The sequence below is a fragment of the Pseudomonas sp. Ps21-P2 genome (genome assembly GCF_039672565.1).
Taxonomy (GTDB): Bacteria; Pseudomonadota; Gammaproteobacteria; order Pseudomonadales; family Pseudomonadaceae; genus Aquipseudomonas.
Genome location: NZ_JBDFPL010000006.1, coordinates 57,672 through 114,367, shown reverse-complemented (window position 1 = coordinate 114,367; position 56,696 = coordinate 57,672). Strand labels below are relative to the sequence as shown.

Annotated in this window: 54 protein-coding genes (2 of these 54 cut by a window edge); 38 read left to right on the top strand and 16 right to left on the bottom strand. The window is 61.5% G+C overall.

What is annotated here, in order from left to right:
- A protein-coding gene (locus tag ABEH28_RS16405) for a molybdopterin guanine dinucleotide-containing S/N-oxide reductase (RefSeq protein WP_346630565.1) crosses the window boundary here: on the top strand, nt 1-1,407 show its 3' portion. It extends 882 nt beyond the left edge of the window; 1,407 of the gene's 2,289 nt are visible here — the last part of the coding sequence; the start codon falls outside the window, past its left edge; it ends in the stop codon at nt 1,405-1,407.
- 234 nt (nt 1,408-1,641) lie between these two features.
- Here ABEH28_RS16405 and ABEH28_RS16400 read toward each other — a convergent pair whose 3' ends face one another.
- From ABEH28_RS16400 to ABEH28_RS16380, 5 genes are all read right to left on the bottom strand, one after another.
- On the bottom strand, nt 1,642-2,829 hold the full coding sequence (locus ABEH28_RS16400) for an acyl-CoA dehydrogenase family protein (RefSeq protein WP_346630564.1): 1,188 nt from the start codon (nt 2,827-2,829) through the stop codon (nt 1,642-1,644).
- Entirely contained in the window at nt 2,826-4,196 is a 1,371-nt protein-coding gene (locus ABEH28_RS16395; protein ID WP_346630563.1) for an LLM class flavin-dependent oxidoreductase, read from the bottom strand. Before ABEH28_RS16395 ends, ABEH28_RS16400 begins: the two co-directional genes overlap by 4 nt.
- A gap of 24 nt (nt 4,197-4,220) precedes the next feature.
- Nucleotides 4,221-5,243 (bottom strand): ABC transporter substrate-binding protein, encoded by a 1,023-nt coding sequence (locus ABEH28_RS16390; protein WP_192172758.1) that lies wholly within the window; start codon nt 5,241-5,243, stop codon nt 4,221-4,223.
- Between the two features lie 332 nt (nt 5,244-5,575).
- Complete coding sequence (locus tag ABEH28_RS16385) at nt 5,576-7,156, bottom strand: rhodanese-related sulfurtransferase (protein ID WP_346630562.1); 1,581 nt, start codon at nt 7,154-7,156, stop codon at nt 5,576-5,578.
- Nucleotides 7,153-7,761, bottom strand: coding sequence for a cysteine dioxygenase (locus tag ABEH28_RS16380; protein ID WP_346630561.1), 609 nt, complete (start codon nt 7,759-7,761; stop codon nt 7,153-7,155). Before ABEH28_RS16380 ends, ABEH28_RS16385 begins: the two co-directional genes overlap by 4 nt.
- A 200-nt stretch (nt 7,762-7,961) precedes the next feature.
- Between ABEH28_RS16380 and ABEH28_RS16375 the strand changes: the two genes are divergently transcribed.
- On the top strand, nt 7,962-8,867 hold the full coding sequence (locus ABEH28_RS16375) for a LysR family transcriptional regulator (protein WP_192172755.1): 906 nt from the start codon (nt 7,962-7,964) through the stop codon (nt 8,865-8,867).
- A 79-nt stretch (nt 8,868-8,946) separates the two neighbouring features.
- Here the strand turns inward: ABEH28_RS16375 and ABEH28_RS16370 are convergent, their stop codons facing one another.
- The 3 genes from ABEH28_RS16370 to ABEH28_RS16360 are packed head-to-tail and all read right to left on the bottom strand — an operon-like array spanning nt 8,947 to nt 13,152.
- A complete protein-coding gene (locus tag ABEH28_RS16370; RefSeq protein ID WP_192172754.1) occupies nt 8,947-9,603 on the bottom strand; it encodes a DUF1266 domain-containing protein in 657 nt (218 codons plus the stop codon).
- 10 nt (nt 9,604-9,613) lie between these two features.
- Nucleotides 9,614-10,834, bottom strand: a complete 1,221-nt coding sequence (locus ABEH28_RS16365) for a hypothetical protein (RefSeq protein ID WP_346630560.1) — start codon at nt 10,832-10,834, stop codon at nt 9,614-9,616.
- On the bottom strand, nt 10,825-13,152 hold the full coding sequence (locus ABEH28_RS16360) for a hypothetical protein (RefSeq protein ID WP_192172752.1): 2,328 nt from the start codon (nt 13,150-13,152) through the stop codon (nt 10,825-10,827). Before ABEH28_RS16360 ends, ABEH28_RS16365 begins: the two co-directional genes overlap by 10 nt.
- 531 nt (nt 13,153-13,683) lie before the next feature.
- Between ABEH28_RS16360 and ABEH28_RS16355 the strand changes: the two genes are divergently transcribed.
- On the top strand, nt 13,684-14,502 hold the full coding sequence (locus ABEH28_RS16355) for a class II aldolase/adducin family protein (protein WP_192172751.1): 819 nt from the start codon (nt 13,684-13,686) through the stop codon (nt 14,500-14,502).
- Between the two features lie 74 nt (nt 14,503-14,576).
- Here ABEH28_RS16355 and ABEH28_RS16350 read toward each other — a convergent pair whose 3' ends face one another.
- The 5 genes from ABEH28_RS16350 to ABEH28_RS16330 all read right to left on the bottom strand — a co-directional run bounded on the left by ABEH28_RS16350 (nt 14,577) and on the right by ABEH28_RS16330 (nt 19,689).
- Nucleotides 14,577-15,665, bottom strand: a complete 1,089-nt coding sequence (locus ABEH28_RS16350; protein ID WP_192172750.1) for an LLM class flavin-dependent oxidoreductase — start codon at nt 15,663-15,665, stop codon at nt 14,577-14,579.
- A 248-nt stretch (nt 15,666-15,913) separates the two neighbouring features.
- Nucleotides 15,914-16,075: a hypothetical protein gene (locus tag ABEH28_RS16345; protein WP_346630559.1), complete on the bottom strand. Its 162-nt coding sequence runs from the start codon at nt 16,073-16,075 to the stop codon at nt 15,914-15,916.
- Between the two features lie 292 nt (nt 16,076-16,367).
- Entirely contained in the window at nt 16,368-16,778 is a 411-nt protein-coding gene (locus tag ABEH28_RS16340; protein ID WP_133776461.1) for a PA2817 family protein, read from the bottom strand.
- 64 nt (nt 16,779-16,842) lie between these two features.
- Entirely contained in the window at nt 16,843-17,046 is a 204-nt protein-coding gene (locus tag ABEH28_RS16335) for a hypothetical protein (protein ID WP_163022082.1), read from the bottom strand.
- 198 nt (nt 17,047-17,244) lie between these two features.
- Nucleotides 17,245-19,689, bottom strand: coding sequence for an acyl-CoA dehydrogenase (locus ABEH28_RS16330; protein WP_346630558.1), 2,445 nt, complete (start codon nt 19,687-19,689; stop codon nt 17,245-17,247).
- A 213-nt stretch (nt 19,690-19,902) separates the two neighbouring features.
- Here ABEH28_RS16330 and ABEH28_RS16325 point away from each other — a divergent pair, with 213 nt between their 5' ends.
- The 3 genes from ABEH28_RS16325 (at nt 19,903) to ABEH28_RS16315 (ending at nt 22,454) form a co-directional block, all read left to right on the top strand.
- The gene (locus ABEH28_RS16325; protein WP_346630557.1) at nt 19,903-20,526 is read left to right on the top strand and encodes a glutathione S-transferase; all 624 of its coding nucleotides are present in this window, start codon (nt 19,903-19,905) and stop codon (nt 20,524-20,526) included.
- 219 nt (nt 20,527-20,745) lie between these two features.
- The gene (locus tag ABEH28_RS16320) at nt 20,746-21,678 is read left to right on the top strand and encodes an ABC transporter ATP-binding protein (protein ID WP_346630556.1); all 933 of its coding nucleotides are present in this window, start codon (nt 20,746-20,748) and stop codon (nt 21,676-21,678) included.
- A complete protein-coding gene (locus tag ABEH28_RS16315; protein ID WP_065993104.1) occupies nt 21,675-22,454 on the top strand; it encodes an ABC transporter permease in 780 nt (259 codons plus the stop codon). The genes ABEH28_RS16320 and ABEH28_RS16315 overlap by 4 nt, the downstream gene beginning before the upstream one ends.
- Nucleotides 22,455-22,625: 171 nt before the next feature.
- Here ABEH28_RS16315 and ABEH28_RS16310 read toward each other — a convergent pair whose 3' ends face one another.
- Nucleotides 22,626-23,141, bottom strand: coding sequence for a DUF2062 domain-containing protein (locus tag ABEH28_RS16310; protein ID WP_346630555.1), 516 nt, complete (start codon nt 23,139-23,141; stop codon nt 22,626-22,628).
- A gap of 153 nt (nt 23,142-23,294) precedes the next feature.
- Between ABEH28_RS16310 and ABEH28_RS16305 the strand changes: the two genes are divergently transcribed.
- From ABEH28_RS16305 to ABEH28_RS16270, 8 genes are all read left to right on the top strand, one after another.
- Nucleotides 23,295-25,511, top strand: a complete 2,217-nt coding sequence (locus ABEH28_RS16305) for a DNA internalization-related competence protein ComEC/Rec2 (protein WP_346630554.1) — start codon at nt 23,295-23,297, stop codon at nt 25,509-25,511.
- 84 nt (nt 25,512-25,595) lie between these two features.
- Complete coding sequence (locus ABEH28_RS16300; protein ID WP_192172743.1) at nt 25,596-26,270, top strand: MotA/TolQ/ExbB proton channel family protein; 675 nt, start codon at nt 25,596-25,598, stop codon at nt 26,268-26,270.
- Entirely contained in the window at nt 26,267-26,698 is a 432-nt protein-coding gene (locus ABEH28_RS16295; protein ID WP_065993112.1) for a biopolymer transporter ExbD, read from the top strand. Before ABEH28_RS16300 ends, ABEH28_RS16295 begins: the two co-directional genes overlap by 4 nt.
- A complete protein-coding gene (gene lpxK / locus ABEH28_RS16290; RefSeq protein WP_192172742.1) occupies nt 26,698-27,693 on the top strand; it encodes a tetraacyldisaccharide 4'-kinase in 996 nt (331 codons plus the stop codon). Before ABEH28_RS16295 ends, lpxK begins: the two co-directional genes overlap by 1 nt.
- Nucleotides 27,694-27,710: 17 nt before the next feature.
- Nucleotides 27,711-27,896, top strand: a complete 186-nt coding sequence (locus ABEH28_RS16285; protein ID WP_071551147.1) for a Trm112 family protein — start codon at nt 27,711-27,713, stop codon at nt 27,894-27,896.
- Nucleotides 27,893-28,657 (top strand): 3-deoxy-manno-octulosonate cytidylyltransferase, encoded by a 765-nt coding sequence (gene kdsB, locus ABEH28_RS16280; protein ID WP_346630553.1) that lies wholly within the window; start codon nt 27,893-27,895, stop codon nt 28,655-28,657. The genes ABEH28_RS16285 and kdsB overlap by 4 nt, the downstream gene beginning before the upstream one ends.
- A 46-nt stretch (nt 28,658-28,703) precedes the next feature.
- Complete coding sequence (gene murB / locus ABEH28_RS16275; protein ID WP_346630552.1) at nt 28,704-29,723, top strand: UDP-N-acetylmuramate dehydrogenase; 1,020 nt, start codon at nt 28,704-28,706, stop codon at nt 29,721-29,723.
- A gap of 62 nt (nt 29,724-29,785) precedes the next feature.
- Entirely contained in the window at nt 29,786-30,382 is a 597-nt protein-coding gene (locus ABEH28_RS16270) for a nucleotidyltransferase family protein (protein ID WP_346630551.1), read from the top strand.
- 67 nt (nt 30,383-30,449) lie between these two features.
- Here the strand turns inward: ABEH28_RS16270 and rne are convergent, their stop codons facing one another.
- Complete coding sequence (gene rne / locus ABEH28_RS16265; protein WP_346630550.1) at nt 30,450-33,815, bottom strand: ribonuclease E; 3,366 nt, start codon at nt 33,813-33,815, stop codon at nt 30,450-30,452.
- 722 nt (nt 33,816-34,537) lie between these two features.
- On the opposite strand from rne, the gene rluC reads away from it, so the two are divergent.
- Genes rluC through sppA form a run of 3 tightly spaced genes read left to right on the top strand, consistent with a single transcriptional unit; the run spans nt 34,538 to nt 37,167 of the window.
- Nucleotides 34,538-35,497: a 23S rRNA pseudouridine(955/2504/2580) synthase RluC gene (gene rluC, locus ABEH28_RS16260; protein ID WP_192172737.1), complete on the top strand. Its 960-nt coding sequence runs from the start codon at nt 34,538-34,540 to the stop codon at nt 35,495-35,497.
- On the top strand, nt 35,487-36,167 hold the full coding sequence (locus ABEH28_RS16255; protein WP_192172736.1) for an HAD-IA family hydrolase: 681 nt from the start codon (nt 35,487-35,489) through the stop codon (nt 36,165-36,167). The genes rluC and ABEH28_RS16255 overlap by 11 nt, the downstream gene beginning before the upstream one ends.
- A 7-nt stretch (nt 36,168-36,174) precedes the next feature.
- The gene (gene sppA, locus ABEH28_RS16250; RefSeq protein WP_192172735.1) at nt 36,175-37,167 is read left to right on the top strand and encodes a signal peptide peptidase SppA; all 993 of its coding nucleotides are present in this window, start codon (nt 36,175-36,177) and stop codon (nt 37,165-37,167) included.
- 74 nt (nt 37,168-37,241) lie between these two features.
- Here the strand turns inward: sppA and ABEH28_RS16245 are convergent, their stop codons facing one another.
- Nucleotides 37,242-37,820: a nucleoside triphosphate pyrophosphatase gene (locus ABEH28_RS16245; RefSeq protein WP_192172734.1), complete on the bottom strand. Its 579-nt coding sequence runs from the start codon at nt 37,818-37,820 to the stop codon at nt 37,242-37,244.
- Between the two features lie 106 nt (nt 37,821-37,926).
- On the opposite strand from ABEH28_RS16245, the gene ABEH28_RS16240 reads away from it, so the two are divergent.
- From ABEH28_RS16240 to accD, 21 genes are all read left to right on the top strand, one after another.
- The gene (locus ABEH28_RS16240; RefSeq protein WP_192172733.1) at nt 37,927-38,454 is read left to right on the top strand and encodes a YceD family protein; all 528 of its coding nucleotides are present in this window, start codon (nt 37,927-37,929) and stop codon (nt 38,452-38,454) included.
- 13 nt (nt 38,455-38,467) lie between these two features.
- Nucleotides 38,468-38,650: a 50S ribosomal protein L32 gene (gene rpmF, locus ABEH28_RS16235; protein ID WP_003179396.1), complete on the top strand. Its 183-nt coding sequence runs from the start codon at nt 38,468-38,470 to the stop codon at nt 38,648-38,650.
- 4 nt (nt 38,651-38,654) lie between these two features.
- On the top strand, nt 38,655-39,662 hold the full coding sequence (gene plsX, locus ABEH28_RS16230; RefSeq protein ID WP_346630549.1) for a phosphate acyltransferase PlsX: 1,008 nt from the start codon (nt 38,655-38,657) through the stop codon (nt 39,660-39,662).
- A gap of 138 nt (nt 39,663-39,800) precedes the next feature.
- Nucleotides 39,801-40,739 (top strand): ACP S-malonyltransferase, encoded by a 939-nt coding sequence (gene fabD, locus ABEH28_RS16225; RefSeq protein ID WP_346630548.1) that lies wholly within the window; start codon nt 39,801-39,803, stop codon nt 40,737-40,739.
- A gap of 15 nt (nt 40,740-40,754) precedes the next feature.
- A complete protein-coding gene (gene fabG / locus ABEH28_RS16220; protein ID WP_037011760.1) occupies nt 40,755-41,492 on the top strand; it encodes a 3-oxoacyl-ACP reductase FabG in 738 nt (245 codons plus the stop codon).
- A 186-nt stretch (nt 41,493-41,678) separates the two neighbouring features.
- Nucleotides 41,679-41,915 carry an acyl carrier protein gene (gene acpP / locus ABEH28_RS16215; protein ID WP_007987170.1) on the top strand — a complete coding sequence of 79 codons (237 nt, stop codon included), beginning with the start codon at nt 41,679-41,681 and terminating at the stop codon, nt 41,913-41,915.
- Between the two features lie 107 nt (nt 41,916-42,022).
- On the top strand, nt 42,023-43,267 hold the full coding sequence (gene fabF, locus ABEH28_RS16210; protein WP_192172729.1) for a beta-ketoacyl-ACP synthase II: 1,245 nt from the start codon (nt 42,023-42,025) through the stop codon (nt 43,265-43,267).
- The gene (pabC, locus tag ABEH28_RS16205) at nt 43,267-44,082 is read left to right on the top strand and encodes an aminodeoxychorismate lyase (RefSeq protein ID WP_346630703.1); all 816 of its coding nucleotides are present in this window, start codon (nt 43,267-43,269) and stop codon (nt 44,080-44,082) included. The genes fabF and pabC overlap by 1 nt, the downstream gene beginning before the upstream one ends.
- Nucleotides 44,083-44,085: 3 nt before the next feature.
- Nucleotides 44,086-45,309 (top strand): endolytic transglycosylase MltG, encoded by a 1,224-nt coding sequence (gene mltG / locus ABEH28_RS16200; RefSeq protein WP_346630547.1) that lies wholly within the window; start codon nt 44,086-44,088, stop codon nt 45,307-45,309.
- A 43-nt stretch (nt 45,310-45,352) separates the two neighbouring features.
- Nucleotides 45,353-45,997: a dTMP kinase gene (gene tmk, locus ABEH28_RS16195; RefSeq protein ID WP_192172727.1), complete on the top strand. Its 645-nt coding sequence runs from the start codon at nt 45,353-45,355 to the stop codon at nt 45,995-45,997.
- Entirely contained in the window at nt 45,990-46,976 is a 987-nt protein-coding gene (locus tag ABEH28_RS16190) for a DNA polymerase III subunit delta' (protein ID WP_346630546.1), read from the top strand. The genes tmk and ABEH28_RS16190 overlap by 8 nt, the downstream gene beginning before the upstream one ends.
- A 43-nt stretch (nt 46,977-47,019) precedes the next feature.
- Nucleotides 47,020-47,376 (top strand): PilZ domain-containing protein, encoded by a 357-nt coding sequence (locus ABEH28_RS16185; RefSeq protein WP_037011754.1) that lies wholly within the window; start codon nt 47,020-47,022, stop codon nt 47,374-47,376.
- Between the two features lie 15 nt (nt 47,377-47,391).
- Entirely contained in the window at nt 47,392-48,177 is a 786-nt protein-coding gene (locus ABEH28_RS16180; protein WP_346630545.1) for a TatD family hydrolase, read from the top strand.
- A 466-nt stretch (nt 48,178-48,643) separates the two neighbouring features.
- Nucleotides 48,644-49,330, top strand: coding sequence for a TetR/AcrR family transcriptional regulator (locus tag ABEH28_RS16175; protein WP_192172724.1), 687 nt, complete (start codon nt 48,644-48,646; stop codon nt 49,328-49,330).
- 117 nt (nt 49,331-49,447) lie between these two features.
- On the top strand, nt 49,448-50,053 hold the full coding sequence (locus tag ABEH28_RS16170; protein ID WP_192172723.1) for a DUF4823 domain-containing protein: 606 nt from the start codon (nt 49,448-49,450) through the stop codon (nt 50,051-50,053).
- Between the two features lie 10 nt (nt 50,054-50,063).
- Nucleotides 50,064-50,627 (top strand): DUF1285 domain-containing protein, encoded by a 564-nt coding sequence (locus ABEH28_RS16165; RefSeq protein WP_192172722.1) that lies wholly within the window; start codon nt 50,064-50,066, stop codon nt 50,625-50,627.
- Between the two features lie 108 nt (nt 50,628-50,735).
- Complete coding sequence (locus ABEH28_RS16160; RefSeq protein ID WP_346630544.1) at nt 50,736-51,746, top strand: aspartate-semialdehyde dehydrogenase; 1,011 nt, start codon at nt 50,736-50,738, stop codon at nt 51,744-51,746.
- A gap of 116 nt (nt 51,747-51,862) precedes the next feature.
- Nucleotides 51,863-54,679 carry a FimV/HubP family polar landmark protein gene (locus ABEH28_RS16155; protein ID WP_346630543.1) on the top strand — a complete coding sequence of 939 codons (2,817 nt, stop codon included), beginning with the start codon at nt 51,863-51,865 and terminating at the stop codon, nt 54,677-54,679.
- A gap of 212 nt (nt 54,680-54,891) precedes the next feature.
- A complete protein-coding gene (gene truA, locus ABEH28_RS16150; RefSeq protein ID WP_122623808.1) occupies nt 54,892-55,716 on the top strand; it encodes a tRNA pseudouridine(38-40) synthase TruA in 825 nt (274 codons plus the stop codon).
- A gap of 59 nt (nt 55,717-55,775) precedes the next feature.
- Complete coding sequence (locus tag ABEH28_RS16145) at nt 55,776-56,396, top strand: phosphoribosylanthranilate isomerase (RefSeq protein ID WP_282372038.1); 621 nt, start codon at nt 55,776-55,778, stop codon at nt 56,394-56,396.
- Nucleotides 56,397-56,681: 285 nt separating this feature from the next.
- Nucleotides 56,682-56,696, top strand: the 5' portion of a protein-coding gene (gene accD, locus ABEH28_RS16140; protein WP_192172945.1) for an acetyl-CoA carboxylase, carboxyltransferase subunit beta. 906 nt of this gene lie beyond the right edge of the window; 15 of the gene's 921 nt are visible here — the first part of the coding sequence; the start codon lies at nt 56,682-56,684; the stop codon falls past the right edge of the window.

Sequence of the window (56,696 nt, the reverse complement as noted above, 5' to 3'; positions counted from 1 at the left end):
GCGCTGACGGATATTCCGGCGCAACGGATCGTCAGCCTGGCGCGGGAGATGGCGGGCAAGCGCACGACGATCAACGTCGCCTATTCGCTGCAGCGGGCACAGTTTGGCGAGCAACCGTTCTGGATGACCGTGACGTTGGCGGCGATGCTGGGGCAGATCGGTCTGCCCGGCGGCGGCTTCGGGCTGGGTTATGGCTGCATGAACAACACCGGCAGCGGGCGCAAGGCGTTTTCCGGGCCGCGCTTTTCCCAGGGCGTGAACCCGGTCAAGGATTTCATTCCGGTGGCGCGGGTCACCGACATGCTGCTCAATCCCGGCGAGGCGTTCGATTACAACGGCAAGCGTTATCACTACCCGGACGTCCGACTGGTGTACTGGGCCGGCGGCAACATTTTCCATCACCACCAGGACATCAATCGACTGCTGCAGGGCTGGCAGCGTCCGGAAACCATCATCGTTCACGAGCAGTTCTGGACCGCTCAGGCCAAACACGCGGACATTGTGCTGCCTGCGACCACTGCGCTGGAGCGTGACGACATTGGTAGCGCTGCGTCCGACCGCTTCATGATCGCCATGCACAAGGTGATCGAGCCGGTGGGGGAGGCGCGGGACGATTATGCGATCTTCGCCGAGCTGTCCCGTCGGCTGGACTGCGAGCAGGTGTTTACTGAGGGCCGTGATGCCGGGCAATGGCTGCGCTTGCTGTATGAAGAGTCGCGACCACGTGCCGGAAGCTTTGCCATCGAGCTGCCGGATTTTGACAAGTTCTGGCGCGAGGGCGTGTTCGAAGTGGATTACCCGGCAGACGATACTGTGCTGCTCAAGGCCTTTCGGGAGGATCCCCAGGGGAATTCGCTGCAGACGCCGTCGGGCAGGATCGAGATTTTCAGTGAGACGATCGCAGGCTTTGGCTATGCCGACTGCCCCGGCCATCCCGTGTGGCTGGACAAGCCCACCCAGCCACTCCCCCTGCATCTACTGTCGAACCAGCCGAAGACGCGCCTGCACAGTCAGTATGACCACGGGGCTTACAGCCAGGCCTCGAAAATTCAGGGGCGGGAGCCGTTGACGATCAACCGGCAGGACGCCTTGGCGCGCGGGATTGCCGAGGGGGATGTGGTCAGGGTGTTCAACGATCGAGGTGCTTTTCTGGCCGGGGTGATTGTGTCCGACGACATTCGCCCGGGCGTGGTACAGATCGCCACGGGGGCCTGGTTTGATCCGCTGGTGAAGGGTCAGCCGAACAGCCTGGAGAAGCACGGCAACCCGAATGTGCTGACTGAAGACATTGGGTCTTCGAGTCTGTCTCAGGGCTGCTCGGCGCAGACAGTGACGGTTGACGTTGAAAAGTGGCACGGCGAAGTACCGCCGATCACCGCGTTCGAGCCGCCTGAAATGCTGGCTTGATCGGCGAACGTAGGACTGGCTTTAGCCGGGAAGACGTTGGACATGACGCTGCAAGATTGAGGGTGTCGCAACTGGCCTCTTCCCGGCTGAAGCCGGTCCCACTAAAAACAATGCGTACACCCGGTAGGACTGGCTTTAGCCGGGAATGCGTCGGGTGTCACGCTGCAAGATTTGGGGTGTTCACACTGGCGCCTTCCCGGCTGAAGCCGGTCCTACCGTGGAATGCGGTGCTACTTACTGCCTGACTGCTCGCCCGGCAAACACGGCCTTGCCCACCCCCTGCAGCACCACGTCATTCTGTGGCGTGTGCACTCGGCCGCAGACGACGTTGCGATAATGGCGTTGCAGCGGGTTGCTGCGCGACAGGCCGGGGTTGCCGGTGGCTTCAATGGCCAGTTCAACCGCGCGAATGGCGTTGCTGGTCACCAGGTATTTGATTTGCGCCCCATGACTGGCCGGCGTCAGCCCATGAGTCGCCGATTCCAGCAACGTCCGGTTGGCGAACAACAAGGTGTCGATGTGGCCGAGTACTTCTTGAAAGCGCGGCAGCGTCGACAGCGAGGCCCCCAGGTTGGACGGCGTGCGCTGCTCCAGAAAATTCACCAGCCAGTCCCGCGCCGATTGCGCAATGCCGTCGTACACCGACGACAACAACACCGACATCCACAGCAATCCTGTTGCATCCAATTCAGGCTGCGGCGAACTCGCCGGGCTGGTGTTGACCCCATGATCCAGCGGCACCAGCACGTCGTCGAAAATCACCTCGTGGCTGGAGGTCGCGCGCATGCCCAAATGATCCCAGTCCTCGACGATGCTCACGCCCGGGCTGTCCTTGCGCACCAGCCACACCCCGACCATCGGATCGGCGTCATCGCTGCGGGCCCAGACGTTGAACCAGGTCAGGCCGCGGCTCCCCGTCGAGTAAATCTTCCGTCCGCTGATCCGCCAGCCTTCCGCCGTCCTGCGCGCAATCGTCGCCGGCAGCCCGCCGCGAGAAGGCGAGCCCAAGTCCGGCTCGACCCGCAGCGAGTTGATCAGCGCACCTTTATGCACCGCGTCCAGCGCCACCTGTCGGTATAAATGCTCGGGCCAGTTTTTGACTTCCCGAATGCGTGCGTGCTGGATGTACTGCATCACCAGAATCAGCGCAGTGGAAGGCTCGCCGCGCGCCACCGCGCTGATCACTTGCTGTGCCCGCTTAAGATCCGCATCGCCGCCCCCCAGCGCGCCTTCGACCGTCAGCCCGAGCAGACCTTGCTCGTGCAGCAAACGGAAGTTCTCGTGTGGGAAGTCAGCCGTTTCATCGTAGTGCTGCGCGGTCTCGGCCAGCCGCTCGGTGATCCCCTGCAAACGCCCCACAAAGGCCGCCTCGGTCTCGGCATCTGCTGAAGCATCAGGTTGCCGATTCAATCCTGCGCTCATGCCGGGACCTGCGATTTTTCAGCGTCCGTGACCTTCGCAGCCGCTGCCAGCCGCGCGGCGGTATGACGATTAACGGGAAACTCCAGACCAAAGTGTTCGCGCAGGGTCGAGCCGGTGTAATCACTGCGTTGCAGGCCGCGTTGCTGCAGGACCGGAATCACCAACTCGGTGAAGTATTTCAGCCCATCAGGCAACAGCGAATTGATGATGAAGCCATCACTGGCGCCGTTCTCGAACCAGTGCTGAATCTGGTCGGCGACCTGTTCGGGCGTGCCGACGAACTCGCGGCGGGGGCGGGAGAAATCCAGCGCAACCTGACGCAGGGTCAGGTTCTGCTCCCTGGCCTGCTGCTTGATCCGATCCGAACCGCCTTTCTGGCTGTTGGCGCCCAGATCGCCCAGGTCCGGAAACGCCGCATCCAGCGGGTATTGGCGGAAGTCGTGATCGTTGAACGGCCGGCCCAGCGCGACGATGGCGTCTTCGATGCTCACCAGTTCCACCGCTTGCTGATAACGCTGCTCAACCTCTTCGGCGTCGCGCCCCACGATCGGGCGAATGCCCGGCAAAATCGACAGGTCATCCGGGTTGCGCCCAAAGCCGACCGCGCGGCGCTTGAGGTCGGCGTAATACGCTTGAGTCTCTTCCAGGGACTCGGCGTGGACGAAAATCGCATCGGAATACTCTGCAGCGAAGTTGCGCCCGTCCTCGGAAGTCCCTGCTTGAAACAGCACCGGCTGACCCTGGCGTGAGCGGGCGATGTTCAGCGGGCCTTTGACCTGAAAAAAGTCGCCCGCATGGTTCAAGGCGTGCAGCTTGCTGCGGTCGAAAAACGCACCCGTCTGCTTGTTGCGGGTGAAGGCGTCGTCCTCCCAGGAATCCCACAGCCCTTTGACCGCCGACACGTGCTCCCTGGCAATGCGATAGCGCACGGCGTGGGGCGGATGCTCGCTCTTGCTGAAGTTTTCGGCGGTGCCGCTGAGCCATGAGGTGACGACGTTCCAGCCGGCGCGGCCGCCGCTGATGTGGTCCAGGGAAGAGATCTGCCGCGCCACTTGAAAGGGTTCGGTGTAGCTGACGGTCACAGTCGCCACCAGGCCGATCGTTGATGTCGTCGCCGCCAGCGCCGAGAGAATGGTCAGTGGCTCGAAACGGTTGAGGTAGTGCGGGCTGGAGTTCTCGTGGATGTGCAGGCTGTCGGCGATGAACACGAAGTCGAATTTCGCGTCTTCAGCCAGTCGGGCCTGGCCTTTATACCAGTCGAAGTTGGTGCTGGCGTCGGCCTGTGCGTCCGGGTGGCGCCACTCGCCCCAACCGTGGCCCACGCCATGGACCATTGCACCGAATTTGAGTTGACGAGGCTTGCTCATGATGTGTGCTCCTGAGTCGAGCGCTTAGCGCGCAGCTTGGGGATTGTTCTGGTGGGCGGCTTGCTCGGCTGATTGCTCGGCGGCCAGGCGGATGGCGTTGAAATCCGCATCGAAGCCGTGGGACACGTCGACGTGCTTGTTAAGGATGCCTTCGCGCTGGTAGATGTCCGCCGTGTTCTGCAGGCCCTTGATGACGCCGTCATCGATGCTCACGCGTTCCATTTTGGTGTCTTGGTTGACCGCCAGATGCACGGCCAATGGCAGCCCGGTGACCTTGGTCTGGGCGGCGGCGTATTCGGCAGGATGGGCGTTGGCCCAGCGGTAGGCGCGGTCGAGGCGCACCACGAAGTCGTCCAGTTGCACGCGCTTGTCGGCGATAGCCTTGCTGGTCGCAGCGAGGTAGGAATGATTGGTCAGCAAGTCCGGGCCGTTGGGCAGAATGCGCGCGCCGTTCTGCGTGGCGACGGTGGTGTAGGGCGCCCAGGTGGCCCAGGCGTCAGCATCGCCGTTGTCGAGGATCAGCCGCGACTCGCTGGGCAGCAGGTAGACGAAATTCACGTCGCTGGTCTTCAGGCCCGCTTCGTTCAGCGCGCGGATGGCCAGGTAATGGCCGATGGAGCCGCGTCCGGTGACGATGCGCTTGCCCTTGAGGTCGGCAACCGACTTGATCGGCGAGTCGTTGCGCACGATCAATGCGGTGGTGTAGCGGCCACTGACATGGGTGATGCTGATGACCTTCAACGCGGCACCCGCGCCCAGCGCAAACACATATGGCGCATCGCCCAGTGCGCCAACGTCGACGGCCCCTGCGTTCAGGGCTTCGCCCAATGGCGACGCCGAAGGGAATTCGGAGAACTTGATCTCGTAGGGCACGTCCTTCAGCTCGCCGGACACCTCCAGCAGCACCTTCAGCGCGGACTTCTGGTTAGCGACGAGCAGCGGCTGGAGTGGCTCGGCGGCCTGCGTGATTTGGCTGAATGACAAGGCGAGCAGTGCGCCGAGTATCACGTGTCGGACGCGAAGCAGGGGAGTGAAAGGGGCGGACATGATGCGTGTCTCCAGGCGTGGAAGTGGATTCTTGGCCTCCGCCTGGAGAAGGGGTCGGCAAGGGAATTGACCTTATGCCTATAAGAAACGGAATAGAAGTATCTTTTGGTTATATGCTAATTATGTATTTGTGTGATGATGCAGATCCTAATTATTAGATTAATGCATAACAATTTTTTGGGGCAATGCATTTTGTGCAGGAGCGGTTGTCCACGAGGTGGCGGGCACACGCGCTGAATATTGAGCGGCTGGAACGCCATCTTCGCGAGCACGCTCACTCCCACAGCGGCTGGCGTCGTCCGCGCGACGGGGGCCAGCCGTCAAGCGGCGGCTCAGATCACATAAAACCCGTGGGTCCCGTCGCGGCCCAATTGCTCGACCAATCCGTACTCCCAATCCAGATACGCCTGCATCGCCTCACGCGGCGCATCCGTGCCTTCATAAGGCCGGCGATAGCGATCAATGCGCGAGGAGGCCAGATGGCTTTCGCCGTGCTCAAGCTCTAACCCCGCCGCGACCCAACTGGCGGTGCCGTCCTTGAGCACAAACACCGGCTTGCCCGTTAGCGCTTCGACCTCAGACACAGCCAGGCGCGCCAGTTTGCTGCTGCCACAGGTCAGCACGTAACGCTCGGCGACCGGAATGTTCTGCAGCGCGCTGGCAAGGTCGGCTCGCAGCGTCCACCAGGCACCCGGAATATGCTGCTTGACGTAGTTGGCGCTGGCGGTGAAATCCAGCACCGCCACGCCACCCTGTTCGCGCCACTGGCGCAGTGTTTCGGCGCTGATCTCCTCGACCTGCCGCGAGGGCGGGTTCGGCGCGTTCCAGCCGCCTTTTTCGCTGAAATCCTCAGGGCCCAGGTCGTCCACCACGAACACCTCCCAGCCGAGCTGTGCGAGCCATGAAGCCGACATGTTCGCGCGCACGCCGTCGTCGTCGAGCAAGACAATTCGTGCGCCGCGCACACTGGCGTAATGGTCAGTCTCCTGCACCAGTTGGCCGCCCGGCGTCGAACGCGCACCCGGCACGTGACCGGCTTCGAATTCTTCCGGCGTGCGCACATCGAACAGGTACGTCGTGCGAGTCGTTTCTGCCTGCCAGACCGGCAGCTCCGCGCGGCTGCCGCGTTTCACTCGTGCTTTGTCCGCCACGTTGCGCGCATCCGCCCGAGCGACTTCCCAGGTCGCGTCGCTGACTTGCGGGAAGCGCCGGGATTGCCCGTGATCCAAGGTCTGCCCGGCCAGCAGCCAGCCGATGGTGCCATTGCGCAGGGCGGAAATCGGGTTGGGCAGGCCCGCGTTGACCAGCGACTGGGTGCCGATGATGCTGCGCGTACGGCCGGCGCAATTGACGATGATCCGGGTGTTGGGATCGGGCGCCAGCTCACGGGCACGCAGCACCAGTTCGGCACCGGGCACACTGACGCCGGTGGGAATGCTCATGGTCTGATATTCATCGAACCGCCGCGCATCCAGCACCACCACGTCGGCCTCGGCGTCGAGCAACTGCTTGACCTCTTCTGCGGCCAAAGACGGCGTGTGGCGATGATGCTCCACCAGTTCGCCGAACGCCTTGCTCGGCACGTTGACGTCAATGAACACCTCGCCGCCAGCGTTGCGCCAGCCCTGCAACCCGCCTTCAAGCAGCTTGACGTCGCTGTAACCCAGTTCCTGAAGACGCTTCAAGGCGCGTTCGGCCAGACCTTCGCCGTTGTCATAAACGGTGACAGCGGTGTCGCGACGTGGGACGCGCGCGAGCACCTCCAGCTCCAGTTTCGACAACGGGATGTTGGCGGCGAACAGCGGGTGAGCTTCGGCGAACGGGGCTTCTTCGCGGACATCGACCAGCGCGACCTCCTCATGGGCTAGAAGGGCTTGGCGGATGTCGGCGTAGGAACGGGTGTGGTGGCTCATTGGGCTTGGTTCTCTTTGGACAGATCCCAGATGTTCGGGAGAAAGGCGTTGGAATAGCCGGAGATGAACAGTTTTTCGCTGCCATCGGGCTGGTAAACAGCGCGCTTCACGGCGCCGATGTTGGCGCCGTAGACATGAATACTGATCGACACCTGATCGTCGAAGGCGTTGCTGACCTGATGAATGTCGTTGCTGCGCGGCGATAGTGCCTCGACATGACCGGGCTCCAGGCGGATCGCCGGGCCTTCCTGTTCGAGTCGGCCATCGGCGCTGCGGGCGAACCCCTGGGAATACTCGGCGCCGCGCAGCATGCCGATCAAGCCCCAGACGCGATGATCATGAATCGGCGTGCTCTGGCCCGGCCCCCACACGAAGCTGACGACCGAGAACCGCTGCCGTGAGTCGGCGTGCAACAGAAACTGTTGATAGCGCGCCGGATCAGGCACGGCGAACTCATCCGGCAGCCAGTCGTCATGATTGACCAGTTGCCCCAGCAGCTTGCCACCCCGGGAGAGCAGGTCGCCTTCCCCCGGGTTGCTATCGATCAGCTCGGCCAACGCGCCGATAAAGGCCCTGAGTCGTTCAGGGTGTCGGATGTGAGTCATATCGGCTCCGGTCGGAAGGGGATGCTTAATATAAGCATAATGCGCCTGGCTAATATGCTATTTATTGATGATTAGGTTATAACCAAAAAGTCGTTGATAACCGATTCGCAGGGTGCCGGGCGTTGTGAGGCTATCCAGCGCCTTCGATAGCCATTATGATTTTTGCCTATCTTGTTTCTCTTATTCCATGTGCGATCCGAATGAAAATTGATGACATCGATGCTTTCGTAGCGGTCATTCGCTGCCAGTCGATCAGCCATGCCGCTGAATCCCTCGACCTGACCCAACCCGCCATCACGCGCCGCGTGCAGAATTTCGAGCAGGCGCTGGGCGTTGAGTTGTTTGACCGTAATACCAAGCCGCTCAAGCCGACGCCAATGGGCACGCAGGTGTATCAGAAGTGTCTGGCGATCCTGCGGGAAATGGACTCTCTGCGTGAACTCGTCGCCAGCGACACGCCGCCCAGCGGTTTGCTCAGGCTGGGGGTGCCGCAAACCATCGGCGACGTCGTGCTGCTGGATGCGTTGAAACACCTGCGCGGGCAATTTCCCGACCTGCGCGCCCAAGTGATCACTGGCTGGGGCAGCCACCTGATCGGAAAAATCGAGAATGGCGAACTGGACGCGGCCGCGGCGCTGTTCCCGGCCGGGAAGATCTTCCCTGAAGGCATCGTCGGCGAGTCCATCGGCAAGATGGAGCTGGTGGTGGTGTGCGCCAGGAGCGCGCTGCCGAAAAAGCCGGTGAAGCTGGCGGACTGCTACGAGCTGGGCTGGGTGCTCAACCCCGACGGCTGCGGTTTCCGCGCCGGGCTGCAACGCACGCTGGCTGATCAGGGGTTAAGCCTGAAGGTCAATCTGGAAACCTTCGGCACCGAGCTGCAACTGGGGCTGGTTGCCGATGGCATGGGCCTGGGTCTGGTGCCGCGTCCGCTGCTGGAACGCAGCGTCCACCGCGATTCACTGGCGGTCATGCCGCTCAAGGATTTCAAACCGGTGATGGATTTGTGGCTGATCTACCCACGCTTCCTCGGCAATCTGCAGGCGCCGGTGGCGTCCTTCGGCAGTCTGGTGGCGCAATCGCTGAAGCAGGAGCGGGATGCGGCTTGAGGGCAGTGACGTGGTGGTGGACGGTCTGACCAAGACACCGTTTTGACTACCAGGAAAAGTCCTCGCCGTAGCACAGGCGTTACTCGGCCAAAACTGGATTCAACGCCGCAGGCGTTTGCCAGTGAATATCGGCCCAAGCACCGCTGCCGGCTGCCAGCAACTGGCGCAGATGCTGCTCGTGGAACGCTTCGCCCAGCGAATCGACGCGAAACGTTGCAACCCACTGCTCGCGCCCCAGCTTATAGGCGCTACCGAAATCTGCCCAACTGTCGAAGCAGTCCTGCGCCCGCTGTGCGTTCAGCAGCAGGACACGCCAGGCAAGTTCGGGTTCGAGCCAGCGCATCAGCAATGCACAGCGGACCAGAAACGCCACCCGCGCGCAGGCAAAAGCCATGGCTGCACGGGGTTCATCTTCGGCCGTCAGCGCCTGCAGGTCGAGGCTGTACCATTGCTGTTCGAGCGTCGCACTGAAGTGCTTCCGCACCGCCTCGTCATTGAAATTGCTGCGTATTCCGGCTTGGTAGAGCAACGCTGCGCGCACGGTCGTCCGCGCTTGCTCGGTGAAGGGATCGCATGCTGGCGAGTAGAAGCCCTCGATTTCCATTGCGTCAGCCATGGGCCTGGCTAACAGTAGCGACCAGTGCTTGCGCGGGCTGAATAACGATGCGCCGCCCCTCGCCCTGAATGTTCGCCACAACAACCAGCCTGAAACAACCGCTGCGATACTTAAAAACATGCCGTTCTCCTTATCTTGCCCGAGCCTGCCATGCTTGGATTTCTCCGGCCAGCGGCGAGGTCATATCAGGCCACTGCACATCTTCGGTCAGGTACAGCGGGGCATCAGACGAAAGCTCAACGCGTTCGCAGAATATGTGGCGAGTGGCGTACTTGACCGAAGCCGCGTGCGGGGCAGTCTGCAGGAACTGCTGTGGCTGACGTCCGGCCACCAGCCATTCGACCATGGCCGAGGGCGCATCTAGGCAGTCGTACAGTTGCGGATAACAGGCTACCAGACGACTCTGAGCGGCCGGGTCGCTGACGGTTTCGATTCGCTGCCAACCGACTTCGGTGCGCACGATGCCGATTGCAATGCAGTCGTCGGGCGTCTGCTGGTCGGTGCCGAGGGCATTCAGACACTGCAGCAAGTCCTGGTAATAACGCTCGACCGGTGGCCGGTTCTGCTTGCCCTTGACCTGCTCGACGGTCAAGGTGCCGTCGGCCTGAACGATCAGGCTGATGGTGATGTGTGGCTGGCCCTGGCTGTCGCGGAAACTGAACACGCGCATGCGCCGCTGCTCCAGCGCTTCTGCGTAGCGCTCGCCGTAGCCGCCGGTCAAGGCACGACGATCAGCGAACTGGCCCAGGCAGTGGCGCATCACGTAGCTTTCAAAGGCCATTTCCGCGCGCAGCGAGGGGCTCTCGGGACGCAGCTCCTGTAATACGTGCTCAGCGGTGGTCACCCGAGCGAGCAATGCCTCGGGGTTGCTCTTGCGCCAGCCTAGCTCGACCCGCTCCGCCATTTGCGCATGTTCTTTTTGCCACAGCGCCAGCGCCTGCGGGCAGTTGATGCGGTCGAGCTTACCGGCCAGCGCCGTGCCCTGGCGAGAGGTCAGGAACTCCACCAGCAAGGCCTCTTGAGCCAGCAGTGGCGCTTGATGCGGATCGACCCAAACCAGCGGCGCGGGTGTCTGCTGCGAATTTTTGCCGGCGTCGCTCAAATGCCTTGGCACCCATGAGGGCGGCTCGGCGCCCAGTGCTTCGGCAGCCTGCTCCAGGGTCAGGATCCGCCGCGCGGGTTCGAAATTGCCAACCAGATGACGGTAATAATGATTGAGCAACCATTTGCCCACCTCTGGCGCATCACCACGGGCCTTGCTGCGTTCAGCAATCCCGCGCTTGAGCTGATCAGCATTGAGTGCGTTGCGCGAGGCGTAACCGGATTGTCGCGCTTGCGGTTTCACCGCCATATCTGCCACCAGGTCTTGCAGTCTGGTGTTCCAGCAGCCTCCAGCTCGGCGATGCTCTGGCGGAAAATTTCGATATTGTGCTGGTCGGCCGCGTTGTTCGGGTCACTTTGCAGGATGGAGCGCTGGTAATACGCCAAAGCTTCTTCCTTGCGGCCAAGCCCTTCAAGTACTTCTCCGGCGCAGCCCAGGAGGGATGCCTCGTCGCGTTCGTTAATGTGCGGTGCGTAGCGTAGCCACAAGCTGGTGGCCGCCTCCGGCAAACTGAACGACAAGTACAAGGCGATTTTCGTCCTTACGAACAGCTCCGAGTACTCCAAATCTTGGTCGCGTACGCCGCGCTCTTCCTGCCATTGGAGGATACGCTCCAGCCAGATCAATATTTCGCGGTTGCGGTCCAGGCGGTGCAGGGCACGGGTGACGCCCAGTAGGTATTCTTCAGGGTCGTGGCGGCTGTAGCCATAGTCGGCTGCGTAGTGCCAAAGGTGTTCGGCAGCGTCGGCGATGCCCTCGTTGTCCTCCAGCAGAATTCGGTTTTCGAGGATGCCCTGATAATGTTCTGCGAACGAGCTGGCGGCGATGCCTCGGGAATGCAGCTCAATGGCCTGCTCATACATGCGTTGGTCGTTGTAGCGCCGGTAGTTATTTGCCAAGTTGTTGCACAGCATTGAGTACAGGTGCGCACAGGCATCGAAGCGGTGCCCGCGGCCGCTGGAGAAACATTGCTCCATTCGAGCCTGGCCGTGTTCGTAGGCAGCCTTTTGTACTTGGCTCAGCAGCGCCCAGGCTTGGTCTGCCTCATCGCTCGAGAGTTGCTCGACGTGCGTTTCGACCAGACCCTCGGTGTGGACCGCAAACCGGTAGTAGTACATACCACCGGCCAGTGGAGGTAAAGGTTGGCGCAGGGCATTGATAATGCCGAACACACTCGCGTGGGCGCTAAGCAGGCTGAAGGCGCTGCGGTTGTCCTGCATATTGCCGGCGGGGACTGCCTCGCGGAGCATGGCAAGTTCAGTGTTGGCGTCAATTCGTCCGGCAATGCGTTCCCGCACCGCCAACAGGCGATTGATCCACGGGTGGTTTGGCGAGCGGCGCCTGGCTTCAGCAAGGGCCTCGGTGAAGACGTTGTCGATCTGACCAAGCTCGTGGCCTTTGGCATGCATGGCATCAAGCAGCGGCCCCAAGGTCGGCATCGACTCGTCACGCGACGGCAGGCCGGAAATGAACCGCTCCAGCACCGCTTGATCGTCACAGGCACGCATCACGCACAACGGCCACCATGCGGATGCATCCTCGGCATCGAGCAGGCGATCGTGTACCCAAGCAGCCGTGCCCGGCCACATTTCGTCGCGCATTTCATAAATTTCCACGAACGCACGTTGCCCGGCCTCTTCGATCTGGCCGTCCTCAAGCAGCCAAGGCAAATGGAAATCAACGAAGTTGTCACCGCCGTCGGCCCCTAAGCTCAGCGTCGCCACTTCACAGATTTTCAACGCCCCTGCCAGATCGCCTTGGGCGTGCAGTGACCGGGCGGCCAAACGCGCCAGCCGCACTTCATATTCCCGACGTTGGGGCAGTGCCAACTCTGCGATCAGTCGCATCACAGGTTGCTCAAACATCGCCAGGCGCAACGGCACGATTTCGATCAGCGAATCGCCCAGCCACAGCCAGTCGTTAACGTCGACATCCTGATCTTCTTTGGCTGTGCGCAAAGCGGCAACTGCCGATAGCGCGGTTTCACGCGCCTCTTCGTTACGGTCATGGGCGGCCAGTACCCTGGCCCGGCGCCGGTATTGATCGGCATCGTCCCAAGCCCGCAAAGTGTGACGGCAGGGATTGATCAGTGACAGGGTGTGGCTCACTTCGATGGCCCGGAGCGCCACATCGAGCGTTGTGTGCTGCAGATCTTCGAAGATGTGGTGGCGCCAGTACCGCTCGATGTCGAACGGCAGCGGTTCCTTGGTCAGTTGCTGCAGGCTGTCCAACGCCTGCAGCAGGCCCTGCTCGTCTTTCAAATAGTTGCCTAGTCGCAGTTGGTAGAGCAGCAGGTTGAATTTGAGTTCGTTGCGCGCATCGTCAGGCGTAACCTCGATCAAAGCTTGGCCGTCGTCGGTAAGCACCGCTCTGGCTGCTTCAGCGTCACCGGCGTTAACCCACAAAACGTGCAGACGGGTGATCGATTCCAGCGAGATCGCCTTCAGCGGCTGTGCGCGCAACTGGCCCAGTAAAAAGTCGGCGCCGTGTTCTTGATGCTCGACCTCAACACGGTCCATAAATTGATCCAGCGGGATGCCGGACAGCACGGTGCTGTTTTGCGTCATTGTTAACTCCATTTGCTAATGACCGTGCATCGCCATATGCATAACGCGCAGCGTCCTTGAGTAGGGGGCGGCGAGTCCCCGTATCGGAAACGATGACGAAAGGGGAGCGGGCGATACCGCGAGGCGCGGCACGCTACCAGTGGAGGTTTGAAAAACCAAGACTTGGGCGGGGCGGAGTCCAGTAGTTGCGGAGCAATCAGCGGGTAGACGCTGTGCATCGCACTTGAGGCGGCATCGCCTGCAAATGGCTGCTTCTGGGCGATTGCTGCTGCTGGTCTCCACCGGTATGAGACGATTTAGACGCGGTTGAAAGAGGGGCGAAGAACTGTCAGTAAATATTGCGGTAGGCAGTCTGACGGCATCAATGCAGCTGATAGGTCTGATTGTCAGCCGACGCCGCCTGATGGAAAGCTCAGGCTGATAATAAAAAATACTGATAATTAGCTTAGAAGAAAATGTGATTTCTAAATGGTTTGCTCAGCGCATAGGCTTCCCCGATTACGTCTGAACCAGACCACCAGGGAGTCATGCATGAGCAACGTCAGTTCTTTACCTGTTCAGTCCAGCGTCAGCACCGCCGTCAACGCCGGCAGCGTGCGTGATCGGGTCAGCCCGGAAGAGTGGGAGGTGCGGGTGAAACTGGCGGCGGCTTACCGGATCGCCGCCCTGAAACGCTGGACCGACCACATCTACACGCATTTTTCCGCGCGCGTGCCGGGGCCTGATGAGCACTTCCTGATCAACGCCTTTGGCTTGCTGTTCGACGAGATCACCGCGTCCAATCTGGTCAAGGTCGACATCGACGGCACCCTCGTCGATGACCCGACCGGCCTGGGCATCAACAACGCCGGCTACGTTATCCACAGCGCCATCCATGCCGCGCGCCCTGATTTACAGGCGGTGCTGCACACCCACACCCGCGACGGGATTGCCGTCTCTGCGCAGAAGAACGGGCTGTTGCTGATCTCCCAGCATTCCCTCGGGTTCTCCGGGCGCGTGGCGTACCATGGTTACGAAGGCATCGCGCAGGACCTCGGCGAGCGTGAACGCCTGGTGGCAGACCTGGGCGACAAGAGCGTGATGATCCTGCGCAACCACGGTCTGCTCACGGCAGGGGTGAGTGTCGAGCACGCGTTTCAGCAGCTCCACAACCTCGAATACGCGTGCAACATTCAGATCGCGGCGCAGGCGGCGGGCAATGCCGAATTGATCTTCCCGCCCGAGGAAGTGGTCAGGAAAGTGGAAGAACAGGCCAAAGTCCTGAAAAGCGGCACGGGTCCGGGCGTGACACGGCACTGGAACGCGCTGATCCGCGAACTGGATCGGCACGGGACGGATTATCAGGCGTGATGTCGAATCCAGGCGCGCCGTTACGCGGCGCGCCTGGCATGGGGTGTTGAGGAGGCCTGCCGCGCAGGCGGCGATTACGCCACTTTCTCGTTCTTCTCCTGCTCACGCCGCGCGACCAATTCCCGTGTCAGCGGGATCAGTTTTTTGCCGTAATCGATTGCGTCTTCCAGCGGATCAAAACCGCGAATCAGGAACGTCGTGATTCCCAAGTCGTAATAATCCAGCAGCGCCTCGGCCACTTGCTCTGCGGTACCCACCAACGCGGTGGAATTGCCTTTCGCGCCGAGCAGTCCGGCAATGCCGGTCCACAAGCGTTTGTCCAGACGCGCACCTTGGGCCGCGGCTTCCAGCAAACGCCGCGAGCCTTCATTCGGCGGTTCGCGTCGCTCAAAGCCGGACGCTTGGGCCAGTACCTTCGCCCGCTCAAGAATATTGTCCGCACGCGCCCAGGCCTTTTCCTCCGTCTCCGCCAGAATCGGCCGCAACGACAGGCTGAAACGTACCGTCCGGCCGTGTTTTGCGGCTTCAGCCCGCACCTGTTTGACGATGTCCCTGACTTGCTCGTAGGTCTCGCCCCACAGCGCATAGACATCGGCATGCTTACCGGCAACTTCCAGCGCAGCCCGCGAGGCACCCCCGAAATACAGCGGAATATGCGGCTGCTGCGGCGACTTGACCAACGAATGAGCGCCCTCGAACTGGTAATAATTACCGTGGTGATCGAACGGCTTGTCGGCCGTCCATTCCTGGCGCACCACGCCGAGGTACTCGTCCGTGCGCGCGTAACGCTCATCCTTGCCAATAAAACTGCCGTCCGCTCGCAGCTCTTGATCATCGCCGCCTGTAATGATGTGCACCGCAATCCGCCCGCCAGTGAACACATCCAGCGTGGCGAATTGCCGAGCGGCGACGGTGGGTGAGATAAAACCCGGACGGTGTGCGACGAGAAACTTCAATGTTGTCGTGACGCTGGCCGCGTAAGACGCGACGAACGCACTGTCCGGGCTGTTGGAATGGTAGGCAACCAGTGCACGATCAAAGCCCGCCTCTTCATGGGCACGGGCGACTTTCTCCACATACTCAGGCTGGACCGCCGGCCCGCTGCGCGGATGAATCTCCGATCCGGGTTGGGTCGCGATATAACCGATGAACTCGACGCTCATGACAATTCCTCGTGCTGATGGAACAACCTGCACCAAGGGGAGGGCGCGGGTGCGAGTCAGCAACATAGGGGGAAGTCGAGGGTCTGTGAAATTCGATTTGGCGCTAAGCTAATTATAAAAAATATGCATTTAGCGGGCAGGTAAGATCAGGGAATCTTTTATAAGGTAGAAGGATAACTGCCAAGCTCAGAGTGACGCGGAGCGTCACAGGATGCCTTCCCACGCAGAGCGTGGGAAGGATCGAAGCGTTAGGCGGCGAACTTGCAATTGCCCATACCGGCCTCTTCCCGGCTAAAGCCGGTCCCACAAATGCGCGCAGTCATAAGGACCGGCGGCGCCCCCCGTAGGACCTGCATCAGCCGGGAAGCCTTTGATCCGCCGTTGATCTTGATCTTGATCTTGATCTTCATACGCAGAATGTCCAGACACCGCAAAACGCGACTTGGGTGCAGGCTGAACGCAGGTTTCGCGGAGTGGGCCGAGCCGCATGGATGCGGCGAGAGCGCCGTCAGGACATGGATGTCCGTTCGGCGCGGGCCCACGGAGCGAGACCGGAGTGAAGGAACCCTGACGAAGGAAGGGCCCAACCAGGAGCACAAGCCCTTGGTTACTTGGGGCTTTATCAAGTAACTCGCCGAAGGCGAAACAGTCCGCCCCCAGGCGGACGCTCTTGATGTTGATCTTGATCCGGATAACCTCAGATCAATGCTTGGACTCAGACTGCGACATCGCCAACAACTGCTTCTCCTGATTCCAGTCGAACGGCTCCTCGTTCTCCATCGCCTCAAACCGACGCTCCTCCAGCGCCGTATACAAATCAATCTCATCGTCCGGCATGAAATGCAGACAATCGCCCGCGAAAAACCACAACAAATCCCGCGGCACCAAATGAGCAATCTGCGGATAGCGCTGAATCACCTGACACAACAAATCCTGCCCCAGATACTGACTCTCGATCGGATCAGCCGGCAACAGCGTCAGCAACTCATCGTAACGCTCCAGAAACAGCGCATGACTTTCTTCGGGGACCTGCTCGGCCTCTCCCAGCGCGACCAGGATGCCGCGCAAATGCAACAGCAGATTCATGATGTGGTCGAGATTGGCGTCGGCCATGATGAAGCCCTCAGAGACAAAAACAGGCGCAGGAGTATAGAGGCCCCCGCCGCCTGCGGCTATCTCAATGCCACAACCCGGCCAGATACCGATGGCCTGCTTCGGTAAGCGCGAGATGAGCATAGGTACGGTCAGGACTGGGCAGACGAGTGACGAAGCCCATCATCAGCAGGGTTTGCAGGGTTTGTGTCGGCTTGCCTCTGTAAAGATCCTCCCCGGAGGCAATTTCAGAGAGCAGGCAGCGATGAGTCAGGCGTTGGTTAATCATGATGCGTCCCCTTGGGTTTTTCTTGTTGTTACCAAGGAGTGTAGGACAATTCGCTAGAGCGGTGTATGTAGACGTAAGTCGTGGGCAGCAACTGCAGGAGCGATTCCCATGCTCGCGGATGACGGCGTGTCAGCTAAGGTGCATGTTGCTGACCCACCGCAATCGCGAGCAAGCTCACTCCTACAGGGTACGTCGTTGTTAGCGGGTTTTGCCTTCAGTGGCGACCAGCGCTTCCTTGTCGAAATCATCCACATCGATCACCTTGCGTCGCGCCGCCTCTGCAGCGCGCAAGGTTTCCGCTTCCGCCGCCTGCAGCACGCCTGCGTTGAGCGCGGCGTCGATCAGATGCTCGCCACCCGTCGGTTTGACCTGGCCGCTTTTCACCGCGTGATGAAGTTTGCTGCGGATCGCCTTGGCGCCGTCGAGCAAGTCGCTGGCGTGCTGCAACGCGCCGACCGGATCCTCTGCGTCGGTCGGGCGATAGCAACCGGCAAGCACCGATTCCAACGCCGGGTCTCCCTTGGCGCGGCCGAGGATCTCCGCGACCTGGGCATCGAGCCTGTCCGATGGCCCTTTGTGGCGACGGCCGAACGGGAACACGATCACCCGCAGCAACCCGCCGAGGATGCGGTTCGGGAAATTGCTCAGCAGCTCATCCAGCGCACGCTCGGACTCGCCCAGCGCTTCTTCCATGGACCAGCAAAACAGCGGCGCCAGCGCTTCGGGATAATCCAGATCGTGGTAACGCTTGAGCGCGGCGGACGCCAGGTACATGTGGCTCAGCACATCGCCAAGACGCGCCGACAGACGCTCGCGGCGTTTCAGCTCGCCGCCCAGCAGCATCATGCTCAGGTCCGCCAACATTGCGAACGCAGCAGCCTGCCGGTTCAGCGCGCGGAAATAACGCTGGCTCAGGCGATCCCCCGGCACGCTTTCGAAATGCCCCAGCCCCAGATTCAGCACCAGCGTGCTGGCCGCGTTGCGCACGGCGAAGCCAATGTGCTGCATGAGCAGGCCGTCGAATTCCACGACCGCCCGATCGTGATCCTTACGGCCGGCGAGGGCCATTTCCTTCAGCACGAACGGATGGCAGCGAATAGCGCCCTGACCGAAGATCATCAGGTTGCGCGAGAGAATGTTCGCGCCTTCCACGGTGATGAAGATCGGCGCGCCTTGCCATGAGCGACCGAGGTAGTTGTTCGGGCCCATGATGATGCCCTTGCCGCCGTGCACATCCATCGCGTGGGTGATGCACTCGCGGCCACGCTCGGTCAGGTGATATTTCAGAATCGCCGACAGCACCGAAGGCTTCTCGCCCAGGTCCACCGCGTTGGCGGTCAGAATGCGCGCGCTGTCCATCAACCACGCGTTGCCACCGATGCGCGCGAGGGATTCCTGAATCCCTTCGAACGCTGCCAGCGGTACGTTGAACTGCTCGCGCACTTGGGTGTACTGCCCGGTAACGAGGCTGGTGAACTTCGCAGCGCCGGTGCCGACCGCCGGCAGGGAAATCGAACGGCCGACCGACAGACAATTCATCAGCATCATCCAGCCTTTGCCAAGCATGTCCTGGCCGCCGATCAGGTATTCCAGCGGAATGAACACGTCCTTGCCGGAGTTCGGGCCGTTCATGAACGCTGCGCCCAGTGGCACATGACGGCGACCGATTTCCACACCGGCGGTGTCGGTTGGAATCAGCGCCAGGCTGATGCCCAGGTCTGTCTCGTCACCGAGCAAATGCTCAGGGTCGTAGGCCTTGAACGCGAGGCCGAGCAGGGTGGCGACGGGACCGAGGGTGATGTAGCGCTTTTCCCAATTCAGGCGCAGACCAATGACTTCCTCACCTTCCCACTGGCCCTTGCAGATGATCCCGGTGTCAGGCATCGCCCCTGCGTCGGAGCCGGCCAGCGGGCCGGTCAGTGCGAAGCACGGGATCTCGTCGCCTCGCGCCAGGCGCGGCAAATAGTGGTTGCGCTGCTCGTCGGTGCCGTAATGCAGCAGCAGTTCCGCCGGGCCCAGTGAGTTAGGCACCATCACGGTGGAGGCCAGATCGCCGCTGCGGGTCGCCAACTTCATCGCCACTTGCGAGTGGGCGTAGGCCGAGAAGCCTTTACCGCCGTATTCCTTGGGAATGATCAGCGCGAAGAAACCGTGCTCCTTTATATGCGCCCAGGCTTCATGCGGCAGGTCCATGGCCTGACCGATCTCCCAGTCGCTGACCATGGCACACAGTGCTTCGGTCGGGCCGTCGAGGAACGCCTGCTCTTCATCGGTCAGCTTGCTTTTCGGGTAGCTGAGCAGGGTGTTCCAGTCCGGACGTCCGCTGAACAGCTCTCCATCCCACCACACCGTGCCGGCGTCGATGGCGTCACGCTCGGTGGCGGACATCGGCGGCAGCACTTTCTGAAACCACGAGAACATCGGCGCACTGAAGTGTTTGCGGCGCAGGTCCGGCAGCGCCAGCATCAACGCGACGCCAATCCACAACACCCACGGGATGATCATCCAGCCGTGGGCATGGCTGAACGCGCCCATCGCCAGCAGGTACACCGCGACGATGCCCAGGGCGGGGAAGGGCGCAACTCGCCGATGGGCCAGCCAGGCCACGCCGACCACCAACACTACGATCCACAGCAACAACATAAACAGCCCTCCATGATGACGGTGCGATAAGCGCAACCGGCTGCGCAGTCGACCGCTCTGGCCCGCGCTTCGATAGTGACCCCGGGCTACCAAGGGAGTTCGGGGGCTGGCCGATGCACAGGAAGTTGTGGCTCGAACACCCGCATCCCGGAGTAGACTGTGGCCCGCCGCAAACGCCACTCATCGCTCGTTGACCACACGGAGAATGACAACATGTTGAAGATCTGGGGCCGCAAGAACTCGTCCAATGTGCGCAAGGCATTGTGGATCGCCGAGGAACTGGGACTGGAATACGAGTCGCTGAATGCCGGCGGCGCCTTTGGTGTCAACGATCAGCCCGAGTACCTGGCGAAGAACCCCAATGGTGTGGTGCCGATGATTGAAGACGGCGAGTTCGTGCTGTGGGAATCCAACACCATCGTCCGTTATCTGGCGGCTCAATACGCGCCGGATTCTGCTTTCTATCCCGCCGGCCCCAAGGCGCGCGCTCAGGCGGAGAAGTGGATGGACTGGACTACGTCGACGCTGGCCGGCCCTTTCCGCCCGGTGTTCTGGGGCGTAGTACGCACGCCGGCCGACAAACAGGACTGGACGCAGATCAACGCGGCCAAAGCTGAAGTCGAGCGCCTGCTGGTCATCGTCGACGCAGCACTGGCGCATCAGCCGTACCTCTCAGGCGACGAATTCGGCGTGGGCGACATTCCCCTCGGCTGCTTCGCTTATCCCTGGTTCGAAATGCCGATTGAACGTCGCGAGCTGCCCCACCTCAAAGCCTGGTACGAGCGTTTGCAACAGCGTCCGGCGTATCGAAAGGCCGTCATGACCGCGCTGACCTGAGTTCAGCCCGTGTCGAGTTAATACTGACTATCAATCGATGTCGCTGTACTTGGGCGGCATCGGCACGCAACATTGCGGCCACTGCGTTTGTAGCCTTGTGTTGCGCCTGATATTCCAGCTGCGCAGCACGGTAAATGTCAGCGCCCCTGTGAGCCCGGCAACTGCACGTTCGTATTCGTTTATCTTCCCTTTTCATTTTTTATTGGTGTGTGTTCAGTCATGAGTTCAGCTCTGTCCATCCGGCAGCTAACCAAGACCTACGGCAACGGTTTCCAGGCCCTCAAGGGCATTGATCTGGACGTCGCCGAGGGTGATTTCTTCGCATTGCTCGGCCCCAACGGCGCCGGCAAATCCACCACCATCGGGATCATCTCGACCCTGGTCAACAAAACCAGCGGCACGGTGAACATCTTCGGCCACGACCTCGATAGCCATCCGGCGCAACTCAAGCGCTCGATCGGCGTGGTGCCGCAGGAATTCAATTTCAATCAGTTCGAGAAGACTTTCGATATCGTCGTGACTCAGGCGGGTTATTACGGCATTCCGCCGAAGATCGCCAAAGAGCGCGCCGAGCAGTACCTGACCCAGCTTGGGTTGTGGGACAAGCGCGACTCGCCGTCACGTTCGTTGTCCGGCGGCATGAAACGCCGACTGATGATTGCCCGCGCGCTGATTCACGAGCCGCGTTTGTTGATCCTCGACGAGCCTACTGCCGGCGTTGATATCGAGCTGCGCCGTTCGATGTGGACCTTCCTCACCGAGCTGAACGAGAAGGGCATCACCATCATCCTCACCACGCATTATCTGGAGGAGGCTGAGCAGCTGTGCCGCAACATCGGCATCATCGATCACGGCACGATCATCGAAAACACCAGCATGAAGACCCTGCTCAACAAGCTGCACGTCGAGACCTTCCTGCTCGACCTGCGCGATCCGCTACAGGCCGCGCCTCAACTCAACGGCTATCCGGTGAAACGGGTGGATAGCCAGACGCTTGAGGTGCAGGTCGACAAGACCATCGGCATCACGTCGCTGTTCAGCCAGCTGTCGCTGCAGAACATTCAGGTGCTGAGTCTGCGCAATAAAACCAACCGCCTTGAGGAGTTGTTCGTGGGTCTGGTCGAGAAGAATCTGGCGAAGGTGGCGATATGAGCTCGGAGCTGCGTCCCAACCTGATCGCCCTGAACACCATCGTTTACCGTGAGGTCCGGCGCTTCATGCGGATCTGGCCGCAGACCCTGCTGCCGCCGGCGATCACCATGGTTCTGTACTTCGTGATCTTCGGCAACCTGATCGGTCGGCAGATCGGCGACATGGGTGGCTTCACCTACATGCAGTACATCGTGCCCGGCCTGATCATGATGTCGGTGATCACCAACTCCTACGGCAACGTCGTCTCGAGCTTCTTCGGCGCCAAGTTCCAGCGTTCGGTCGAAGAGCTGATGGTCTCGCCGGTGTCGCCCCACACCATTCTGATCGGCTACACCATAGGTGGTGTACTGCGCGGGCTGGCGGTGGGGGTGATCGTCACGATGCTGTCGATGTTCTTCACCGACCTGCAGGTGCATCACCTGGGCATCACCATCATTGTGGTGCTGCTGACCGCGACGATCTTCTCGCTGCTGGGCTTTATCAACGCCGTGTTTGCGCGCAACTTCGATGATATCTCGATCATCCCGACCTTCGTGCTGACGCCGTTGACCTACCTGGGCGGGGTGTTCTATTCGATTAACCTGCTGCCGCCGTTCTGGCAAACCGTGTCGCTGGCCAACCCGGTGCTGCACATGGTCAACGCCTTCCGCTTCGGCATCCTCGGGGTGTCGGACATCAAGATCAGCATCGCCCTGGCGTTCATGGTCGTTGCGACCATCGTGCTGTACCTGGGCTGCGCGCGACTCCTGGTGAGCGGACGCGGGATGCGTCAGTAACAGATTTAGGACGATCTTGTGAAATAGCGGCGGACTCGATCATGAGTCCGCCGCATTCTTATGTGGGAGCGAGCTTGCTCGCGAAGACTCCATTACACGCGCTGAATGGGTAGCGGATGTACTGACCTCTTCGCGAGCAAGCTCGCTCCCACCGGATTGGCGGCGTTGGCGCTACTGACGTTTAGCCTTGCGCGCCCTCCACTGCCGTCCGACCCACCAGCGCCAGTACGCCATCGTCCCGAAATACCCCGCCACGCCCAGCACGATCCCCGCCACCACCGATCCCAGCAAAAACGGCTGCCACAAGGTGGAAAGCTGCCCGCTGATCCAGTCCCAGCTCAGTTCGTCCGGGAAATGCCGTGGCGGCAAGCCCATGAGCAGCGCACCGATTTTGTAGGTGCAATAAAACACCGGCGGCATCGTTAGCGGGTTGGTCAGCCAGCACAGACTCACCGCAATCGGCATGTTGGCCCGAACCCAGATCGCCAGCACGGCGGCCAGCAGCATCTGCAATGGCATCGGCATCAAGGCGGCGAACAGCCCGATCCCCATCGCGCGCGCCACGGAGCGTCGATTGAGGTGCCAGAGGTTGGGGTCGTGCAGAAGAGAGCCAAGAAAGCGTAAGGATTTGTGTTCCCGGATGCTGTTCGGATCGGGCATGTACCGCTTGATCAGGTGGCGTGGCATACGGGAATCCGGCGAGGTGGGCGGGAAATTCGGGGAAGTATGCACGGATAGTCGCAAACGCAAATTCAGATTTTGTGACAACTAATAAGCGCGCAGGCCGGGGCATCAGCTAAGCCATGGAGGTTGATTTAGCCTGCAGACAAGGAAAGCCTCATGCGCACGGGGATGCTCGCGCTTGCACTCGGATTGCTGACGCTACGTTTTTTGCCAGTACTACCGCCGGTCTGGTTGCTGCTGGCGATGCCCGTGGTGGCGCTGATGCTGCTGCCGTTTCGCACTTACCCGCTGGCGTTTTACCTGTTCGGCCTCACTTGGGCTTGCGTCTCGGCGACGTCGGCGCTGGATGACCGACTGGCCGAGCGCCTCGATGGGCAGACGCTCTGGCTGGAAGGGCGTGTGGTCGGGCTGCCGCAGACAGTCGACGGCGTGGTGCGGTTTCAGCTGGATAATCCCGTTTCACGACGCGCGCGGTTGCCCGAGCAGATCCGCATCGGCTGGTACGGCGGCCCGCCGGTCAGCAGCGGCGAGCGCTGGCGTCTGGCGGTCAAACTCAAGCGGCCGGGCGGGCTGATCAATCCCGGCGCGTTCGATTACCAGGCATGGCTGCTGGCCCAGCGCATTGGCGCCACCGGCACCGTGGTGGACGGCCAGTTGCTCGAACCGGCCCGGGGCAATTGGCGCGACGGCATCCGCCAGCGCCTGCTGAGTGTGGATGCCCAGGGCCGACAGGGCGGGCTGGCCGCCTTGGTGCTGGGGGACGATTCAGGACTGAGCACCGCCGATTGGCAGGTCCTGCAGGACACCGGCACCGTTCACCTGTTGGTCATCTCCGGGACGCACATCGGCTTGTTTGCCGGTTTGCTGTACGGGCTCGTCGCCGGGCTGGCCCGTTGGGGCGCGTGGCCGGCGTTTTTGCCCTGGCTGCCCTCGGCGTGCATCGCGGCCTTCTCGGGCGCGCTGGCCTATGGCGTGCTGGCGGGGTTTGAAGTGCCGGTGCAGCGGGCTGTCACCATGCTGGGTCTGGTGCTGCTGTGGCGTCTGCGGTTCCGCCATCTGGGCACCACGTGGCCGCTTTTGCTGGCGCTGAATCTGGTGCTGATCGCCGAGCCGTTGATCACGCTGCGCCCCGGCTTTTGGCTGTCGTTTATGGCCGTCGCGATCCTGATGCTGATCTTCAGCGGGCGACTCGGGCGGTGGAGCTGGCTGCAGAGCTGGACCCGCGCACAATGGCTGATTGCGCTTGGCCTGATGCCGGTGTTGCTGGCGCTGAACCTGCCGGTGAGCGTGAGCGGCCCCGTCGTCAATCTGCTCGCCGTGCCGTGGGTAAGCCTGTTGATTCTGCCGCTGGCGTTGCTCGGCACGCTGCTGCTGGCGATTCCATCCCTTGGCGAAAGCCTGCTGTGGCTGGGGGGCGGTTCGATGGACGGGTTGTTTCGATGGCTCTCGTTCATGGCGGATCTCGCTCCTGCCTGGACCGGGCCCCACGTGCCGGTGTGGGTCTGGCCGCTCAGCCTGCTCGGCGCGTTGCTGCTGTTACTGCCCAAAGGCCTGCCGATGCGTCCGCTGGGCTGGCCGTTACTGTTGCTGTGCATCTTTCCGCCGCAGAAGACAGTGCCCGCCGGGCAAGTCGAAGTGTTGCAACTGGACGTAGGGCAGGGTCTTGCCATATTGCTCCGTACCCGTGATCACGCCCTGCTGTACGACGCGGGGCCGCGCTTCGGCGATTTCGATATCGGCGAGCGCGTGGTGTTGCCGGCCATTCGGCGCGCCGGGGTCAGGCAGCTGGACACGCTGCTGCTCAGTCATGCCGATTCTGATCATGCCGGTGGCGCCGCCGCCGTTCTAAAAGGCGTGCCCGTTGCGAGAGTGCTGGCGGGAGACGTAGGGCGCATGCCTGCCGAGTTGTCGGCCGAGTCTTGCCGTAACGGGGAAACATGGACGTGGGATGAGGTGACTTTTTCCACCTGGAGTTGGGAGCAGGCCGCCGAGGGCAATCAGGCCTCGTGCGTGCTCAGCGTCGAGGCCAACGGCGAGCGGCTGTTGCTGACCGGTGATATCGACGTGGAGGCAGAGCGCGCGATGCTCGCCGATGGCTTCAACGTCAGCGCCCACTGGCTGCAATCTCCCCACCACGGCAGCCGCAGCTCGTCGTCCCGGGCGTTTCTGCGCGCGGTCGGCGCCCGGGGCGTGCTGATTTCCCGAGGCCGCAATAATGCGTTCGGTCATCCCCATCCTCTGGTGATGTCGCGGTATGCATGGTCGGGCATGGAGATTCACGACAGCGCTGTGCTGGGCGCTATCACCGTGCAATTGGGCGCCTACGAAACGGCGATGGCCGAACGTAGGACGCGACGCTTCTGGCGTGACTGAAAGGTCTGGTTATTCATCGACACGTTCGGCGAGGCGCCGACGCTATGTTAGAGTGGCGCCACTTTTTTTGAGGGGGTGGTCGCTGTGTGGGAACTGGTCAAATCAGGTGGCTGGATGATGCTACCGATCATTTTGAGTTCCATCGCCGCCGTCGGAATCATCATTGAACGCCTCTGGACCCTGCGCGCCAGCCGCATCACGCCGCCGCATTTGCTCGGCCAGGTGTGGCGCTGGATTCAGGACAACCAGCTGAGCGCCGAAAAGCTCAAAGAGCTGCGCGCCGATTCGCCATTGGGTGAAATCCTCGCCGCAGGCCTCGCCAATTCCCGTCATGGCCGCGAGATCATGAAAGAGTGCATCGAGGAGGCCGCAGCCCGGGTTATTCACGAGCTCGAACGCTATCTGGCAACACTCGGCACCATCGCTGCCATGGCCCCGCTGCTGGGTCTGCTGGGCACCGTGCTCGGCATGATCGACATCTTCAGCTCGTTCACCAGCAGCGGCATGACCGGTAACGCCGGTATGCTCGCCGGCGGTATTGGCAAGGCACTCATCTGCACCGCCTCTGGCCTGACCGTCGCGATTCCCGCGATCTTCTTTCACCGCTACCTGCAAAGCCGCGTGGATGAACTGGTCGTCGGCATGGAACAGGAAGCCATCAAGCTGGTGGAAGTCGTGCAGGGCGATCGTGACGTCGATCTGACCGACGCCAAGCCGGACATCAAGGCTGCCGCGCGTGGCGAGGGCAAGAAGAAGTGAAATTCCGCCGTCGCAAGCCCAGGGAGACCATCGACATCAATCTGGTGTCGCTGATCGACGTGGTGTTCATCCTGCTGCTGTTCTTTGTCGTGACCACCACGTTCACCCGGGAAACCCAGCTGCGCGTCGACCTGCCCCAGGCGGTGACCGGTGCTTCGGCCGATGACGTCGACAAAAAGCACCTCGACATCACCATCAATGCCGACGGTGTTTACTCGGTTAACAACACGCTGCTGGGCGACAGCAAGCTGGAAACCCTGATTGATGCCTTGCAAAAGGAGTCCGAGGGCGACACCAGCCTGCCGCTGTCGATCAGCGCTGACGGCAAGACCCCCCATCAGGCGGTGATTACCGCCATGGATGCTGCCGGCAAACTCGGTTTCGCTCATTTGCGCATGACCACCGTCGAGGCCGCATCGGCTAACTGATGGCATTCACTGACCGACTGCTCGACGCCTGGTACAACGGCCATCCGGCGCTGGTGTTATTGCGCCCGCTCGAATGCCTGTACCGGCGCGTGGTGAACCGCAAGCGCGCGCGTTTCCTCGCAGGGCAGGGCGACATCTATAAAGCGCCCGTTCCGGTCGTTGTCGTCGGCAATATCACCATCGGCGGCACCGGCAAGACGCCGCTGATTCTCTGGATGATCGACCATTGCCGGGCCCGCGGCCTGCGCGTCGGTGTGGTCAGTCGGGGCTATGGCGCCAAGCCGCCGAGCCTGCCCTGGCGCGTAGTGCCGCAACAGACTGCCGAGCACGCGGGCGATGAACCGCTGCTGATCGTCAATCGCACCGGCGTGCCACTGATGATCGACCCGGACCGCTCGCAAGCCGTGCGCGCCTTGCTGGCTGAAGAGCCCCTCGACCTCATTCTTTCCGACGACGGCCTGCAGCACTATCGCCTGAACCGCGACCTCGAACTGGTGCTGATCGATGCCGTTCGCGGGCTTGGCAATCACCGCTGCCTGCCGGCGGGCCCGTTGCGCGAACCAGTCGAGCGGCTGCAAAGCGTAGATGCGCTGCTGTACAACGGCGCGGGCGCTGATCGCGAAGACGGCTTTGGGTTTCAGCTCAAGCCCTCCACGCTGGTCAACCTGGTCACCGGTGAACGCCGGCCGGTCGATCATTTCCTGCCCGGTCAGCAGGTCCACGCAGTGGCCGGCATCGGTAATCCACAACGTTTCTTCAACACCCTCGAAGGACTACACTGGCGGCCTGTTCCACATGCGTTCGCCGACCACGCCGTGTTCAGTGCCCAATCCCTGTCGTTCACTCCGGCATTGCCCGTGGTCATGACCGAGAAGGACGCCGTCAAATGCGCCTCCTTCGCCGCGCCGGACTGGTGGTATCTGGCCGTGGAAGCCGCGCCTTCGCCGGCGTTCGTCAGTTGGTTCGATTCGCAGTTAACCCGTCTTTTGCCATAACTCGCTCAGGATCTCTTATGGACACCAAATTGCTCGACATTCTTGCCTGCCCGATCTGCAAGGGTCCCCTCAAGCTCAGCGCCGATAAAACCGAGCTGATCAGCAAAGGCGCCGGCCTTGCCTATCCGATCCGCGACGGCATCCCGGTGATGCTGGAAAGCGAAGCGCGCACCCTCACCGCCGACGAGCGTCTGGACAAATGACCGCAGCGTTCACCGTTGTCATTCCGGCGCGCTACGGCTCCAGTCGCTTTCCCGGCAAGCCGCTGAAAACCATCGCCGGCAAGCCGATGATCCAGCACGTCTGGGAACAAGCGCGCAAAAGCAGCGCAGAGCGCGTGGTGGTTGCCACTGACGATCCGCGCATCGTTGAAGCCTGCCAGGCCTTCGGCGCCGAAGTGCTGATGACCCGCGATGATCACAATTCCGGGACCGATCGCCTGGCCGAAGTCGCCGCCAAGCTGGGTCTGGCCGACGACGCCATCGTGGTCAACGTCCAGGGCGACGAACCGATGATCCCGCCGGCTGTGATCGATCAGGTTGCCGACAACCTCGCCGCGCACCCTGAAGCGCGCATGTCGACCCTCGCCGAGCCGATCGAGGACGTGGCATCGCTGTTCAATCCCAATGTGGTCAAGGTCTGCTCGGACCTCAATGGTCTGGCGCTGACCTTCAGCCGCGCGCCGCTGCCCTGGGCTCGCGATGCGCTGGCGAAGACCCGCGACGAGCTGCCGGAAGGCGTGCCGTATCGCCGTCACATCGGCATTTATGCCTACCGCGCCGGGTTCCTCCACGACTTCGTCAGCTGGGGCCCATGCTGGCTGGAAAACACCGAAAACCTCGAGCAGTTGCGTGCGCTCTGGCACGGCGTGCGCATTCACGTGGCCGATGCCCTTGAAGCGCCACCGGCCGGCGTCGACACCGCTGAAGACCTGGAACGCGTTCGTCGTCTGCTGGAGGGTTGATGAGCATGGCTCTGGTCGTTCTTCCACTGTTTTCGCGGATGCACTCATGACGCTGAATGTGCAGCACGACGTGTCTCTCAAGCCCTACAACACATTCGGCGTGGCCGTGCATGCCCGGCGTTTTGCCGAGGCGTGCAGCGACGACGACGTGCGCGAGGCCCTCGCGTATTCGGCCAGCCACGACGTGCCGCTGATGGTCATCGGCGGCGGCAGCAACCTGCTGCTGACCCGTGACGTCGATGCCCTCGTGTTGCGCATGGCCAGCCGTGGCATCCGCATCACCCACGAGGATTGCGGCGGCGCCATTGTTGAAGCGGAGGCAGGGGAGCCCTGGCATCCTTTCGTCCAGGACACGCTCGCTCAGGGACTGGCCGGGCTGGAAAACCTCAGCCTGATCCCCGGCACTGTCGGTGCTGCACCGATGCAAAACATCGGCGCTTACGGCGTTGAACTCAAGGATGTTTTCCACAGCCTGACCGCGATGGATCGACAAACCGGCGAGCTGCGCGAATTTACCCTGGCCGACTGCGCGTTCGGCTACCGGGACAGCCTGTTCAAGCGTCAGCCAAACCGCTGGCTGATCCTGCGGGTTCGCTTCAAGCTCAGTTACTCGGCGAGCCTGCATCTCGATTACGGTCCGGTGCGTCAGCGGCTGGAAGAGCAGGGCATCAAAGAGCCTTCGCCGATCCACGTGAGCCGGGCGATCTGCGCCATTCGCAGCGAAAAACTGCCGGACCCCGCGACGCTGGGCAATGCGGGGAGCTTCTTCAAGAACCCGCTGGTGTCCGCCGAGCGTGTGGCTGTCATCAAACGCACGCACCCTGGCGTGGTCGGCTACCCTCAGGCCGATGGTCAGGTAAAACTGGCGGCCGGCTGGTTGATCGAGCAGGCGGGCTGGAAGGGCTTTCGCGATGGTGACGCCGGCGTTCATGCGCTGCAGTCGCTGGTGCTGGTCAATTACGGCCAGGCATCGGGCGGGCAATTGCTCGGTCTCGCGCAGCGGATTCAGGCGGACATCCTCGAGCGCTTCGGCGTTGCGCTTGAGATGGAGCCTAACCTGTATTGACCGTGGGATCCGTCCTCTTCCGGTTTGAGTTTCAGTCAGCGTGTATCCCATGAGGGTTGAACATGAGTGAAACGCTGTGTGCCGTCGTGCTGGCGGCGGGCCTCGGCAGTCGCTATCGAGCGGTTGCCGGTGACCACCGCAACAAGCTGCTGGCGCAATGCATCGGGCGTGACGGCATGGAGCGATCGGTGCTGGAGCAGGTGCTTGCCCACGTAAAAACCCTCGCCGATAAAACCGTTCTTCTGACACAAGCCGATTACTGCAGCGTGGCCGAGTTGGGCCTGCGTCACGGCTGTGAAGTGGTGGTGCTGGATTCCCCTGGCATGGGCGACAGCATCGCCGCTGCTGTATCGGCCGAGCCTGCTCATCGCGGCTGGTTGATTGCGTTGGGCGACATGCCCTTCATTCATGCTGACACACTCGAGCGCGTGGCCTGCTCGGTGGAGGACGACGCCATCAGCGTACCGGTCCATGGCGGGCGGTATGGGCACCCCGTCGCTTTTGGTCGTGCGTTCGGGCCGGCGCTCATGGCACTTGCCGGGGAGAAGGGCGCCAAACGGCTTTTCCAGGGCGCGCGGATCAAGGAGATCGAGGTTGACGATCCAGGTGTGTTGTGGGACGTGGACGTGCCTGCTGCGCTGATCTTTCAACCCGGCTGATTTCAAACCTCCAGGCATAAAAAAGCCCCACCTGCTTACACAGGTGGGGCTTTTTAGTTACCGCCGATTAAACGAGCGGTTTAGGCTCATCCGAGGCTTGGGCCTCTTTCTGCTGACGCTCGGCTTCCAGACGACGGCGGCGCACTTCACGGGGATCGTTCGGTGCACGGCCATTGCTGGCAGCCGGCAGCGCAGGCGTCTCTTCTTTGGCCGGTTCTGCAACCGGCACTTGAGGAGGTTCGACAGCAACTGGCGCAGCGACGATTTCCGGCGCTGCAGTCTGAGCTGGCGCTTCTACGGCTGGCGCGATGACCGGTTCAGCGGCCACAGGCTGCTGAGCAACGGGTTCAACCACGGTCGGCGCGTCGATTACCGAGGCCTTGGCGTGCACTGGCTCGGCGGCTTGAGCAGGTTCAGAGATCTGAACGAGCTCAGACGCTTCGGCAGGCTCGGCCGTCTGAACAGGCTCAGCAGCCTGGACATGCTCGGCAGCCTGGACATGCTCGGCTTTAACAGGCTCAACAACGTGAACCGGCTCAGCCACGGCGACTTCAACCGCCTCATGCACCAGCGCAGGAGTCGGCATAAAGGCCGGGGCTTCCACTACCGCTGGCGCTTCAACAGCGACCGAAGTCTCGCCACTGGCTGGCGTGTCGGTCGATTCGGCTTCGGCGGCGGCTTTCACCTGGCGTTCGAACGGGCTCAGCGAGGCGTCGAATGTTGCCACTTCCACTTCCGGCATCACCGAACGCTTGGCTTCAGGGGCAGGGGACTCGACGGCGGGCGCTTCTGGCGCTGCTTCGGAGGCCTGAGCCACCGGTGCTGCTTCAGTCGCGCGGGCTTCAACGGACGTGTTCGCACGTTCAGCCTGACGGTGGGCATCGGCTTCGGCGGTGGCGCTGATGACGCGCTCCGCTACGGCAGCAACGCTTGCACCGGCAGCGACATCGCCACGGTCGGCGTTCGCGTGCACTTCGTCATGGGACTCATGACTGTGCTCAGTGCTTTCGCCGTCGTGGGCTTCAGAACCTTCCGAACCCTCAACGCCTTCGCTGCCTTCGATTTCATTGCCATTGGCATCACGCTGGCGCTCACGACGGTTGCTGCGACGACGCTGACCACGTGAACGACGACGAGGGCGATCGCCTTCGGCGTGCTCCTGGTTGTCATCCTGCTGCTCTTCGCTGGTCAGCAGGGTTTCGTCTTCAGCAGCCACTGCAGCCTGTTCGGCGCGTGGTTGACGCTCTTCACGCGGCGCACGCGGCTGACGCTCTTCACGCGGGGCGCGCTCAGGGCGTTCTTCGCGGGGCAGGTTGACAGCCGGTGCGGCGTCGATCGGCTCACGCAGTTCACGCACACGCTCTTCACGCGGCTTGCGGTCTTCACGCCCAGCACGCGGCTGACGCTCTTCGCGAGGCGCACGGGCCTGACGCTCTTCACGCGGTGCGGTAGTTTCTTCACGGGCTTCGCGCGGCTCGCGCGGTGCACGCTCTTCACGAGGCGCGCGTTCCTCACGTGGGGCACGTTCTTCACGGGGTGCGCGTTCTTCGCGATCGGCACGCGGCGCACGTTCTTCACGCGGCTTGCGTTCTTCGTCACGGCGACCATTACGGCTGCGGCTCTGCTGACGGCCATTACGGCGCTCATCGTTGCGCGCAGGACGCTCGGCAGCCGGTTTTTCTACCACGGCGGCAGGTGCGGCAGCGGCAGGCTCTTCCTTGGAAGCGAACAGGCTGACCAGCGACTTCACCAAGCCTTTGAACAAGCTTGGCTCGTGGGCAACCGGTGCAGGGGCAGCGGCAACCGGTGCAGCGGCTTCAACCGGAACCGGTGCGTTGGCACGGGCCGGAGCGGTCTTGACTGCCGCTTCCTGGCGAACCAGGGTGCGGGTAGCAGCGGCAGGCGGTGCAACTTCTTCCACTTCAGCAGCAGCGGCAGCGATTTCATAGCTGGTCTGCAGGCTGTGGGCTTCCGGACTGTCATCACGCAGACGCTGCACTTCGAAGTGCGGGGTTTCGAGATGGTCGTTCGGCAGAATGATGATGCGCGCGCGGGTGCGCAGTTCGATCTTGGTGATCGAGTTGCGTTTTTCGTTGAGCAGGAACGCAGCGACCGGGATCGGCACTTGAGCGCGCACTTCGGCCGTGCGGTCTTTCAGCGCTTCTTCTTCAATCAGGCGAAGGATTGCCAGGGACAGCGATTCAACGTCACGAATGATGCCGGTGCCGTTGCAACGCGGGCAGACAATGCCGCTGCTCTCACCCAGGGATGGACGCAGACGCTGACGGGACATTTCCAGCAGGCCGAAGCGCGAGATGCGACCCACCTGAACGCGGGCACGGTCGGCCTCGAGGCTTTCACGGACCTTTTCTTCCACAGCGCGCTGGTTCTTGGCCGGGGTCATGTCGATGAAGTCGATGACGATCAGGCCGCCGATGTCGCGCAGACGCAGTTGACGGGCGATTTCCTCAGCCGCTTCAAGGTTGGTCTGCAGGGCGGTCTCTTCGATGTCGCTGCCTTTGGTAGCGCGCGCCGAGTTGATGTCGATGGATACCAGTGCTTCGGTCGGATCGATGACGATGGAGCCACCGGAAGGCAGTTCGACGACGCGCTGGAAGGCGGTTTCGATCTGGCTTTCGATCTGGAAACGGTTGAACAGCGGAACGCTGTCTTCGTAGAGCTTGATCTTGCTGGCGTACTGCGGCATCACCTGACGGATGAACGTCAGCGCTTCTTCCTGGGCTTCGACGCTGTCGATCAGCACTTCGCCGATGTCCTGGCGCAGATAGTCGCGGATGGCGCGGATGATGACGTTGCTTTCCTGATAGATCAGGAACGGTGCGGAGCGGTCGAGGGAAGCCTCTTTGATCGCGGTCCACAGTTGCAGCAGGTAATCGAGGTCCCACTGCATTTCTTCGCTGCTGCGGCCAAGGCCGGCAGTGCGAACGATCAGACCCATGTCGGCAGGGGCGATCAGGCCGTTCAGCGCTTCACGCAGTTCGTTGCGCTCTTCGCCTTCGATACGACGGGAGATGCCGCCGGCACGCGGGTTGTTCGGCATCAGGACCAGATAGCGGCCTGCGAGGCTGATGAACGTGGTCAGGGCAGCGCCCTTGTTGCCGCGCTCTTCTTTCTCGACCTGAACGATGACTTCCTGGCCTTCGCTCAGGACGTCCTTGATGTTGACGCGGCCTTCGGGCGACTTCTTGAAGTATTCGCGGGAGATTTCTTTCAGCGGCAGAAAGCCGTGACGCTCGGAGCCGAAGTCGACAAACGCGGCTTCAAGGCTGGGTTCGATACGCGTGATCCGGCCTTTGTAGATGTTGGCCTTCTTCTGTTCGCGGGCCCCGGATTCGATGTCCAGGTCGTAGAGGCGCTGGCCGTCTACCAGCGCAACACGCAACTCTTCGGGTTGAGTTGCGTTAATCAGCATTCTTTTCATGTAGTACCGTCGGTTTCCGGGCTGCCGGAAACGGCGTTCGGCACACACGACTTCTCACGGTCGGTGTCAGGGCACGTCAGGAGTGCTTGAACACTCCAGTGTCTAACGAGGTTCGGCCAGCGGGGCCGAGTCGCGACGACGTTCCTGCTTGCTGTGGTGACAAATGACACCCTGTCAGCAAAAGCTTTGTCAGGAGGAGGAATCAACCATCGGTAGCGGACGATATGAAGCGTCTTGAATAAAGCCTTGTGCTACACAGTCCGACGGTTGTGCGTCTCCACCCCACACGTATCCCTGATAATTCGGGTGCTGCCGCGCGCTGAATCCGCAGCGGGTTGCATTTATCGCGATCTTCCATGGGAAGTCCGCGCGTCATGGCTCAAATAAGGCATGGTTTCCGAAGCATTCGCCCGGAGCGACTACCAGCGACTGCACTTTGTGAACTGGCCTTGAACGTGGGCCTCGATGGCGAGTGACTCACTCTGCGATCGGGCTTGTTTCAGGCCTCATGTCACCTGCGCTCGTTACGCTTGCATATCTTCCGTTGTCACCGAAAGCCCCGTAGGACGGCCTCGCGCCCTCGTGAATTGCGTTGGGCAGGGCCGGCTGTCATACCGTTTGTCCGCTGTCCAGGCCGCTTTTGGCGGCGTTCGCGACTATAGCAGCAATCATTAAGTGCTTCAAATCCATAAAAAATTGTTATGATTTGCGCCATGACAAATCTTACCCCCCCAACCCCCGGCGTCCGGCTGGTAGAGGTTGCGCCGGAATTTGCCGGTCAGCGCATCGATAACTTTCTGATCACGTACCTCAAGGGCGTTCCCAAGACCTTGATTTACCGCATTTTGCGCAAGGGCGAAGTGCGTGTGAACAAGGGCCGGATCAAGCCCGAGTACAAGCTTCAGGCGGGCGATGTCGTGCGCGTCCCACCCGTTCGAGTGCCTGAGCGCGACGAACCTGTGCCGGTTGCCCAGGGTTTGCTGCAGCGTCTTGAGGCCGCCATTGTCCATGAAGACAAAGGCCTGATCGTCCTCAACAAGCCCGCAGGCATCGCGGTTCACGGTGGCAGCGGCTTGAGCTTTGGCGTCATCGAAGCCTTTCGTCAGCTGCGTCCCGACGCCAAGGAGCTGGAACTGGTCCACCGTCTGGACCGCGACACCTCCGGGCTGCTGATGATCGCCAAGAAGCGCAGCATGTTGCGCCACCTGCACGAGCAGTTGCGCGGCGACGGCGTGGACAAGCGTTACATGGCGCTGGTCCGCGGAAACTGGCCGACCGCGCAGAAGCAGGTCCGGGCACCGTTGCTCAAGAGCAATCTTCGCTCCGGCGAGCGCATGGTCGAGGTCAATGAGGAGGGCAAGGAGGCGCTGACTCTGTTCAAGGTCCTGCGCCGCTTCGGCGACTTCGCCACCATGGTCGAAGCCCGGCCCATTACCGGCCGTACCCACCAGATTCGCGTCCACGCCTTACATGCCGGCCACTGCATCGCCGGTGACCCCAAGTACGGCGATGAAGATTTCAGCCGCGAAATTCGTGATCTCGGCGGCAAGCGTCTGTTCCTGCACGCCTATGCCCTGACCGTGCCACTGCCGGATGGTGGCGAGTTGAAACTCGAAGCGCCCGTCGACGAGATGTGGGCCAAGACCGTGGAGCGATTGCTGCTTGCGCCCTGATTACGAACTGCTGATCTTCGACTGGGACGGCACGCTGTCCGATTCCATCGGTCGTATCGTCGACGCGATGCAAGCCGCCGCACAGCTTGCCGGTCGTCCGGTGCGCGACGATGCCGCGATCAAGGGCATCATTGGTCTGGGTTTGCCGGAAGCTATTCGCACGTTGTACCCGGATATCACGGCCAATGATCTGATCGATTTCCGGCAGCACTACGCCGACCGTTACATGGCCATGGACGTTGAGCCCTCGAAACTGTTCGACGGGGTGCATGAGTCGCTGGAGGCGTTTCGTGCCGAGGGCTATCGTCTGGCGGTCGCCACCGGCAAGGCCCGGCGTGGTCTGGATCGGGTGTTGAAGGCGCACGGCTGGACCGACTTCTTCGACGCCACCCGCGCGGCGGATGAAACGGCCAGCAAGCCCGATCCGCTGATGCTCAATGAAATCCTGCAGCATTGCGGCGTCAGGCCTGAAAAGGCGCTGATGGTTGGCGACGCTTCGTTCGATCTGCTGATGGCGCGTAACGCCGGAATGGATTCGGTGGCTGTCGGGTACGGCGCGCAAGCGCTTGGCTCCCTGCTTCAATACCAGCCGCGTCTGGCGATCGAGCACTTTTCCGAATTGCGCACCTGGTTGGGTGCGCGGACTGCTGAAACTTCGTTGTTGGGGTAACTGATCTATGTCGGACGAATGGAAATCTCCGTCTTCGCCAGAGCGCGACGACGCAGGGGATGCAAAAAGCTGGAAACTGCTGGAAAAGACCCTGCTCGCCAGCGTGCAGGAGCAGCGTCGGTCGCGGCGCTGGGGAATCTTCTTCAAATCCCTGACCTTTCTTTATCTGTTCGGCGCACTGGCACTGTTCTCGCCGCTGATGGATTTCGGCAAGGGCGCTTCACGCAGCACGAGCCACACGGCGCTGATCGAAGTGAAGGGCATGATCGCCGATACCGAGGCGGCCAGCGCCGACAACATCGTTGGCAGTTTGCGGAAAGCGTTTGAAGATGAAAAAACCAAGGGCGTGATTCTGCGCATCAACAGCCCGGGCGGCAGTCCGGTGCAGTCCGGCTATATCTACGACGAGATCCGTCGTCTGCGCGCGCAGAAGCCGAACATCAAGGTGTATGCGGTGATCACTGATCTGGGCGCGTCCGGTGCGTACTACATCGCCAGCGCCGCCGACCAGATCTACGCGGACAAAGCCAGTCTGGTGGGTTCGATCGGTGTCACGGCAGCCGGCTTCGGTTTCGTCGGCACGATGGAAAAACTGGGTGTTGACCGTCGTACCTACACGTCGGGCGAGCACAAGGCGTTCCTTGATCCGTTCCAGCCGCCAAAGCCTGACGAGACTGCCTTCTGGCAGGGCGTTCTGGACACTACCCACAAGCAGTTCATCGCCAGTGTGAAGGCGGGTCGCGGTGATCGCCTGAAAGACAAGGACCATCCGGAACTGTTCTCGGGGCTGGTCTGGACAGGCGAGCAGGCGGTGGGCCTGGGTCTGGTCGATGGGCTTGGCAGTGCCAGCTATGTGGCGCGGGATATCATCGGCGAGAAAGAGATGGTCGATTACACGGTGCAAGAGTCGGCGTTCGATCGTTTCTCCAAAAAGATGGGCGCCAGCGTGGCCGAGCAGATCGCAATGTGGGCAGGCTTCAAAGGGCCGTCCCTGCGCTGATCGCTTCAGCCTTCGCGTGTGAAGAAAAGCCCGGCCATTGGTCGGGCTTTTCGCATCTGTTTATTTTGTCGAAATCAGGGCAGCTCGATGCCTTCGTTCATCAACATGTCCACCAGGCGTATTAAAGGAAGGCCGATCAGGCTGGTCGCATCCGCGCCCTCGGTGCTGCGGAAGAGGCTTACGCCCAGTCCTTCGGCCTTGAAGCTGCCGGCGCAGTCATAGGGTTGTTCGGCGTGGAGGTAGCGGCTGATACGCGCCTCGTCCAGCTGGCGCATGTGCACGGTGAAGGGCACGCAATCGACTTGGCACTGACCCGTGCGGCTGTTGAAGAGCGCGAGGCCGGTGAGGAAGCTGACGCTGTTGCCGCTGCTCTCCTTCAGCTGTTCCAGCGCGCGCTCGAACGTGTGCGGCTTGCCAAGGATCTGTTCGCCAAGCACGGCGACCTGGTCTGACCCGATGATCAGGTGGTCGGGGAATCGTTCGGCCAGTGCCATGGCTTTCTCACGCGCCAGGCGGGTCACAAGGTCGATGGCAGGCTCGTTCGGCCGGCGGCTTTCATCGATGTCAGGCGACGCACAGACGAATGGCAAGCGCAGGCGATCGAGCAATTCACGGCGGTAGGGCGAGCTGGAAGCAAGGAGTAGAGGCAGCATGGGTGGCTCCGAAACATGAAAGTCGAGTGTAATCAGCAGGTCAGGTTGCGAACAGGCCTGAATTTCCTTTGACAGTCGCCAGGGTCGTCCCTAGAATGCTGCGCCTATGTTGAATGACCCGATTCCACCTCACGTTGACCCGCGCAAATTAGCTGATCGTGGCACTACTCTTCAGGGAGAGATGCTGCTGGCTGATTTGGAGAGACTCTGCGACCCGCTTGCTGACAATCTCGGTACGGTGCAGGCGAAATTCGTTTTTGAGCGAGACGAGCAGCGCGCTGTGGTTATCCACAGTGCAATTGACGTCGAAGTCAAAATGGTTTGCCAGCGTTGTCTTGAGCTGGTCACCTTTCCGATCCACAGCGAATGCAGTTATGCCGTGGTGAAGGAGGGTGCAAACACCCAGTCGATGCCGAAAGGCTATGACGTGCTGGAACTCGGCGAAGATCCCATGGATCTGCTGGCTTTGATCGAGGATGAGCTTCTGCTCGCCTTGCCCATTGTTCCAACTCATGATCCGAAAGAATGCCAGCCGCCGGCGGACCTCAACGAGTCCGAACCGAGCGAGGACGAGGTAACGCGGTCCAACCCGTTCAGTGTATTGGCGCAGTTAAAGCGTGACCCAAACGTTTAGGAGTTAATCAATTATGGCTGTTCAGCAGAACAAAAAATCCCGCTCTGCCCGTGACATGCGTCGTTCCCACGACGCTCTCGAGGCTAGCACTCTGTCTGTAGAAAAAACCACCGGTGAAGTTCACCTGCGTCACCACGTATCGCCAGAAGGCGTATACCGTGGCCGTAAAGTGATCGACAAGGGCGCTGACGAGTAATTTCTTGTCTGCTCCGGTCATCGCGATCGATGCAATGGGCGGGGACTTCGGTCCCCGCCACATTGTTCAGGCCAGCATTGCCTGCCTGCTTGCCACACCCTCGTTGCACCTGACCCTCGTCGGTCAATCCCCCCTTCTTGAAGAACTCATCGCACGCCACTCCGGTGTCGATCGCTCACGCCTGCACGTTGTGCATGCCAGCGAGATCATCACCATGGATGAGCGTCCGTCCCAGGCCTTGCGCGGCAAGCCTGATTCGTCGATGCGCGTTACGCTGGGGCTTCTCGCCGATGGCAAGGCCCACGCCTGTGTCAGTGCAGGCAATACCGGTGCCTTGATGGCGCTGTCCCGCTTCGTGCTGAAAACCTTGCCCGGTATCGACCGGCCGGCCATGGTGGCCGCGATTCCGACACAGCGCGGTTATTGCCAGTTGCTGGATCTGGGTGCGAACGTGGATTGTACCGCCGAACATCTTTATCAGTTCGCCGTGATGGGTTCGGTGGCCGCCGAGGCGCTGGGCGTGGTGCGACCCAGAGTCGCACTGCTGAACGTCGGCACCGAAGACATCAAGGGCAATCAGCAAGTCAAGTTGGCCGCGAGTCTTTTGCAGGCCGCACCGGGGCTGAATTACATCGGCTTTGTCGAAGGGGATGGCCTGTATCGGGGTGAGGCGGATGTCGTGGTCTGCGATGGCTTTGTCGGCAACGTGCTGCTGAAGTCCAGCGAAGGCCTGGCGTTGATGATTGGCGAGCGGATCGAGCGGTTGTTTCGCCGCAACGTGTTGTCGCGACTGGTGGGTTTGATGGCAAGGCCTGTGCTCGGCAGGCTCAAGGCCGATCTGGCCCCGGCGCGGCATAACGGTGCCAGCTTTCTCGGTCTGCAGGGCATCGTGGTGAAGAGTCACGGCTCGGCCGATGCTCAGGGTTTCCAGAGCGCGATACAGCGGGCGCTGATCGAGATTCAGGAAAACCTCCCGCAGCGCTTGCGCGGTCGTCTTGAGGATCTGCTTTAGGGCTTCGCTGCGAGTCTTGGGCTAGAATGTGACGCCTGTGACCGCATGGTCATCCAACTGTCCATCGCAACACATTGAATTACCTCGCGTTCGGCCCGCCGGACGCTCATTTTGACGAGAATAATCAGGGGCTTGTTAATGTCTGCTTCCGTCGCATTTGTCTTTCCGGGCCAGGGCTCGCAGTCCCTCGGCATGCTGGCCGAGCTGGGCGCGCAGCATCCGCTGGTGCTGGAGACGTTCAAAGAAGCTTCCGCTGCGCTGGGCTATGACCTCTGGGCGCTGACCCAGCAGGGCCCGGAAGAGAGCCTCAACCAGACCGATAAAACCCAGCCTGCCATCCTCACTGCATCGATTGCCTTGTGGCGCCTGTGGCTGGCGGAAGGCGGCGTGCGCCCGGCGTATGTCGCCGGCCACAGTCTGGGTGAGTACAGCGCGCTGGTCGCGGCCGGCAGCCTGAGCCTTGCGGACGCGGTCAAGCTGGTCGAGCGTCGCGGTCAATTAATGCAGGAAGCTGTGCCGGCGGGGCAGGGCGGCATGGCGGCCATTCTGGGTCTCGACGATGCGGTGGTTATAGCCGCCTGTGCCGAAGCGGCTCAGGGCGACGTGGTCAGCGCGGTGAATTTCAATTCGCCCGGGCAGGTTGTGATTGCCGGTGCCAAGGCCGCTGTGGAGCGCGCCATCGAAGTCTGCAAGGCCAAAGGCGCCAAGCGCGCCTTGCCGTTGCCGGTGAGTGTGCCTTCCCACTGCGAACTGATGCGTCCGGCAGCCGAACGCTTCGCCGAGTCCATCGCCGCCATCGACTGGCAGGTGCCGCAGATCCCGCTGGTTCAGAACGTCACCGCAAGTATCGTGTCCGATCTCGAAACGCTGAAAACCGATTTGCTGCAGCAGCTGTACAAGCCGGTGCGCTGGGTCGAATCGATTCAGACCCTGGCGGCTCAGGGCGCCCTGCAACTGGTCGAGTGCGGCCCGGGCAAGGTGCTCGCCGGCTTGAACAAGCGCTGCGCTGATGGCGTGACCACTCACAACCTCAATACCCCAGACGCCTTCGCCGCCGCTCGCGCGGCGCTGGCCTGATTAGGAGACGCCTGCATGAGTCAGGGTAAAGTTGCACTTGTCACCGGCGCGAGCCGTGGCATTGGCCGGGCGATCGCCCTTGAACTGGGTCGTAACGGCGCCACCGTCGTGGGTACGGCGACGTCCGAGTCCGGCGCCGAGAAGATCACCGCTTATTTCAAGGAAAACGGCATCGAAGGCTTCGGCCTGGCGCTGGACGTGGGCAGCGACGAATCCGTTGCCGCCGCGCTGGCCCAGATCACCGAACGCGTTGGTGCGCCGTTGATCCTGGTCAACAACGCCGGTATCACCCGTGACAACCTGATGATGCGCATGAAGGATGACGAGTGGCATGACGTCATCAACACCAACCTGAGCAGTCTGTTTCGCCTGTCCAAGGGCGTTCTGCGCGGGATGACCAAGGCGCGTTGGGGCCGGATCATCAGCATTGGTTCGGTGGTGGGTGCCATGGGCAACGCAGGTCAAGTAAACTACGCAGCCGCCAAGGCGGGTCTGGAAGGCTTCAGTCGTGCCCTGGCACGTGAAGTCGGGTCGCGCGCAGTGACGGTCAACTCGGTGACGCCGGGTTTCATCGACACCGACATGACCCGCGAGCTGCCAGAAGCGCAACGTGATTCCCTGACGGCACAGATTCCTCTGGGCCGACTGGGGCAGGCAGAAGAGATCGCGCATGTTGTCGCTTTTCTTGCCTCAGAAGGTGCAGGCTACGTTACCGGGGCTACAATCCCCGTTAACGGCGGCATGTACATGTGACCGGTCGTATCGAAAAAATGTCATACGGGCTGTCTAAAATCCGTTATAAAGCTGAAATCTTTTAAGGGGTAGAGGGCTGTTGGGCGTAGCGGGAATTGCGTTTAGCTTGAAATGCGCAAAACCTCTTCTATACACTTACCCATCGGCCAGCTGCCTGAATTTGTCCACTAGGAGTTAAAACACGGTATGAGCACCATCGAAGAGCGCGTCAAGAAAATCGTTGCCGAACAACTTGGCGTCAAGGAAGAGGAAGTCGTGAACACTGCTTCCTTCGTTGAAGACCTGGGTGCCGACTCCCTTGATACCGTAGAGCTGGTAATGGCTCTGGAAGAGGAATTCGAGACCGAAATCCCTGACGAAGAAGCCGAGAAGATCACCACCGTACAAGCCGCTATCGATTACGTTACTGCCCACCAGGCGTAAGATTTTGTAATCGTAGTTTGCTGTCCTGGAGAAACCGCACTGCCCCTGGCGTGCGGTTTTTTCTTTGAATAGGGCAGCGTTTCATCAATAGAAGAAAGGAGAGTCCTGTGTCGCGTAGACGCGTCGTGGTCACCGGTATGGGTATGCTGACGCCTTTGGGCACGGATGTGCCGAGCACCTGGCAAGGCATTCTGGCTGGCCAGAGTGGCATTGGGCCTATCGAACACACGGACCTGTCCAAATACACCACCCGTTTTGGCGGATCGGTGAAGGGATTCAACGTCGAGGAATACCTGTCGGCCAAAGAGGCCCGCAGACTCGATCTGTTCATCCAGTACGGGCTGGCTGCCAGCTTTCAGGCCGTGCGCAACTCCGGTATCGAGATCGACGACACCAATCGCGAACGCGTCGGCGTGGCGATGGGATCGGGCATCGGGGGCCTGACCAATATCGAGAACACCAGCCGGCTGATGCATGAACAGGGGCCAGGCAAGATCTCCCCGTTCTTCGTGCCGGGGTCGATCATCAACATGATTTCCGGGTTCCTGTCGATCCACCTCGGCGCACAGGGCCCCAACTACGCCATTGCCACTGCGTGCACCACGAGCACCCACTGCATCGGCATGGCCGCGCGCAACATCGCCTACGACGAAGCCGACGTGATGATTGCCGGCGGCGCTGAAATGGCGGCCTGCGGCCTGGGCATGGGTGGCTTCGGTGCCTCCCGCGCGCTGTCTACCCGCAACGATGAGCCGGCGCGCGCCAGCCGTCCGTGGGACAAAGGCCGCGACGGCTTCGTGCTGTCCAACGGTGCCGGCGCCATGGTCCTCGAAGAGCTCGAGCATGCCAAAGCCCGGGGCGCGACGATTTATGCCGAGCTGATCGGCTTCGGCATGAGCGGCGATGCGTTTCACATGACCTCGCCGCCGGATGACGGCGCCGGTGCCGCGCGCTGTATCACCAATGCCCTGCGTGACGCGAAGATTCGTCCAGAGGACGTGCAATACATCAACGCCCACGGCACCTCGACGCCTGCGGGCGATCTGGCCGAAGTCAGCGCCATCAAGAAGGTGTTCGGCGAACACGCCTACAAGCTGGCCGTCAGTTCGACCAAGTCGATGACGGGCCACCTGTTGGGCGCCGCCGGTGCAATCGAAGCGATTTTCAGTGTGCTGGCGATCAAGGATCAGGTCGCGCCACCGACGATCAACCTCGACGAGCCCGATGAAGGCTGCGACCTGGACTTCGTTCCCCACGAGCCGCGCAAGATGCCGATCGACGTGGTGATCTCCAACTCCTTCGGTTTTGGTGGCACCAACGGTTCGCTGGTCTTCCGCCGGTACGCCGAATGATCGTGAGCTGGATCGATGGCCTTGCTGCTGACTCCCTTGCCGTCAAGGATCGGGGGTTGGCATACGGCGATGGTCTCTTCGAGACCGTCCTCGTCAAGGCCGGACAGCCATTGCTCTTCCCGCGTCATCTGCAACGCCTGGCACTGGGGGCACAGCGCCTGGCGCTGAACCTGGATCTGGCGTTGGTCGAAGAGGAATGCTGCCGCTTCGCTGCCCAGTTGGGTGACGGTGTGATGAAGCTCATCGTTACCCGTGGCGATGGCGTGCGGGGCTATGCACCCGCTTCGGACGCGCAGCCGCGACGCATCCTCCAGGCAAGTGCGCTGCCGGCGTATCCCGAGGCCCATGCAGCGCAGGGTGTCAAACTGTTCGCTTGTCAGACCCGCCTCGCCGAGCAGCCGCTGCTGGCCGGGCTCAAGCACCTCAATCGCCTTGAGCAAGTGCTGGCCCGTGGCGAGTGGCAAAGTGCCGAGTACGCGGAAGGGCTGATGCGGGACGTGTCGGGGCGTATCGTTGAAGCGGTCTACAGCAATCTGTTTATGGTCAAGGGCGGGGTGTTGCTGACGCCGGACCTGCGCCGCTGTGGCGTGGCCGGCGTGATGCGGGCCGAGATCCTGGCGCTGGCGGAGCGCGAGAACATGCCGGCCCGTGAGCTTGACCTGCAGATGTCCGACCTGCAAAAGGCCGATGAGGTGTTTGTCTGCAACAGCGTGTACGGCATCTGGCCGGTGCGCGGCGTCGAGCATCTCAACTGGCCGGTTGGGCCGCTGACCCGTAAACTCCAACACCTTGTTCGCGGGCTTCTGGATATCTGATTCGTGATCCGAAAATTACTCGTCTTGCTGGAAACAGGTGTGGTTCTGGCGGGGCTCTTGCTGGGTGTGGCTTATTGGCAGCAGAACAGCGCGCTGCAGCAGCCCCTCAATCTGACCCAGGAAAAACTGCTGGATGTGCCGTCGGGCTCTTCGCCGACCGGCGTGCTGAATCGGCTGCAAGCCGACGGCGTCATCAAGGACGCGTTCTGGCTGCGTTTGTACTGGCGCTTCAATCTGCAGGGCCAGTCGCTGCACAGTGGCGAATACCGCATGGCACCGGGCATGAACGCCGATTCGCTGCTCGATCTCTGGCAAAAAGGTGAAGTGGTGCAGTACAGCGTCACCCTGGTGGAGGGCTGGACCTTCCGTCAGGTGCGCGCGGCACTGGCCAAACAGGTCAAGCTGGAGCAAACGGCGAGCGATCTCAGCGACACCGAGCTGATGGCGAAGCTGGGGCATCCGGACGTCTTCCCCGAAGGCCGGTTTTTCCCGGACACCTATCGCTACGTGCGCGGCATGACCGACGTCGAGCTGCTCAAACAAGCCTACAACCGCCTGGATGAAGTGCTTCAGGAGGAATGGGAGAAGCGCGCTGCCGATGTGCCTTACACCGATCCTTACCAGGCGCTGATCATGGCGTCGCTGGTGGAAAAGGAAACCGGCGTGCCTCAGGAACGCGGCCAGATCGCCGGCGTATTCGTGCGTCGCTTGCAGCAAGGCATGTTGCTGCAGACCGATCCGACCGTCATTTACGGGCTCGGCGACCGGTACAACGGCAAGATCACCCGCGCGTTGCTGAAAGAACCTACGCCCTACAACACCTATGTCATCTCCGGCTTGCCGCCGACACCGATCTCCATGGTCGGGTGTGAAGCGATCCATGCGGCGATGCACCCGGTGGCCGGCAACAGCCTGTACTTCGTGGCGAGAGGGGACGGCAGTCACGTATTCTCTGCCGATCTGGATGCGCACAATGCGGCGGTAAAGGAGTTTCAGCTCAAGCGTCGCGCGGACTATCGCTCCAGCCCGGCGCCTGTCGCTGCACCGGCGCTGCCGGCGAATACCGTCGAGCAGCCGCCTTCAGAGCCGCAACCCATAGAGCCGCCATCGACAGAATCAAAGGCGACCGAGCCGGAGGGGTCTGAGCCGGACGCCAGCGAGCAGTCGCCGAAACCGCAGACAGACGCTGCAGCTCCGTCGACTCCAGCCAATGACCCCGGCAAATGACAACCGCGAGCACACTCGCCATGAATCTGACCAAGGACTGCCCGTGACCGGTTTGTTTATTACCCTTGAAGGCCCCGAAGGCGCGGGCAAAAGCACCAACCGCGACTACCTGGCCGAACGGCTGCGCAGTGAGGGCATTGATGTCGTCCTGACCCGCGAGCCCGGCGGGACGCCGCTCGCCGAGCGTATCCGCGAGCTGCTGTTGACGCCGGGTGACGAGCAGATGTTCGTGGATACCGAACTGCTGCTGATGTTCGCCGCCCGCGCGCAGCACCTCGCCGCGCTGATTCGCCCGGCGTTGGCGCGGGGCGCCGTTGTGCTTTGCGACCGATTCACCGATGCCACGTACGCGTATCAGGGAGGCGGCCGAGGCCTGCCCATCGAACGCATCGCCGTGCTGGAAGATTTCGTCCAGGGCGCGCTGCGTCCGGATCTGACCCTGGTGTTCGATCTGCCCATCGAGATCGGCCTGGCCCGGGCTTCCGCGCGCGGTCAGCTGGACCGTTTCGAGCAAGAGGGCCGAGCGTTCTTCGACGCCGTGCGCAGTACGTATCTGTCCCGCGCGGCCGCGGCGCCTGAGCGTTATCGCCTGGTAGACGCGGCGCTCCCGCTGACTGAAGTCCAGGCATCCCTCGATGTGCTGGTGCCTGAGTTGACCGCGCTGCTGGCGGCTCGCCGGCATGGCTGAGGCTTATCCCTGGCAACACGGCCTGTGGCAGCAATTGGCCGGCCGCAAGCAACATGCGCACGCCTATTTGCTGCACGGTCCGGCCGGTATCGGCAAGCGGGCGCTGGCCGAGCGTTTGATGTACCTGCTGCTGTGCCAACGCCCGGCAGGCCTTGAAGCGTGCGGGCAATGCAAATCCTGCTCGCTGCTGGCGGCCGGCAGTCACCCCGACCATTACGTGTTGGAGCCTGAAGAGGCCGACAAGGCGATCAAGGTCGATCAAGTGCGCGATCTGGTCAGCTTCGTGGTACAGACCGCGCAGATGGGCGGGCGTAAGGTGGTGCTCATCGAGCCGGTCGAGGCGATGAACATCAACGCCGCCAATGCCCTGCTGAAAAGTCTGGAAGAGCCGTCGGGCAACACCGTTCTGTTGCTGGTCAGCCATCAGCCGAGTCGGCTGCTGCCTACGGTGAAGAGCCGATGCGTGCAACAGGCGTGTCCGCTGCCCAGTGATGCCATGAGCATCGCCTGGCTGGCCGATGCGCTGCCCGATTGCACCGAGCAGGAACGCGTTGAGTTGCTGACCCTCGCGGCCGGTTCGCCCCTGGTGGCGGTCAAACTGCACGCCCAGGGTGTTCATGAGCAACGGGCGCTGGTGGTGGACGGCGTTAAAAAGCTGCTCAAGGGCCAGCAATCGCCGACCCAGCTGGCCGAAGGCTGGAAGGACATTCCGCTGTTGTTGCTGTTCGACTGGTTCTGCGATTGGTCGAGCCTGATCCTGCGCTATCAGCTGACCCAGGACGAAGAAGGCCTGGGCCTGACTGACATGCGCAAGGTCGTGCAGTATCTGGCGCAGAAATCGTCCCAGCGCAATGTGCTGGCGATTCAGGACTGGGTGCTGCTGCAGCGCCAGAAGGTCATGTCAAAAGCGAACCTCAACCGGGTTTTGTTGCTCGAAGCGTTATTGGTGCAGTGGGCAGGCCTGACCGGACAGGGTTAGACTGGCCATCTGCATGACATCATGCATTGCCTGAGGAAACGAGATGAGCGTGCCACTGAGTCCAGGTCCACGTAACGGCATTCTGTCCCTGACCATTAAGGACAAGTCCGTCCTGTACGCCGCGTACATGCCGTTCATCAAAAACGGCGGCCTGTTCATTCCCACCAGCAAAAGCTACAAACTGGGCGATGAAGTCTTCATGTTGCTCAACCTGATGGATGAGCCGGAGAAGATTCCGGTCGCGGGCAAGGTCACCTGGATTACCCCGAAGGGCGCTCAGGGGAACCGCGCCGCTGGCGTTGGGGTGCAGTTCAACGATGGCGACAACACCGCGCGCAACATGATTGAAAACTACCTGGCCGGAGCGCTTAAGTCCGACCGTCCTACCCACACGATGTAAGTTGCCCCCGCCGCCATGCTTGTAGATTCCCATTGCCACCTTGACCGCCTCGACCTCAGCGCCCACGACGGCTCCCTCGACAACGCCCTGCAAGCGGCGAGAGAGCGGGGCGTCGGGCACTTCCTGTGCATCGGCGTCAGTGCCGAGAATGCCGGTGCCGTAAAAGCGCTGGCCGATAGCTACGACGACGTTGATTGCTCGGTCGGCATTCACCCGCTGGACCTCAAGCCCGGCGAGGCGCCTGCGCTGGAGTGGCTGCTCGGCGAACTCAACCATCCGCGCGTCGTGGCCATCGGCGAAACCGGGCTGGATTATCACTACGAGCCTGAGGCGGCCGAGTTGCAGCAGGCCTCGTTCCGGCTTCATCTGCAGGCGGCCAACGTGACCGGCAAGCCGGTGATCGTCCACACCCGCGGTGCGCGTGCCGACACGCTGGAGCTGTTACGCGAAGCCGCGTTGCCTCAAGCCGGCGTGCTGCATTGCTTCACCGAAGACTGGGACATGGCCAAGGCCGCGCTCGATCTGGGGTTTTATATCTCGCTGTCCGGCATCGTCACCTTCCGCAATGCTGACGCGCTGCGGGACGTCGCCAGCAAAGTGCCCGCCGACCGTCTGCTGGTCGAGACCGACTCGCCGTACCTGGCGCCGATCCCGTATCGCGGCAAGCCCAACCTGCCGCAATATGTGCGTGAAGTGGCCGAGTTTCTGGCGATGTTGCGCGGCGAGACCTACGCGCGTTTTGCCGAGCAGACCAGCGAGAACTTCAAGCGGCTGTTCCCGCTGGCGCGCGTCAAGGGCTGATCCGCCGTGCATGGCAGTGCTTGCCAAGCCCCTGGCGTTCAGCAAATCGCAGGCAAAAAAAACCCGGGTTCTGGGGGGTGAATCCGGGTTAAGACCATTAGGAGTAAAACAAAGACACGCTATCCATTGGTGTCCTTACCAACGCTGGCACTTGGGGGAGATGCTGCGTTGGCGAATATAAGTATTGGCTATAATCCGCAGGCGTCCAGCCGCACGCTGTACGATTTTTAAACAGTTTTGGAATACCTGACGGCCTGCTGATACCGCAATTCCACCGACGCCCCTGATTTTCGACTGCCTGTCTCATCCCGCCAAAAACTGAGACTGTTTCGGCCTCGAGCGTTTCCTTTTTGCCTGCCGTTGTCGAAAATCGTCAGAAAACGGATACAGGTCGGATCGTTCGTGCATTCTGCTGCGGGATAGGCATAATGTGGCGCTTCCGATTTCGAACCCACAGTCTCCTCCTATGCAGAAAGAACCTCGTAAAGTCCGTGAGTTTCGCCGCCGTGAGCAGGAGATTCTCGACACCGCGCTCAAGCTGTTCCTTGAACAGGGCGAAGACAGCGTCACTGTCGAGATGATCGCGGATGCCGTGGGTATCGGCAAAGGCACCATCTACAAGCATTTCAAATCCAAGGCCGAGATCTACCTGCGCCTGATGCTCGACTACGAGCGCGATTTGAACGAGTTGCTGCATTCGGCGGACGTCGACAAGGACAAGGAAGCGCTGTCCCGCGCCTACTTTGAATTCCGCATGCGCGACCCCCAGCGCTACCGGCTGTTTGACCGCCTGGAAGAGAAGGTGGTCAAGGGCAATCAGGTGCCGGAGCTGGTCGAGGAGTTGCATAAGATCCGCGCCTCCAACTTCGAGCACTTGACCCTGTTGATCAAGGGCCGAATTTCCGAAGGCAAGTTGGAAGACGTTCCTCCGTATTTCCACTACTGCGCCGCCTGGGCTCTGGTGCATGGCGCGGTGGCGTTGTACCACTCGCCGTTCTGGAGCAATGTCCTTGAAGATCAGGAAGGTTTCTTCCAGTTCCTGATGGACATCGGTGTGCGCATGGGCAACAAGCGCAAGCGGGATGTCGACCACGGCCACGAGACCAAACCCGAGCGCCAATCCGACTCCCAGGCTGACCCTGCTGCCGAATAAATCGCAGCCGCAAAAACCCGATTCAGCGAGCGAAACCTTCTCCAGGTCCGACATGGCGCAAAAGCTGCATTAACCGGCCATTCGCCGGTTTTCCGTCGCCGGACTTTGGAGATAAACATGCGTAGCCTGGTTTTACTGCTGGCTCTACTGGCGTTGAGTGGCTGCATGCACGTCAGCGATCTGGCACAAGGCGCTCACGATGAGCTCAGTGACGCCGGGCTGCTGGATCACAGTTCGACCCGCCGGTTGAACAACTTTCGCGTGCAACCTGACTCGTTCATCTATATCGCCCAAGGCGCCTTTGCTCCTCCGGGCGGCGCCTACCCGCGTCCCAATGTCGTGGCCGAAGAAGCCTTCAACGGTTTTATCGAATACTTCCCGATGGTCCGACGCGCCCGCGCCCCGGAAGGTCTGGATGACGCGATGAACGAGGCTCGGGCCGCCGGCGCGCATTATCTGCTGTACACACGTTTTGCCAAGGCTGATGACCGCATCGGCACGTTTGACGAGTGGTCCGACCAGGAAGCAGTGGACCGTCTTGGCATCGACAACGGCGTCATACAGCTGATGCTGATCGAAACCAACACTCGCTACCTTATCGATTCGGCACGCATTCACCTCCGTGGTGGTCTGCTGACTTTGTACGACACCAAGCCCGAGGATTTGCTAGGACCCCCGATGGAAGCTTACGCTCGGGGTTTGCTGGGCGTCGAAGCCCGCTGAGGAGTGGCGTATGAGTGGGCAGGACAAAGCCAACGATCTGTTGGCCCAGATTGCCAGGAGCGGCAAGGGCTTGCCGCCGGTGCACCTGTGGAACCCGGATTTCTGCGGTGACATCGACATGCGCATCGCCCGCGATGGCACCTGGTTCTATCTGGGCACGCCCATCGGTCGCAAGCCGATGGTCCGGCTGTTTTCCACCATTATTCGCCGTGATGGCGACGATTACTTTCTGATCACCCCGGTCGAGAAGGTCGGCATCAAGGTCGACGACGCCCCTTTTGTGGCGGTCCTGCTGGACGTTGAAGGCAGCGGTGAGTCGCAGTTGCTGCGCTTTACTACCAACGTCGACGACGTGGTGGAGGCGGGGACCGACCACCCGCTGCGTATTGACCTCGATCCGCAGAGCCAGGAACCGGCGCCTTATATTCTGGTGCGCAACAACCTCGAAGCGCTGATCCACCGCAACGTCTTCTATCAGTTGGTGGACCTGGCCGTGGTGCGTGAGATCGACGGCCAGCGCTGGCTGGGGGTATGGAGTGGTGGCGAGTTCTTCCCCATTGGCCTTGAGCCCTGATCCCTCCATTTCTGTTTCCACCACGTTCGCTAATCCGCTCGCGGCCAATTGCCTGACTTTTGCCAGGCAGTTACAGTGCCGCCCCCCGATTTTTCCTGAGGTTTTTCCATGAGTCAGTCCTTTGATATCGCCGTGATTGGCGCCACCGGTACTGTCGGCGAAACCATCGTCCAGATTCTCGAAGAGCGCGACTTCCCGGTCGGCGATTTGCACCTGCTCGCCAGTGTCGAATCGGCCGGCAGCTCGGTGCCGTACCGTGGCAAGAACGTGCGCGTGCGTGAAGTCGATGCCTTTGATTTCAGCAAGGCCAAGATTGCGTTCTTCGCCGCGGGCGCTGCCGTGACGCGCAGCTACGCCGAGCGCGCCACCGCCGCCGGTTGCGTGGTGATCGACCTGTCCGCCGGCTTGTCAGTCGAGCAGGCGCCGAATGTGGTGCCCGAGGTCAACGGCGCCCGTTTGGCTGATCTGGCCACACCGCAGCAGGTGGCCTGCCCAAGTTCCAGCGCCGCCGCCCTCGCGCTGGTGCTGGCGCCGTTGCGCGCACTGCTGAACATCGAGCGGATCACCGTTACGGCGTGCCTGGCGGTGTCGAGTATGGGCCGCGAAGGGGTCACCGAACTGGCCCGGCAAACCGCTGAGCTGCTCAACGTTCGCCCCCTCGAACCCAAGGTGTTTGACCGGCAGATGGCGTTCAACGTGCTGGCCCAGGTGGGCAACCCTGACGCCGAAGGTCATGTGCCACTTGAAAAACGTTTGGTCAGTGAGTTGCGCGAGTTGCTCTCGCTGCCTTTAATCAAGGTCGGCGTGAGTTGCATCCAGGTGCCGGTGTTCTTCGGCGACAGCCTGAGCGTGTCGGTGCAGACCCGCGAGGCGGTTGACATCAACGCGGTCAATGCGGCGTTGGAAACGGCTGAGGGCATCGAGCTGGTTGAGGCCGGCGATTACCCGACGCCGGTGGGCGACGCGGTAGGACAGGATGCTGTCTATGTAGGACGTTTGCGCGGGGGCGTCGACGACGCTTGTGAACTGAATTTCTGGGTCACGCTGGATAATGTGCGCAAGGGCGCCGCGTTGAACGCTGTGCAGGTGGCTGAGTTGTTGATAAAAGATGTTGCGTAAAAGATACTTGCCCACAATTCGAAGAATCATTCTAGCTGCGGCGTGTCGATACGCCCTACACCCGAGCAGGCATTATCTTCGCGATTGCCGGGGAAATTTCAAACAAGGGATGGGCTATGGTTCAGGTTCGTAAACTCGTTTTAGCAATCGCTGCGGCTTCGGCGCTGTCATCGGGAATGGCCCAAGCGCTTGGCCTCGGCGGTCTGACCGTGAAGTCGACCCTGAATCAGCCGCTGTTGGCCGAAATCGAGCTGACGGAAGTGCAGGACCTCAATGCCTCCCAGGTAGTGCCGAGTCTGGCGACTTCTGCGGAGTTTGCTCAGGCCGGCGTCGGCCGGGTGGCGATCCTGGATGACCTGACCTTTACTCCGGTTGTCAATCCCGGTGGCAAGAGCGTGTTGCGCATCACCTCCACCAAACCCATCCGCGATCCCTACGTGAAGTTCCTGGTTCAAGTGCTCTGGCCCAATGGCCGTGCGCTGCGCGAGTACAGCCTGTTGCTGGACCCGCCGAAATTCTCGCCGCAAGCCGCTGCGGCCGCCGCTCAACTGCCGTCGACGGCACCGAGCGCCGCGCCTGCTCCGGCTCCCGCCGCCGAAACACCGGCCGCTGCGCCTCCAACGCCCGCTCCAGCGCCGGCGCCGGAACCCAAATTCACTCAATACACCACCGCCAATAACGACACGCTCTGGGAAATTGCCGAGCGCGTGAAAAATGGCGGGACTGTACAGCAGACCATGCTGGCGATTCAGGCGCTGAACCCTGATGCCTTTATTGCCGGCAACATCAACCGCCTGAAAAAAGGTCAGGTGTTGCGTCTGCCGTCGCCGCAGGAATCAACAGCGCTCGCGCAGCCCCGCGCGGTGGCCGAAGTGGCCGAGCAGAATCGCGCCTGGCGCGAAGGCCGACGCCTGCCGAGCGGTGCGCGTCAGGTTGATGCGACCCGTCGCGACCGGGCTGGCGCTGCGCCGTCGCAGATTGACGCCAAGGACAACCTCAGCCTCGTCTCTGCCAACAAGGCGGGCGCGAAAGGCAAAGCCGGTGACAATGCCGATATCAGCAACCAGCTGGCGACCACCCAGGAAAGCCTGGATACCACGCGTCGGGACAATGCCGAGCTAAAGAGCCGCATGACCGACCTGCAAAGCCAGGTCGACAAACTGCAGCGCCTGATTCAACTGAAGAATGACCAGTTGGCGAAGATGCAGGCGTCGGGCGCAGCGGTTCCGCCGCCCATTGATGCCGCCAATCCTGCCAATCCCGCGGTCAGCCCCAACAGCGTCACCAATCCGAACAACGCCGCCAACCCGGCGATGCAGGCCCAGGTCGTGCCGAACGCCGTGGCGCCTGATGTTGCCGGCAAGGCCCCCGACGAAATCGCCCCGGAAGACGCATTGCCGGTGGACGGGGCGGCAGTTACCAGCGCCACGCCTGATCAAGCGCTGATTGTGCCGACAGAACCGGTGGTCGATGAAGACAACCGCAGCGCCCTCGAAAAGATCCTCGCCAGCCCGATGCTGATGGGGTTGATCGGCGGCGGCGCGCTGTTGCTGTTGCTGCTGCTTCTGTTGTTGCTGGCGCGCCGCCGCAACGCGCTGATCGAAGCCGAACGGCATCGTCAGATGGCGCGCGCCTTGGCCGAAGAGTCGGACTTCGCGTCCGACATGGACATGCCTGCCAGCAGCTTCGAAGGCCTGGAGGCGCCGGCGCCCCACGCAAAGACGCCGCCGGCGCCGACCGTCGCCGAGCCGGTCCGCGAACATCCGGCTGACGCGCTCGTTCAGGCTGAAATCCACATTGCATACGGCCGCACCAATCAGGCGGTCGCTGTTCTCGAAGACGCCATCAAGCACGAGCCGCAGCGCAGTGATCTGCGCCTCAAGCTGATGGAAGTCTATGCCGAGCAGGACAACAAATCCGGGTTTGTCGCGCAGGAGCGGCAACTGATCGCCACGGGAAAGAACCACGCTGAAGTCGAAGAGCTCAAATCCCGCTATCCGTCCATGGCCGCTGCGGCTGCGGCAGCAGCAGGGGTGGCAGCAGCAGCGGCTTTGGCAGCGGAAATGGACGCAAAGTACGTTGAAGAGCTGCTCCATGATGAGCCTGAAGTCACCGCGCAGCCTGCTCCGGCTGCCGAAACGGTCACCGAAGTGCCGCTGGACGAAGAGTTCGACAACGCCTTTGACCTGAGCCTGGATGACCTGGACAGCGAATCGCCTGCTGATGCGCCCAACCGCGCTGCGGCACAGAACACCGCTGCACTCGACGACCTGGACCTGGACGCGCCGTTTGCCGGGTCGGCTTCCGATGACTTGGATTTCGACGCGATCCTGCGCGAGCAGCAGGCGACATCCGGTGCTGCCAAACCGGCCGATCTGGACGATTTCGATCTGGATCTGGCAGAAGATCAGCCGGCGTTGAAGGCCGAAGACGATTACTTGCTGGGAATGGAAGACGATCTGCGTGATCTGCCGCCGTTCGAACAGCCTGCATCGTTGGGCGCCACCAAGCCTGGGCTGGAAGACGACATCGAGTTGCCTGCCGATTTCGACCTCTCACTGGCTGACGAGATGGAAACCGAGCAGGCGTCCGAGGCGTTCGCCTCCGAGATCGACGACGTCAATGCCGAGCTGGACCGTCTGTCACAGAGTCTGGAACAGCCACCGATTGCCAAGCCGTTCGACACGGCGCTGGACAAGCCGGTGGAAGCATCGCCTCGTTTCACCGAAGACGACGCTCTGCTGGCGGACGACGAACCGGAATTCGACTTCTTGTCCGGCACCGACGAAGCCGCGACCAAGCTGGACCTCGCCCGGGCCTACATCGAGATGGGCGACGCCGACGGCGCGCGCGACATCCTCGATGAGGTTGTGGCGGAAGGTGACGACGGCCAGAAGACCGAAGCACGGGACATGCTGTCGCGCCTTGTCTGAGCGGATTCATCGCTGCAATAAACGACCGCTTCGGCGGTCGTTTGCGTTTCCGGGTCGGGCATTTCGGCTTGTCCCTCGCCTCCGGGTCAACCGTTGGCCGCTGCCGATGGCGTCTTTCTTTTCGATCCGTATAATGGCCGCCCTTGCGCACATCGACAGGCTTTAAGCTCTTGGCAACTACAGACACCGAGGCAGAAACAGCGGCAGCCGAACTGGCCGCCGAAGGTTTTTCCAGAATCGCTCTGGGCGTGGAATACAAAGGCTCGCGCTATAGCGGCTGGCAGCGCCAGTTGACCGGCGTGCTGACCGTCCAGGAAACGCTGGAAAATGCCCTGTCGAAAGTGGCCGATTCGCCGGTGTCACTGATGTGTGCCGGGCGCACCGATGCGGGCGTGCATGCGTGCGGTCAGGTGGTGCACTTCGATACCCAGGCCGAGCGCAGCATGAAAGCCTGGACCATGGGCGCCAACATCAATCTTCCCCACGACATCAGCGTGACCTGGGCCAAGGTCATGCCCGCGCATTTTCACGCGCGTTTCAAAGCCATCGCCCGTCGCTATCGTTATGTGATCTACAACGATCAGATCCGCCCGGCGCACCTGGGCCAGGAAATCACCTGGAACCACCGCCCGCTGGATGCCGAACGCATGGCGCTGGCCGCCGAGTATCTGGTCGGTACCCACGACTTCAGTGCGTTCCGTGCCGGGCAATGCCAGGCCAAGTCGCCGATCAAGCAGCTTCACCATCTGCGCGTCACCCGCCACGGCAAGATGATCGTCATCGATGTTCGCGCCAATGCCTTCCTGCACCACATGGTGCGCAACATTGCCGGCGTGCTGATGACCATCGGGGCAGGGGAGCGGCCGATCGAGTGGGCGAAGGAAGTGCTCGAAAGCCGAGTGCGAAGAACCGGCGGTGTGACGGCTCATCCTTTCGGCCTGTACCTGGTTCAGGTGGAATACCGCGACGAGTTCCCATTACCGGATCGCTACATCGGCCCGCATTTTCTCACTGGCTTCTCGGAACTGGACGGCTGACGCAGGTGACTGCATTTGCTACCATCCGGGACTTTCGCAAGGCTTGAGGTCTCCACTACATGTCAGCCGTTCGCAGCAAGATCTGCGGGATTACCTGCATAGAAGATGCGTTGGCCGCCGTTGACGCGGGAGCTGACGCCATCGGGCTGGTGTTTTATCCCAAGAGCCCGCGCTTCGTGACGGTGGAGCAGGCCCAGGCAATCGTTGCCGCGCTGCCGCCCTTTGTCAGCACCGTCGGCCTGTTCGTCAATGCCGAGCGCGCTGACTTGAAAGCGTTGCTCGACGTCGTTCCCCTCGACCTCATTCAGTTTCACGGCGATGAAACCCCTGAGCAGTGCGAGGGATACAACCGTCCGTACATCAAGGCCCTGCGCGTTCAGGCCGGCGACGACATCGCGGCCAGTTGCGATGCCTACGCCAACGCCTGCGGCATCCTGCTCGACACTTATGTCGCGGGCATTCCGGGCGGGACGGGTGAAACCTTCGATTGGGCGCTGATTCCAAAACATTTGAGCAAACCAGTGATTCTCGCCGGTGGCCTGACCTCGGCCAACGTTTCCCAGGCCATCGCGCAGGTGCAGCCCTACGCGGTTGATGTGAGCGGCGGGGTGGAAAAATCCAAAGGCCTGAAGGATCACGACAAGATCCGTGCATTCATGAGTGCAGTACACGGCGCCTAGGGCGTTTGCCCGGCAACAACTGGCCGGGATGTGACGGCGGACCAACGGTCGCCGTCCACTAGCCTGCCATCCGCTGATGCGCGTGGCCGAATTGATTGAGCGAAGACGTCTTGCGTCTCGTGATGGAAGTTGAGAGTGGTGTTGCTGAGTGTTGTTTTGGCAGGTCAGGCCTCGCGCCGATCGCTGTACGACATTTCGCGGCACCGTACATGACATTGGTTTAAGGGCATGCGCATGGCACCGATTGCCATCGCGTTCGAGCCATCGGTACTGGAGAAAGAAAGCATGAGCAACTGGTTG

Excerpts from the sequence above, each read along its gene's own strand:
- ABEH28_RS16380 (WP_346630561.1), bottom strand. The coding sequence starts at position 7,761 with ATGACTCACATCCGACACCCTGAACGACTCAGGGCCTTTATCGGCGCG.
- ABEH28_RS16240 (WP_192172733.1), top strand. The coding sequence starts at position 37,927 with ATGTTGAATGACCCGATTCCACCTCACGTTGACCCGCGCAAATTAGCT.
- rluC (WP_192172737.1), top strand. The coding sequence starts at position 34,538 with ATGACAAATCTTACCCCCCCAACCCCCGGCGTCCGGCTGGTAGAGGTT.
- ABEH28_RS16360 (WP_192172752.1), bottom strand. The coding sequence starts at position 13,152 with ATGACGCAAAACAGCACCGTGCTGTCCGGCATCCCGCTGGATCAATTT.
- ABEH28_RS16375 (WP_192172755.1), top strand. The coding sequence starts at position 7,962 with ATGAAAATTGATGACATCGATGCTTTCGTAGCGGTCATTCGCTGCCAG.
- rne (WP_346630550.1), bottom strand. The coding sequence starts at position 33,815 with ATGCTGATTAACGCAACTCAACCCGAAGAGTTGCGTGTTGCGCTGGTA.
- acpP (WP_007987170.1), top strand. The coding sequence starts at position 41,679 with ATGAGCACCATCGAAGAGCGCGTCAAGAAAATCGTTGCCGAACAACTT.
- murB (WP_346630552.1), top strand. The coding sequence starts at position 28,704 with ATGACGCTGAATGTGCAGCACGACGTGTCTCTCAAGCCCTACAACACA.
- ABEH28_RS16305 (WP_346630554.1), top strand. The coding sequence starts at position 23,295 with ATGCGCACGGGGATGCTCGCGCTTGCACTCGGATTGCTGACGCTACGT.
- ABEH28_RS16165 (WP_192172722.1), top strand. The coding sequence starts at position 50,064 with ATGAGTGGGCAGGACAAAGCCAACGATCTGTTGGCCCAGATTGCCAGG.
- ABEH28_RS16400 (WP_346630564.1), bottom strand. The coding sequence starts at position 2,829 with ATGAGCGCAGGATTGAATCGGCAACCTGATGCTTCAGCAGATGCCGAG.
- ABEH28_RS16325 (WP_346630557.1), top strand. The coding sequence starts at position 19,903 with ATGTTGAAGATCTGGGGCCGCAAGAACTCGTCCAATGTGCGCAAGGCA.
- ABEH28_RS16395 (WP_346630563.1), bottom strand. The coding sequence starts at position 4,196 with ATGAGCAAGCCTCGTCAACTCAAATTCGGTGCAATGGTCCATGGCGTG.
- ABEH28_RS16330 (WP_346630558.1), bottom strand. The coding sequence starts at position 19,689 with ATGTTGTTGCTGTGGATCGTAGTGTTGGTGGTCGGCGTGGCCTGGCTG.
- ABEH28_RS16385 (WP_346630562.1), bottom strand. The coding sequence starts at position 7,156 with ATGAGCCACCACACCCGTTCCTACGCCGACATCCGCCAAGCCCTTCTA.
- ABEH28_RS16345 (WP_346630559.1), bottom strand. The coding sequence starts at position 16,075 with ATGAAGATCAAGATCAAGATCAAGATCAACGGCGGATCAAAGGCTTCC.
- ABEH28_RS16355 (WP_192172751.1), top strand. The coding sequence starts at position 13,684 with ATGAGCAACGTCAGTTCTTTACCTGTTCAGTCCAGCGTCAGCACCGCC.
- ABEH28_RS16335 (WP_163022082.1), bottom strand. The coding sequence starts at position 17,046 with ATGATTAACCAACGCCTGACTCATCGCTGCCTGCTCTCTGAAATTGCC.
- ABEH28_RS16190 (WP_346630546.1), top strand. The coding sequence starts at position 45,990 with ATGGCTGAGGCTTATCCCTGGCAACACGGCCTGTGGCAGCAATTGGCC.
- ABEH28_RS16185 (WP_037011754.1), top strand. The coding sequence starts at position 47,020 with ATGAGCGTGCCACTGAGTCCAGGTCCACGTAACGGCATTCTGTCCCTG.
- ABEH28_RS16170 (WP_192172723.1), top strand. The coding sequence starts at position 49,448 with ATGCGTAGCCTGGTTTTACTGCTGGCTCTACTGGCGTTGAGTGGCTGC.
- ABEH28_RS16175 (WP_192172724.1), top strand. The coding sequence starts at position 48,644 with ATGCAGAAAGAACCTCGTAAAGTCCGTGAGTTTCGCCGCCGTGAGCAG.
- ABEH28_RS16160 (WP_346630544.1), top strand. The coding sequence starts at position 50,736 with ATGAGTCAGTCCTTTGATATCGCCGTGATTGGCGCCACCGGTACTGTC.
- ABEH28_RS16155 (WP_346630543.1), top strand. The coding sequence starts at position 51,863 with ATGGTTCAGGTTCGTAAACTCGTTTTAGCAATCGCTGCGGCTTCGGCG.
- ABEH28_RS16245 (WP_192172734.1), bottom strand. The coding sequence starts at position 37,820 with ATGCTGCCTCTACTCCTTGCTTCCAGCTCGCCCTACCGCCGTGAATTG.
- ABEH28_RS16340 (WP_133776461.1), bottom strand. The coding sequence starts at position 16,778 with ATGGCCGACGCCAATCTCGACCACATCATGAATCTGCTGTTGCATTTG.
- kdsB (WP_346630553.1), top strand. The coding sequence starts at position 27,893 with ATGACCGCAGCGTTCACCGTTGTCATTCCGGCGCGCTACGGCTCCAGT.
- ABEH28_RS16365 (WP_346630560.1), bottom strand. The coding sequence starts at position 10,834 with ATGGCGGTGAAACCGCAAGCGCGACAATCCGGTTACGCCTCGCGCAAC.
- ABEH28_RS16285 (WP_071551147.1), top strand. The coding sequence starts at position 27,711 with ATGGACACCAAATTGCTCGACATTCTTGCCTGCCCGATCTGCAAGGGT.
- ABEH28_RS16370 (WP_192172754.1), bottom strand. The coding sequence starts at position 9,603 with ATGTTTTTAAGTATCGCAGCGGTTGTTTCAGGCTGGTTGTTGTGGCGA.
- ABEH28_RS16390 (WP_192172758.1), bottom strand. The coding sequence starts at position 5,243 with ATGTCCGCCCCTTTCACTCCCCTGCTTCGCGTCCGACACGTGATACTC.
- ABEH28_RS16180 (WP_346630545.1), top strand. The coding sequence starts at position 47,392 with ATGCTTGTAGATTCCCATTGCCACCTTGACCGCCTCGACCTCAGCGCC.
- rpmF (WP_003179396.1), top strand. The coding sequence starts at position 38,468 with ATGGCTGTTCAGCAGAACAAAAAATCCCGCTCTGCCCGTGACATGCGT.
- ABEH28_RS16350 (WP_192172750.1), bottom strand. The coding sequence starts at position 15,665 with ATGAGCGTCGAGTTCATCGGTTATATCGCGACCCAACCCGGATCGGAG.
- ABEH28_RS16310 (WP_346630555.1), bottom strand. The coding sequence starts at position 23,141 with ATGCCACGCCACCTGATCAAGCGGTACATGCCCGATCCGAACAGCATC.
- ABEH28_RS16320 (WP_346630556.1), top strand. The coding sequence starts at position 20,746 with ATGAGTTCAGCTCTGTCCATCCGGCAGCTAACCAAGACCTACGGCAAC.
- ABEH28_RS16270 (WP_346630551.1), top strand. The coding sequence starts at position 29,786 with ATGAGTGAAACGCTGTGTGCCGTCGTGCTGGCGGCGGGCCTCGGCAGT.
- fabG (WP_037011760.1), top strand. The coding sequence starts at position 40,755 with ATGAGTCAGGGTAAAGTTGCACTTGTCACCGGCGCGAGCCGTGGCATT.
- sppA (WP_192172735.1), top strand. The coding sequence starts at position 36,175 with ATGTCGGACGAATGGAAATCTCCGTCTTCGCCAGAGCGCGACGACGCA.
- ABEH28_RS16145 (WP_282372038.1), top strand. The coding sequence starts at position 55,776 with ATGTCAGCCGTTCGCAGCAAGATCTGCGGGATTACCTGCATAGAAGAT.
- ABEH28_RS16315 (WP_065993104.1), top strand. The coding sequence starts at position 21,675 with ATGAGCTCGGAGCTGCGTCCCAACCTGATCGCCCTGAACACCATCGTT.
- fabD (WP_346630548.1), top strand. The coding sequence starts at position 39,801 with ATGTCTGCTTCCGTCGCATTTGTCTTTCCGGGCCAGGGCTCGCAGTCC.
- lpxK (WP_192172742.1), top strand. The coding sequence starts at position 26,698 with ATGGCATTCACTGACCGACTGCTCGACGCCTGGTACAACGGCCATCCG.